Annotated in this window: 52 protein-coding genes (1 of these 52 running past the window's edge); 33 read left to right on the top strand and 19 right to left on the bottom strand. The window is 57.8% G+C overall.

Annotated elements, in window-relative coordinates; all coding sequences use genetic code 11:
* Positions 1-462, bottom strand: a 462-nt coding sequence (locus HKN37_10210) for a YceI family protein (GenBank protein ID NNE47019.1), incomplete at its 3' end; no start/stop codon positions are given.
* Positions 463-707: 245 nt separating this feature from the next.
* The gene (locus HKN37_10215) at positions 708-851 is read right to left on the bottom strand and encodes a hypothetical protein (GenBank protein NNE47020.1); all 144 of its coding nucleotides are present in this window, start codon (positions 849-851) and stop codon (positions 708-710) included.
* A 176-nt stretch (positions 852-1,027) separates the two neighbouring features.
* Here HKN37_10215 and HKN37_10220 point away from each other — a divergent pair, with 176 nt between their 5' ends.
* The 15 genes from HKN37_10220 to HKN37_10290 all read left to right on the top strand — a co-directional run bounded on the left by HKN37_10220 (position 1,028) and on the right by HKN37_10290 (position 16,505).
* Entirely contained in the window at positions 1,028-1,903 is an 876-nt protein-coding gene (locus tag HKN37_10220; protein NNE47021.1) for a DUF58 domain-containing protein, read from the top strand.
* On the top strand, positions 1,900-2,916 hold the full coding sequence (locus HKN37_10225) for a hypothetical protein (GenBank protein NNE47022.1): 1,017 nt from the start codon (positions 1,900-1,902) through the stop codon (positions 2,914-2,916). The genes HKN37_10220 and HKN37_10225 overlap by 4 nt, the downstream gene beginning before the upstream one ends.
* Positions 2,913-3,668 (top strand): NAD-dependent deacylase, encoded by a 756-nt coding sequence (locus HKN37_10230; GenBank protein NNE47023.1) that lies wholly within the window; start codon positions 2,913-2,915, stop codon positions 3,666-3,668. Before HKN37_10225 ends, HKN37_10230 begins: the two co-directional genes overlap by 4 nt.
* A 34-nt stretch (positions 3,669-3,702) precedes the next feature.
* Complete coding sequence (locus HKN37_10235) at positions 3,703-4,686, top strand: VWA domain-containing protein (protein NNE47024.1); 984 nt, start codon at positions 3,703-3,705, stop codon at positions 4,684-4,686.
* Between the two features lie 3 nt (positions 4,687-4,689).
* Positions 4,690-5,718 carry a VWA domain-containing protein gene (locus tag HKN37_10240; GenBank protein ID NNE47025.1) on the top strand — a complete coding sequence of 343 codons (1,029 nt, stop codon included), beginning with the start codon at positions 4,690-4,692 and terminating at the stop codon, positions 5,716-5,718.
* A complete protein-coding gene (locus HKN37_10245) occupies positions 5,715-6,368 on the top strand; it encodes a tetratricopeptide repeat protein (protein NNE47026.1) in 654 nt (217 codons plus the stop codon). The genes HKN37_10240 and HKN37_10245 overlap by 4 nt, the downstream gene beginning before the upstream one ends.
* Positions 6,365-6,946: a hypothetical protein gene (locus tag HKN37_10250; protein NNE47027.1), complete on the top strand. Its 582-nt coding sequence runs from the start codon at positions 6,365-6,367 to the stop codon at positions 6,944-6,946. The genes HKN37_10245 and HKN37_10250 overlap by 4 nt, the downstream gene beginning before the upstream one ends.
* 50 nt (positions 6,947-6,996) lie before the next feature.
* On the top strand, positions 6,997-8,850 hold the full coding sequence (locus tag HKN37_10255; GenBank protein ID NNE47028.1) for a protein BatD: 1,854 nt from the start codon (positions 6,997-6,999) through the stop codon (positions 8,848-8,850).
* Entirely contained in the window at positions 8,847-9,626 is a 780-nt protein-coding gene (locus HKN37_10260) for a tetratricopeptide repeat protein (GenBank protein ID NNE47029.1), read from the top strand. Before HKN37_10255 ends, HKN37_10260 begins: the two co-directional genes overlap by 4 nt.
* Positions 9,627-9,671: 45 nt before the next feature.
* On the top strand, positions 9,672-10,337 hold the full coding sequence (locus tag HKN37_10265; GenBank protein NNE47030.1) for a thymidine kinase: 666 nt from the start codon (positions 9,672-9,674) through the stop codon (positions 10,335-10,337).
* Between the two features lie 138 nt (positions 10,338-10,475).
* Complete coding sequence (gene dnaX, locus HKN37_10270; GenBank protein NNE47031.1) at positions 10,476-12,494, top strand: DNA polymerase III subunit gamma/tau; 2,019 nt, start codon at positions 10,476-10,478, stop codon at positions 12,492-12,494.
* Positions 12,495-12,538: 44 nt separating this feature from the next.
* On the top strand, positions 12,539-12,877 hold the full coding sequence (locus HKN37_10275) for a YbaB/EbfC family nucleoid-associated protein (protein NNE47032.1): 339 nt from the start codon (positions 12,539-12,541) through the stop codon (positions 12,875-12,877).
* Positions 12,878-12,892: 15 nt separating this feature from the next.
* On the top strand, positions 12,893-13,537 hold the full coding sequence (gene recR / locus HKN37_10280; protein ID NNE47033.1) for a recombination protein RecR: 645 nt from the start codon (positions 12,893-12,895) through the stop codon (positions 13,535-13,537).
* A gap of 23 nt (positions 13,538-13,560) precedes the next feature.
* Positions 13,561-15,237, top strand: a complete 1,677-nt coding sequence (locus tag HKN37_10285) for an iron ABC transporter permease (protein ID NNE47034.1) — start codon at positions 13,561-13,563, stop codon at positions 15,235-15,237.
* Between the two features lie 59 nt (positions 15,238-15,296).
* Positions 15,297-16,505: a saccharopine dehydrogenase gene (locus tag HKN37_10290; GenBank protein ID NNE47035.1), complete on the top strand. Its 1,209-nt coding sequence runs from the start codon at positions 15,297-15,299 to the stop codon at positions 16,503-16,505.
* Here the strand turns inward: HKN37_10290 and HKN37_10295 are convergent.
* Positions 16,493-17,170: an SDR family oxidoreductase gene (locus HKN37_10295; GenBank protein NNE47036.1), complete on the bottom strand. Its 678-nt coding sequence runs from the start codon at positions 17,168-17,170 to the stop codon at positions 16,493-16,495. The genes HKN37_10290 and HKN37_10295 overlap by 13 nt on opposite strands.
* A gap of 331 nt (positions 17,171-17,501) precedes the next feature.
* Between HKN37_10295 and sprA the strand changes: the two genes are divergently transcribed.
* The 3 genes from sprA (at position 17,502) to HKN37_10310 (ending at position 26,777) form a co-directional block, all read left to right on the top strand.
* Positions 17,502-25,505, top strand: a complete 8,004-nt coding sequence (gene sprA / locus HKN37_10300) for a cell surface protein SprA (GenBank protein ID NNE47037.1) — start codon at positions 17,502-17,504, stop codon at positions 25,503-25,505.
* A gap of 20 nt (positions 25,506-25,525) precedes the next feature.
* Positions 25,526-26,335: a lipoyl(octanoyl) transferase LipB gene (gene lipB / locus HKN37_10305; GenBank protein ID NNE47038.1), complete on the top strand. Its 810-nt coding sequence runs from the start codon at positions 25,526-25,528 to the stop codon at positions 26,333-26,335.
* 82 nt (positions 26,336-26,417) lie between these two features.
* Positions 26,418-26,777 carry a hypothetical protein gene (locus tag HKN37_10310; protein NNE47039.1) on the top strand — a complete coding sequence of 120 codons (360 nt, stop codon included), beginning with the start codon at positions 26,418-26,420 and terminating at the stop codon, positions 26,775-26,777.
* Positions 26,778-26,781: 4 nt separating this feature from the next.
* On the opposite strand, the gene HKN37_10315 is transcribed toward HKN37_10310, so the two are convergent.
* Positions 26,782-27,183: a DUF423 domain-containing protein gene (locus tag HKN37_10315; GenBank protein ID NNE47040.1), complete on the bottom strand. Its 402-nt coding sequence runs from the start codon at positions 27,181-27,183 to the stop codon at positions 26,782-26,784.
* A gap of 117 nt (positions 27,184-27,300) precedes the next feature.
* Between HKN37_10315 and HKN37_10320 the strand changes: the two genes are divergently transcribed.
* The 4 genes from HKN37_10320 (at position 27,301) to raiA (ending at position 29,031) form a co-directional block, all read left to right on the top strand.
* A complete protein-coding gene (locus HKN37_10320; GenBank protein ID NNE47041.1) occupies positions 27,301-27,585 on the top strand; it encodes a cold shock domain-containing protein in 285 nt (94 codons plus the stop codon).
* Positions 27,586-27,724: 139 nt separating this feature from the next.
* The gene (locus HKN37_10325; GenBank protein NNE47042.1) at positions 27,725-28,177 is read left to right on the top strand and encodes a hypothetical protein; all 453 of its coding nucleotides are present in this window, start codon (positions 27,725-27,727) and stop codon (positions 28,175-28,177) included.
* A gap of 14 nt (positions 28,178-28,191) precedes the next feature.
* Positions 28,192-28,632, top strand: coding sequence for an rRNA maturation RNase YbeY (ybeY, locus tag HKN37_10330; protein ID NNE47043.1), 441 nt, complete (start codon positions 28,192-28,194; stop codon positions 28,630-28,632).
* A gap of 84 nt (positions 28,633-28,716) precedes the next feature.
* On the top strand, positions 28,717-29,031 hold the full coding sequence (raiA, locus tag HKN37_10335) for a ribosome-associated translation inhibitor RaiA (protein ID NNE47044.1): 315 nt from the start codon (positions 28,717-28,719) through the stop codon (positions 29,029-29,031).
* A 10-nt stretch (positions 29,032-29,041) separates the two neighbouring features.
* Here the strand turns inward: raiA and metF are convergent, their stop codons facing one another.
* Positions 29,042-29,998 (bottom strand): methylenetetrahydrofolate reductase [NAD(P)H], encoded by a 957-nt coding sequence (metF, locus tag HKN37_10340; protein NNE47045.1) that lies wholly within the window; start codon positions 29,996-29,998, stop codon positions 29,042-29,044.
* 100 nt (positions 29,999-30,098) lie between these two features.
* Between metF and HKN37_10345 the strand changes: the two genes are divergently transcribed.
* Positions 30,099-30,722 carry a 5'-methylthioadenosine nucleosidase gene (locus HKN37_10345; GenBank protein ID NNE47046.1) on the top strand — a complete coding sequence of 208 codons (624 nt, stop codon included), beginning with the start codon at positions 30,099-30,101 and terminating at the stop codon, positions 30,720-30,722.
* A 2-nt stretch (positions 30,723-30,724) separates the two neighbouring features.
* On the opposite strand, the gene HKN37_10350 is transcribed toward HKN37_10345, so the two are convergent.
* The 14 genes from HKN37_10350 to HKN37_10415 all read right to left on the bottom strand — a co-directional run bounded on the left by HKN37_10350 (position 30,725) and on the right by HKN37_10415 (position 45,794).
* Complete coding sequence (locus HKN37_10350) at positions 30,725-31,045, bottom strand: hypothetical protein (GenBank protein ID NNE47047.1); 321 nt, start codon at positions 31,043-31,045, stop codon at positions 30,725-30,727.
* A 105-nt stretch (positions 31,046-31,150) separates the two neighbouring features.
* A complete protein-coding gene (locus HKN37_10355) occupies positions 31,151-31,558 on the bottom strand; it encodes an oxidase (protein NNE47048.1) in 408 nt (135 codons plus the stop codon).
* Positions 31,559-31,576: 18 nt separating this feature from the next.
* Complete coding sequence (locus tag HKN37_10360) at positions 31,577-32,239, bottom strand: cytochrome c oxidase subunit 3 family protein (protein ID NNE47049.1); 663 nt, start codon at positions 32,237-32,239, stop codon at positions 31,577-31,579.
* A 38-nt stretch (positions 32,240-32,277) separates the two neighbouring features.
* Positions 32,278-33,963, bottom strand: coding sequence for a cytochrome c oxidase subunit I (ctaD, locus tag HKN37_10365; protein ID NNE47050.1), 1,686 nt, complete (start codon positions 33,961-33,963; stop codon positions 32,278-32,280).
* A 30-nt stretch (positions 33,964-33,993) separates the two neighbouring features.
* A complete protein-coding gene (coxB, locus tag HKN37_10370; protein NNE47051.1) occupies positions 33,994-34,932 on the bottom strand; it encodes a cytochrome c oxidase subunit II in 939 nt (312 codons plus the stop codon).
* A gap of 41 nt (positions 34,933-34,973) precedes the next feature.
* Complete coding sequence (locus tag HKN37_10375) at positions 34,974-35,807, bottom strand: SCO family protein (GenBank protein ID NNE47052.1); 834 nt, start codon at positions 35,805-35,807, stop codon at positions 34,974-34,976.
* 23 nt (positions 35,808-35,830) lie between these two features.
* Entirely contained in the window at positions 35,831-36,244 is a 414-nt protein-coding gene (locus HKN37_10380) for a hypothetical protein (GenBank protein NNE47053.1), read from the bottom strand.
* 152 nt (positions 36,245-36,396) lie between these two features.
* A complete protein-coding gene (locus tag HKN37_10385) occupies positions 36,397-37,659 on the bottom strand; it encodes a hypothetical protein (protein ID NNE47054.1) in 1,263 nt (420 codons plus the stop codon).
* 29 nt (positions 37,660-37,688) lie between these two features.
* The gene (locus HKN37_10390) at positions 37,689-38,315 is read right to left on the bottom strand and encodes a cytochrome c (protein ID NNE47055.1); all 627 of its coding nucleotides are present in this window, start codon (positions 38,313-38,315) and stop codon (positions 37,689-37,691) included.
* Positions 38,312-38,971 (bottom strand): DUF3341 domain-containing protein, encoded by a 660-nt coding sequence (locus HKN37_10395; GenBank protein ID NNE47056.1) that lies wholly within the window; start codon positions 38,969-38,971, stop codon positions 38,312-38,314. Before HKN37_10395 ends, HKN37_10390 begins: the two co-directional genes overlap by 4 nt.
* A gap of 27 nt (positions 38,972-38,998) precedes the next feature.
* The gene (gene nrfD, locus HKN37_10400; protein NNE47057.1) at positions 38,999-40,417 is read right to left on the bottom strand and encodes a polysulfide reductase NrfD; all 1,419 of its coding nucleotides are present in this window, start codon (positions 40,415-40,417) and stop codon (positions 38,999-39,001) included.
* Between the two features lie 54 nt (positions 40,418-40,471).
* Positions 40,472-43,576, bottom strand: a complete 3,105-nt coding sequence (locus HKN37_10405; GenBank protein ID NNE47058.1) for a TAT-variant-translocated molybdopterin oxidoreductase — start codon at positions 43,574-43,576, stop codon at positions 40,472-40,474.
* Between the two features lie 41 nt (positions 43,577-43,617).
* On the bottom strand, positions 43,618-44,265 hold the full coding sequence (locus HKN37_10410; protein ID NNE47059.1) for a cytochrome c3 family protein: 648 nt from the start codon (positions 44,263-44,265) through the stop codon (positions 43,618-43,620).
* Between the two features lie 155 nt (positions 44,266-44,420).
* Positions 44,421-45,794, bottom strand: a complete 1,374-nt coding sequence (locus tag HKN37_10415) for an MATE family efflux transporter (GenBank protein NNE47060.1) — start codon at positions 45,792-45,794, stop codon at positions 44,421-44,423.
* 169 nt (positions 45,795-45,963) lie between these two features.
* Between HKN37_10415 and HKN37_10420 the strand changes: the two genes are divergently transcribed.
* The 10 genes from HKN37_10420 to HKN37_10465 all read left to right on the top strand — a co-directional run.
* The gene (locus tag HKN37_10420; protein NNE47061.1) at positions 45,964-48,021 is read left to right on the top strand and encodes a glycosyltransferase; all 2,058 of its coding nucleotides are present in this window, start codon (positions 45,964-45,966) and stop codon (positions 48,019-48,021) included.
* Positions 48,022-48,128: 107 nt separating this feature from the next.
* Complete coding sequence (locus tag HKN37_10425) at positions 48,129-49,190, top strand: acetyl-CoA carboxylase carboxyltransferase subunit alpha (GenBank protein ID NNE47062.1); 1,062 nt, start codon at positions 48,129-48,131, stop codon at positions 49,188-49,190.
* A 26-nt stretch (positions 49,191-49,216) separates the two neighbouring features.
* Positions 49,217-49,639 carry an acyl-CoA thioesterase gene (locus tag HKN37_10430; protein NNE47063.1) on the top strand — a complete coding sequence of 141 codons (423 nt, stop codon included), beginning with the start codon at positions 49,217-49,219 and terminating at the stop codon, positions 49,637-49,639.
* On the top strand, positions 49,640-50,545 hold the full coding sequence (nadC, locus tag HKN37_10435; GenBank protein ID NNE47064.1) for a carboxylating nicotinate-nucleotide diphosphorylase: 906 nt from the start codon (positions 49,640-49,642) through the stop codon (positions 50,543-50,545).
* Between the two features lie 126 nt (positions 50,546-50,671).
* Positions 50,672-52,060 carry an undecaprenyl-phosphate glucose phosphotransferase gene (locus tag HKN37_10440; GenBank protein ID NNE47065.1) on the top strand — a complete coding sequence of 463 codons (1,389 nt, stop codon included), beginning with the start codon at positions 50,672-50,674 and terminating at the stop codon, positions 52,058-52,060.
* A 91-nt stretch (positions 52,061-52,151) separates the two neighbouring features.
* Positions 52,152-53,318, top strand: a complete 1,167-nt coding sequence (locus HKN37_10445) for a hypothetical protein (GenBank protein ID NNE47066.1) — start codon at positions 52,152-52,154, stop codon at positions 53,316-53,318.
* A gap of 12 nt (positions 53,319-53,330) precedes the next feature.
* Positions 53,331-54,281: a glycerophosphodiester phosphodiesterase family protein gene (locus tag HKN37_10450; GenBank protein NNE47067.1), complete on the top strand. Its 951-nt coding sequence runs from the start codon at positions 53,331-53,333 to the stop codon at positions 54,279-54,281.
* A gap of 159 nt (positions 54,282-54,440) precedes the next feature.
* Positions 54,441-56,663, top strand: coding sequence for a Na-K-Cl cotransporter (locus tag HKN37_10455; protein NNE47068.1), 2,223 nt, complete (start codon positions 54,441-54,443; stop codon positions 56,661-56,663).
* A gap of 35 nt (positions 56,664-56,698) precedes the next feature.
* Positions 56,699-57,613: an ATP-binding cassette domain-containing protein gene (locus tag HKN37_10460; GenBank protein ID NNE47069.1), complete on the top strand. Its 915-nt coding sequence runs from the start codon at positions 56,699-56,701 to the stop codon at positions 57,611-57,613.
* 39 nt (positions 57,614-57,652) lie between these two features.
* A protein-coding gene (locus HKN37_10465) for an ABC transporter permease (protein NNE47070.1) crosses the window boundary here: on the top strand, positions 57,653-57,671 show its start. It continues 1,271 nt past the right edge of the window; 19 of the gene's 1,290 nt are visible here — the first part of the coding sequence; the start codon lies at positions 57,653-57,655; the stop codon falls past the right edge of the window.

The following is a 57,671-nucleotide window of genomic DNA, read 5'->3' on the forward strand; positions in this document are numbered from 1 at the left end:
CGAAAGAACAACCTCTTTCGTGACTCCACGAATCGTCAGGTCTCCGACCAGGTCGAACGCAGAGCCGTCCACGTTTCTTACCTCTTTCGAGACAAATTTCATTGTCGGAAATGCTTCTGCCGAGAAGAAGTCGGCCGACCGAAGATGATTGTCGCGCTTTTCAATTCCGGTGTCCACTGACGCGACATCAACCGAAACATCCGTTCGAAGCGTCGACAGGTCGTCCGGATTCATGGCCAGCTGCACATCATAGGACGAGAAGGCTCCGTTGACGTTGACGATCCCGAGATGACGGACCTTGAAAGAGATGGATGAATGAGCGGCGTCCACCTTGTACGTGTACACGACCGGATCATCGGACTGTTGTTTGCCCGCAACTCCGTCTGCGAGTGCGCTCGTTTGGGCTGAAGCGAGGAGGAACAGCGTTCCAAGAACAGCTACAAATGACCTTGCCTTGTTCATTTCAATTACCTGAAGTGAGTTTCTGAGTCTAAAATGGAGTATTCCGTGGTGCGGAACGCCTATTAGATGCACAATCGGATTATTTGTTACAACAAGTATTGTTAACATATTGAGAAATGCATCATTCTGGCAACATGTATGAGTGGGTCGCCGCCAGGACGATCCGGACACAATGAACGCGGGCGCGTGGATTTGAATAGTAGGCCCGCGTGGCATCTCAGGGCCGGCGCCGATACGTCGAGATACTAGCGGATCAGATCGCGTACACGGTCAGCTTGCTCTTGCTGAGCCGTGTCGACAGGAGGCTTATCTCTCCAGTCGGCTAACTCCGCGTACAGGTAGTAACCACCTGCAAGGAGTACTATGAGGATCAATATGCGGTACCGCATCCTCATTTCTCATCTTTTGAAAGCCACAGAATCTGCTATGGTTATCGGCCTACGGCGACACGATTTCAAACCGTGCCACGTCTTCGGCGCCAGATGTTGCAGGCAACTACGCCTCTAGCTAGCTTCAACCCGCAAAACCATCCCTTCTCGGCCGCCACGACCCCGAAATCCCGTCCATGATCCCCAAAGAACTCTTTCAGAAGATCCGGCAGATCGAAATCCGGACGAAAGGGCTGGTCAACAGCGTGTTCGGTGGAGAGTACCATTCGGCGTTCAAGGGCCAGGGAATGGAGTTTTCGGAGGTGCGACCATACCAGATCGGGGATGATATTCGTTCAATCGACTGGAACGTCTCGGCGCGAACCGGCGAGACGTACATCAAGATCTTCGAAGAAGAACGCGAGCAGACCGTCATGCTGGCTGTCGACATCTCCGGATCGAGCAATTTCGGTTCTCAGGGCAAGTTCAAGCGAGAGATCGCGGCCGAAATCTGTGCCATCGTGGCGTTCAGCGCTATTCAGAACAGCGACAAGGTGGGCCTGCTCCTGTTTTCTGATGAGATTGAGTTGTTCGTCCCTCCGAAAAAGGGAAAGCGTCACGTGCTCCGCCTGATCCGGGATCTGTTCGCCCACGAGCAGAAGTCGACCGGCACGTCCATTTCCACGGCCCTCGAACACCTGATACATGTACTCCGTCGTCACTCGGTCATTCTGCTGATGAGCGATTTCTTCGACACGGCCTTTGAGAAACCGTTGCGCGCCCTCGCTCAGCGACACGACCTCGTCGCCGTGCACCTGCAGGATGCCAGGGAACAGGAACTGCCGTCCGTAGGACTCATAGAGCTGACCGATGCGGAGTCCGGGAGAACGACTGTGCTGGACGCCGGTAGCAAGCGAGTCCGACGTGCGTTTGCCGCGAAAGCAGCGCAACGTCAGGACGACCTCGATGCGCTGTTCCGTCGACTGCAGCTTGACCGCGTACTCATTCGGACCGATGAAAGCTACGTGGACCCACTTATCGCGTTCTTCCGCCACCGAAACCGCGCCCGATGAAGCGTATCTGCTCCTTCTCTCTCTTCCTTTCTGCTGCTTTGCTAGGGACGGCGCTTCTTCACCCGCTGGTCGGTCCAGCCAGCGCACAGACAGCACGCGCCTACTCGAAAACCGATAGCACCTCGGTTGGCGAGCGGTTTGATCTGACGGTCGTCGTAGAACGTCCCGTCTGGGCCCGCACGGTCTTCACCCATCCGCCGCACGACAGCACCGGACAGGTGCTTCAGATTGCAGACATCCTGATTCTGAGGACACTACTCGATACGTCGCCGGCCGCATCGGAGTCCGGCATCGACAGCGTGGTCTACGAAGTAACGACCTTCGCTCTGGATACCGCCATCGTGGGACCCGTTCCGGTTGGAGTCGTGGCGACCGGCGATACGCTGGCGATCTCGACCGATCCGTTCTGGATTCCCGTTCGGTCCGTGGTTCCAGGTGACGCCGAGGACATTCTCGATTTGATGCCGATCGCCGAGTTCCCTCCGGCAGTCTGGCCGTGGCTGGTCTTTCTGGGTCTGTTGATCGTCGCGACCGGTGCCTTCCTCTGGTGGTACCGGCGCTCGCCGCAAATCGTCAGTCTTCTGCGAAGCGAACCTGAAATCATCATATCGCCACTTGAGGAAGCTACGGAAAGACTCGCCGCGCTTGAGGTCGCCGATCTTTCCACGGACGAGTCCGTGAAAGCGTTCTTCGTGGAATTATCCGAAACATTGCGGACGTATATATCCCGACGCCTGGAGGTGCCGGCGCTCGAAAGAACGTCGCGTGAAATGCTCGACGACATTCGTGATCGGGCGAACCAGGATCTGGCCCCACCGGAAATGATAGAAGTGGCATCCCTGGTTCTGCAAACCAGCGACCTTGCAAAGTTTGCAGAACTCTTTCCGGCTCAAGTGGTCTGCCGTCAGTCGATCGAGCGCGTGAGGAACGTCCTGGAGATGACAGAGAAATTCCTCACGCCGGAGGATGAAGTGATTATCGATGAATCCGCGCTGATACCGGAGAGCGAATGAGCCTATTCTCACCACAACTGGTTTTCCACCTGGCGAAGGCCAGAAGAGTGGCGGTCCTGACTGGCGCGGGTATAAGCGCCGAGAGCGGCGTTGCGACATTTCGCGATGCTGGCGGCCTGTGGGAAAAACTGAAGCCGGAAGAGCTCGCGAACTTCGAAGCGTTCATGTCGAATCCTGAAATGGTGCAGATGTGGTACGCCCATCGACGGGAAGTTCTGAATGACGTCGTTCCAAACCCGGCCCACATTGCCCTGGCCGGGTTCGAAGATCTGTTCGACGAGTTCACCGTGATTACGCAGAATGTGGACGACCTTCATCGCCGCGCGGGCAGCCGGAGCATCGTCGAACTGCACGGGAATATTCTGCGCAACTACTGTGTTGCCTGTCGGCAACCGGCCGGCGATCACGAACTGGACCGTCCGGCGCCGGACGGAGCTTACCGCTGTGCGAAGTGTTCCGGTTTGATACGTCCGGACGTCGTCTGGTTCGGGGAGATGCTTCCGGAGGGAGCAATCGAGCGTGCCGACTCCGCAGCAAGAACCGCCGAGGTGTTCCTGAGCGTCGGAACCAGCGCCGTTGTTTATCCGGCGGCGTCGATACCCATAACCGCCCGTATCACTGGTGCCTATGTGGCCGAAATAAACGTCGAGAAGAGTGCCATCGGCGACGACCTGGATGAGGTTATCCTCGGCCCCGCCGGTGTGGTGCTTCCGCAATTGCTGGAAGCGGTAGTAGCAAAACGAGCACAGTAGCGACCAGAACGAATCAGCGCGGATGGAACTCCCGATCACTTTTGCCAACCCTGCATTTTTGTGGGTGCTGCTGCTGCTACCGCTCTTGCCGGGCTGGGAGTGGTACCGGGCGCGCAATGAGCGAGGCTTTGCATTCAGCACGACAGAATCTGCGAAATCGGTACACCCTTCGTTCTGGACCCGCATCAGAGGTCTGCCGACACTCCTTCGAACGCTCGGAATTGCTCTTGCGATCGTGGCACTGGCTCGCCCGCAGGAGCGCAACGTAATCCGGGAGCAGTTTGCGGAAGGCGTCGATATCATGATGGTGCTCGACACGTCAACCTCCATGCGCGCTCAGGATTTTCAGCCCAACCGATTTCAAGCGGCAAGAGAGGTGGGGGCCGAGTTCATCCAGGGACGGCTTTCTGACAGGGTTGGCCTGATCGTCTTTGCGGCCAAGGCGTACACACAGGCACCCCTGACCCTCGACTACGACTTCCTTCTCCGGATGATGGAAGAAGTCGAGGTGGGTGTGATCGAGGACGGTACGGCCATCGGGACGGCACTGGCTATGGCTGTGAACAGGCTCAAGGAAACAGAAGCCGTCAGCAAGGTTGTGATCCTCCTTACAGACGGACAGAACAACCGCGGCGAAATAGATCCTGTCACGGCGTCCGAAGTGGCCGAAGCACTTGGAGTGCGCGTCTACGCGATCGGCGTCGGCGCGTATGGCGAGGCACCCTTTGTAATCGACCACCCGTTCGCGGGAAAGCAGCGCCGAATGATGCCCGTGGAGATCGACGAAGACATGTTGCGATCGGTAGCAGAAAAGACGGGGGGCGCGTATTTCCGCGCCACGGACAATGAAGCATTGCGACAGATCTACGAGCAGATCGGGGATCTGGAAAAAACGAAAATAGAAGAGCGCACCTACATGGATTACGAGGAGCGGTTTGCGCTCTTTCTTTGGCCGGCCTTCGGACTGATACTCCTCGAGATCCTCCTTTCAAACACGAGACTGAGGCGACTGCCCTGACCGATTTCCATGGACTGGCTTAACCCGACCTATCTCGCGGCCCTGTCGACAATTCCTGCCGTCATCCTTCTGATGGTTTGGGCGGCTATGTCTCGAAAGTCGGCATACAAGCGCCTCGGCGATCCTGTCCTGATTGAAAAATTGGCGTCTGCGATCAATCCACGCCGCCGACGCTGGAAAAGCGGACTCCTGATCTGTGCGGTCGCGCTGCTGGCGCTTGCGCTGGCGGGGCCCCGATTCGGTACCAAACTTCGAGAGGTGAAACGAGAGGGCGTCGATATCATTTTCGCTCTCGATGTATCGCTGTCCATGCAGGCACGCGACATCGCCCCCAACCGACTTGACCGTTCCAAGAACGAGCTTAAGAAGTTGCTGGACGAATTGAGAGGCGACCGCGTTGGGCTGGTACTGTTCGCCGGAGACGCCTTCATTCAGTGTCCGTTGACCACCGACTACGCTGCGGTGCGTCTGTTTCTGGACGTCGCAAACCCTCGGCTCATCCCGACGCCCGGCACCGATTTCGGAGGCGCTCTTCAAATGGCACTGCAGGCGTTTAAGAGTCAAGCGCGCGACGCCGACACGGACCGCACGAAGGTACTCCTTTATGTATCAGACGGAGAGAATCACGTTGGATCGATTGCCGAGATCAGATTGAAGGCACAGGAGGAGGGCGTGATCATTTTTTCTGCCGGGGCAGGAGAAACCGAGGGCGTCCCGATTCCATTGGCTCGGGACCGCGTAAATCCTGGTTACAAGAAGGACCGTGAAGGACGAGTCGTGATGACGGCGCTGGAGGAAGGCCCGCTGCGGGAACTCGCCGGCGATGGGGCCTACTTCCGTATCGCGAAAACATCGAGCTCACTGAACAAAATAATATCTTCGCTCGAACGTTTGGAACGAACGGAATTCGCTCGTGAGGAGTTTGAGGAATACGACGAAAAATTCCAGTGGCCTCTGGCGTTGGCATGCCTGTTCCTTATTGGCGAGGTCATATTGCGCGACAAGTCCGTTAACTCTCTCCCGCAGGTATGAAAGCGACCTGGCTACTACTGTTTGCACTGGCGACGTCGCCTCCGTCTGACGGGGACGGCCGTGAGGGGAACGACCTCTTCCGTGAAGGCAGATATCGGGAAGCCGCTGACGCCTACCTGGCAGCGCTGGATGCACTGGGTCCCGACGCACCGGTGGACGTGCAGGCATCGCTTCTGAACAATCTTGGCGCCTCTCTCTTCCGGATGGAGGATTACGAGACTGCCCTGCAGGCGTTCGTCCGATCGCTTTCGGTCGCCGACACCCCGGCCGATCGAAGTCGGGCTGCCTACAACGCCGGCAATGCAGCGTATCGTCAGGAAGACCTGAACGCGGCACTGTCGTTCTTCAAACAGGCCCTGCTGGAGGACGGACTCAACGACAGCGCCAGATACAACTTCGAGTTCGTTCGCCGACGAGTGAAGGACGACCAGCCGCAACAGCAGGAAGACAGTGGTGGAAAGATTGAACCGTCCGAGTATGCGAAAGCTCTCAAACGGCAAGCGGAAGAACTGGTAGCGAAAAAGCAGTACCGGCTAGCCCACAGTCTGATGCTCGACGGCCTGCGGGTCGACGACTCCGTGCGTGCGTTTCAGGACTTCATTGGTCGCACCGGCAACATTGCGGACATAGATCAACCCCAGGATTCATGATGCGTCTGCTCATCTCACTGGCGACAGTCACACTTGCCGTCGTGTCTGCAGTGTCGGGACAGTCCCCCGAGCGTGCGTTTCACGACGGGGCGCGCGTCTATGTTGATGGCAAACTGGCTGAGGCGGGCGAAATAGTGGCCGGCGGCCTGGCCGAGTTTCCGACCGATCCGAAGCTCCTCGCTCTGAACGCACTCATTGAGCAGGAGAAGGAGCGCCAGCAACAGTCTGGAGAGGGCAACTCCGAGCAACAGGAGCAGGAACAGAACCAGGACCAGGAGTCCCAGCAAAATCAATCCGGCGATGAAGAGGATCCTTCGCAGGAAGAGTCTGGCGAAGGCGAACAAGAGCAAGAGGAAGAGCAGCAGGGAGAGGGTGAGCCGGAACCTCAGGAGCCGTCCGAAGAGCAGCAGTCGGAGGACCGCGAACAGCAGAGTGTAGAGGCGGGAGAAAACCAGGATCAATTGAGCCGCGCCCAGGCCATCCGCATCTTGCAGGCACTTCAGAACGAGGAAGAGGAACTGCTGCGCGAAGTGCAGAAGATCAAGGGCCGGCCTCGTCGAGTAGAAAAGGACTGGTAGTGACGATATTTATGGTGGGGAGCGGTATTCAGAGAAACGCCAGGAGGATAGTGGCATCCTGCTGGCTGTCACTCGTCATCCAGGGCGCCTGTTTTCTAAACCTGGCGGCACAGGATCTGTCCGTCCGTGCATCTGTCAGTGAGACGACCATCGGCGTCGAAGAGACGCTGACCTACACGTTGGAGATTAGCGGCCAGTCGATTCCCGAGATACCCTCTCCCAGCGCACCCGAGACCGACGGACTGGTACTCACGAACCGATTTCCGTTCACATCTCAGAACATGTCCATCACCAACGGCCGCGTGCAGCAGAGCACTGGCTTCAGTTGGACGTACAAACCTGTTCGAGAAGGCACAGCCCGGTTTGAGGCGGTCGAAATCGAGATCGGCGGCAAGGCGTACCGGGCGGATGCAATTAATGTTACGGTTGTTGCGCAGGCGCAGCGCCCGCCGCGCGCGCAGAGAAGGAATCCGTTCCTCATCGATCCGTTCGGTCGCCAGCAGCCACCTCCGCAGGAGGATGCTCAGATCTCGGATCGTGATATGTTCATCCGGGCGTCACCGAGTAAACGCCAGGCCTATCAAAACGAGCAGCTCACAATTGAATACGCCCTCTTTTTTCGCTCCGGTATTCAGTTGAGACAAAGCCGGCTTGCCGATTCGTGGGATGCCGAAGGCTTCTGGCGTGAAGAACTGGAGATAGAGTCGCGACCAATCCCCAAGACCGTCGTCGTAGATGGTCTCCGATATAACACGATCATCTTGAAACGGGTCGCGGTCTTCCCGACCAGAACGGGTGAACTCCGGATCGACCCGCTCCGGATCGAGAGCGAGGCGTCACTGCCCTTCGGATCCGGTGATCCATTCTTCTCGTTGAGAAACCGATACCAGCCCGTGCGACTTGCCTCGCCTGCTATCACGATCGATGTGAAGCCATGGCCCGGCAATCCTCCCACCTCGTTTGCGGGAGCGGTCGGCAACTTCACGATCGATGCGAATGTAGACAGAACCCGGCTCGACGTTGGCGAATCCGTCCAGGTGACGGCGCGAATCCGAGGATCCGGAAACATCGCGACGCTTGAGGCTCCGGCATTCCGGCCACCGGGCGTGTTCGAGGCGTACGATCCGGAGATCGCTACAAGCGTGAACCGCTCGGGAAGCAGCGTGCGTGGAACGAAGACGTTCAGTTATGTGCTGGTACCCCGGGCCAATGGCAATTTCGAGATACCCGGGATCGACTTCAGCTTCCTTGAGCCATCGTCCGGCGAATACCGGACCATTCGCTCGAATCCGGCGCCGATTGTTGTGACGGGCACGGCCGGAGAGGCAGCGATCGTCGCGACGACCTCAACCGGACTGCCGATTGACGACATCGCTCCGCTGAAGCTCGACGACGTTGTCTGGACCGCCGCTGACCGGACGCCGATCCACCGGCAACCGTGGGCATACGTGTTCGGCGCTCTGCCCCTCCTCGGTTTGCTGGGCATCGCTCTGTGGCAACGGCATAGCACAAAGCTGGCGACCGACCTCAAGTTTGCCCGAAATCGACGGGCACATCCCCTGGCGCGCAAACACTTGAAACGAGCCGAGCAGCTTCTGGCAAGCGATGATCTTGCGGCATTCTATGAGGAGACCGAACGCGCCGTTCTGGGTTTCGTCGGAAACCGACTGAATATCGCGGAGATCGGTCTCACCCGAAATCAGCTGGTGATGCGACTCAGGGACGTCGGAATCCCGGACGACACGCTCTCGGCTCTAACCACCCTTCTCGAAGAATGTGACAGGGCGCGTTTTGCACCGTCGGCACCGACAGGAATGACGCCGGAGGATGCGCACACGACAGCCGCATCTCTCATCGTCTCGATTGATCAATCAGTGGCAAACCACCGGGCAGTTTCCACGTGAGAAATATCATCGCATCTGTTCTTGTGGCACTGGCCTTTTCAACGCCGCTTGCGGCTCAGACCGACGAGGCCGCACGTCTGCTCGATGAGGGTAATCGCCTCTTCCGCGAGGGCAACTTCGAGCAGGCCAGGATCGCCTACGAGGAGGTGACAGACCTCGGCGTCGAGAGTGGAAACGTCTACTACAACCTGGGAAACGCGTACTTCCGACTTGACCGCCTTGGGAAAGCGATGCTGAACTATCAGCGGGCATTTCGCTACTTCCCGAAGGATGCCGCATTGACTCACAATATGGACCTGGTTAGATCGCGTTCGCGAGATCAACTTTCGGTCCTGCCCAAACCGATCTGGGCCAAATGGTGGAACGGCTTCGTCGACACGGTCGGCCTGAGACGTCTCTTCTGGCTGGGTGTTGTCGGGTGGCTCGCAGGTCTGGCCCTGTTCGGGCGACGACTTCATCTTAGGGCGATCTCAACGGCAGCAAGAAGGCTGGCCATCGTTCTGGTCGTGGTTGGAGGGCTTGCCGGTGCCGGAGCCGTGGCCACTTCTGCGGCCCGAACGGATAACGTGTCGGCTGTCGTTACGGCCGATCGCGCTGACGTCCACGAGGAGCCGTCCAGCGACAGTCGGGTCGTAATTGTCGTTCACGAAGCGCTTGTGGTGGATGTTCTCAGGAACGACGGCGACCTGCTACAGGTACGTCTGCCGAACGGAATCACCGGATTCGTCGAGCCAGGGACGATCGAGACCATCCAGGCTGTCCGGCGTACCGAGTAACGGAATTTCTTAGATTCCAGCAAGCGGAAGCATCACGCATGGATCATGGAACCAGCATTTATCGGACATCATCGTCGGACGGGATGGATTGAGGTCGTGTGCGGATCCATGTTCAGCGGAAAGACGGAAGAGTTGATCCGTCGGCTCAAGCGAGCCCGTTTTGCCCGTCAGAACGTGGAAATCTACAAGCCGGCTGTTGATTCGAGGTATAGCGTCTCCGAAGTCATCTCACACGACGAGAATTCGATTCCGTCGGAGGTGGTCGACAGTGCGGGACAGATTCTGTTGATGGTGGGAAAGGCGGATGTCGTAGGTATCGACGAGGCGCAGTTCTTCGACGAGGATCTGGTGGATGTGTGCCAGACACTGGCTCAGGATGGGCGGCGCGTTATTGTGGCAGGACTTGACCAGGATTACCTGAGGCGCCCATTTGAACCCATGCCGCAGGTGATGGCGATTGCGGAGTATGTGACGAAGCTCCACGCCGTTTGCGTGATATGCGGCTCACCGGCAAACCATTCGCAGCGAATTGTCGCTGGACGGTCCCGTGTTCTCCTCGGCGCCACCGACGTGTACGAGCCGCGCTGTCGGGACTGCTACGACCCGGAGCTTTCGGGAAGAATGAGTGATTCCGCCCTCGCGCCCGAGGCGGCTGCAGGGGACTCAGAGGTGCCGACGCCTTCGACGACGCCGGAGCCCGTAGAACGTTAGTTGACCCGTTTCGGGCGTGGGATCCAACCCCAGGCCGACGGGTTCTGCTGGTTGCGTGAGACGAATTCTCCCGCTATGTTCAAAGAGCACATGGGCGACCGGATTCAATACTACAATACCTGCCATTCCCGGGGCTGAATGTCCGATACCAAGTACCTCGTTGCCGCTCGAAAGTACCGTCCACAGCGCTTCGATGAGGTCGTCGCTCAGGAGCATGTCTGCGACACCGTCAAGAACGCGATCGCACAGAACCGACTGGGACACGCATACCTGTTCAGTGGACCGCGCGGTGTAGGCAAGACCACCGTCGCGCGCATTCTGGCGAAATCGATCAATTGCACGGCACCGGCGGATGAGCGGGACGGCTCCGAGCCGTGTCTGAAGTGCGAATCCTGTCTGTCGTTCGCTGAGGGCCGCAACCTCAATGTGATCGAGATCGATGCGGCCTCGAATAACAAAGTGGACGACGTCCGTGAGCTGCGTGACACTGTCAGAATCCCGCCGCAGGGGGGTCTGAAAAAAGTGTACATCGTGGACGAGGTCCACATGCTCACATCTCAGGCCTTTAACGCACTGTTGAAGACGCTGGAGGAACCGCCGCCCTACGTCCTGTTTATTTTCGCGACGACCGAACCCAACAAAGTTCTTCCCACAATCCTCTCTCGATGCCAGCGATTTGATTTCCGTCGAATAGCAGTGCCCGAAATCGTCGAGCGCCTGGAGCAGATTTGCCAGGAGGAGTCGATCACCGCCGACGAGGCCTCACTGCTGCTCATTGCTCGTAAGGGAGACGGTGCCCTGCGCGACGCGCTTTCCGTATTCGATCAGGCGGTGGCACTGTGCGGCGAAAATGTCACATACGATGTGCTCGCCGAGGCGTTGGGCGTCGTGGACATTGAACTGTTCTTTGAACTGACAAACTATGTGCACGAAAAGAACCCGGCTGGAGTGCTGAACCTCGTGCAGGGAATCGTCGCTTCAGGATTCGACTTTCGAGAATTTCTGACCGGCCTTGCCGAGCACCTGCGCAACCTGTTCGTCGCTGTCACGATGTCCGACACGCGTCTCATCGAAACGGCTGCTGCGACACGGGAACGCTACGCGGTTGAGGCAGGCAACTTCAATCGTTCAATGCTGCTTCGACTTCTCACCATTGCGTCAGACACGGACGGGGCGATTCGTAACAGCACCCGACCGCGACTGCAGCTTGAACTGGGTCTGTTGAAAATGACGGCCATGGCGGACAGCATTGACCTGAGGCAGGTCATCCAGAAGATCGACCAGATTCAGGGGACACCGGCAGCTCCGGTCACCGGACAAGAGCCAGCGACGCCCACCGTCCACAAGTCGACGACACGACCGACGACGAAAGCTCCAGCGAGAAAGTCCGCCGCGAAGGCGGCTTCCGTATCCAGCCCACTGCCGGACACCGGTAAGGACGGTACCCCCGAGTCCCCGGCACCGGCTGAGCCCCCAGCGGAAAAGCCAGCGGCCAGGACCGCGAAGACACCAGCCCCCGAGCAAAACACGACTCCTCTAATTCAGCCGGCAGTGGCACCGGTAGAGGAACAGGAAACGGCACTGCCGGCCAGGCCGCTCAAGCCCGCGCCCGTGGAACCGACCGACGCGCCGCCCGCCGAATCGTCGAAGCCAAAGACATCCAGCGCGCCAGGATTCTTCGACCCGCCCGCTTTGTCGCGCCATACTTCGGCACCGAAGAAAAACGGCGGCACAATCGAAGGTTCGGCAGCTCGCTCGACAACGCCGCTCGCCCCAATTGCCATGGGCGATGCACAGAAAGTTTCTGAGTGGCTCCCCTTCGTGATGGCGGTGAAGTCAGACCGGATCCACGTGGGATCACTCCTGCAACACGCGGCACCCCGAGACATGTCGGACGGTCACATCGAAATTGACGTCCCGGACGACTTTCACAAAAGGCTCCTGGAGAACCAGCAAGACTTCCTTCTGAAGCATGCCAGAGGCATCATCGCTGACAGCGTTCAGTCGCTCCGCTTCAGCGTCCAGGCCAGCGTTAAGCCTCCATCGGGAGAAACCGCCAGTGATTTCGACCCGTACGAGTACATGCAGCAGAAGAGAAAAGACAACCCGGTAATACGAGCCATCTTCGATGAGTTCGGCGGCGAACTGGTCTGGTAGGAACGAAGGACCGGGGCGAACGCTACCGAATACCAACAACCGCGATGAATCAAGATTTCAACATGGCCGATATGTTCGGCAAGATGATGGAGATGCAACAGAAGATCTCCGAAGCACAGGAGGAGCTCGGCAAGAAGTCGGCGACAGTCGAGGCGGGCGGCGGAATGGTTCGCGTTACGGCCAACGGCCTGCAGCGGGTAGTCTCGATCAAGATCGAGCCGGATGCGGTAGACCCGAACGATCTTGAGCTATTGGAAGACCTGGTCGTTGCCGGCGTGAACAAGGCGCTCGAGGAAGCCGCCGCTCTGGCCAAGACCGAGATGGGGAAAGCTGCCGGCGGCATGTTACCCCCAGGCTTCGATCTGAGTCAGCTCGGTCTCTAGGCGATCGGCGAATCTATGGCCTTTACTTCTGAATCCGTCGAAGCACTTGTTGATCAACTCAGCAAGCTTCCAACGATCGGTCGCAAGACTGCGCAGCGCCTGGCCGCCTACATCCTCAAGATGTCGAGGGAGGACGTCGTCCAGATTGCGGAGGCCCTCGTCACCGTCAAGGATCGTGTCCGATTCTGCAGTATCTGTTTTAATGCGACTGACCACGAACCGTGCGCCATCTGCGAGTCCCCCAAGCGCGACCACTCGGTCATTTGCGTAGTCGAGGAAGCCAGCGACGTGAGCGCTCTGGAGCGCACCAATGAGTTTCGCGGCGTCTACCACGTGCTGGGCGGCGCCATCTCGCCGCTGGATGGAATCGGACCGGAGGATCTGCGCATTCGCGAACTGGTTGGCCGTGTTCAGGACTTCGCTACTTCAGCCCATTCGAGCGACTCGGCCACGTCGAGCCTTGAAGTCATCCTGGCGATGAATCCGAATGTCGAGGGTGACACTACCGCGTACTATCTATCTCAACTGGTCAAGCCTCTCGGAGCGAGAGTCACTCGCATTGCGCGCGGTCTACCGATCGGTGGTGACCTCGAGTATGCCGACGAAGCAACCCTGTCGCGCGCGATGGAAGACAGGCTGACCATGGACACCGACGCCTGAGTCGCGAAAGTACGATCCCCATCATGTTCTTAGTCGGGCGCAGAACATCGATCGTCCTGTTCGTGTTCGTTCTGGCGGTTCTCGCCGGGTATGTCTTCTGGCCTGCACTTGAGGTGTTTAGTCAGGGTCTCCGGCCTTCGCTGATCGGGAAAATCTTCTCGTCCTGGCGTTCGGCCAATGTCAGGGCTCTCGTAAACTCGGTCGCGATCTCGGTCTACTCGGTCGCGGGTGCAGGCGTAGTTGGCACTTTTCTGGCCTACCTGTTCTACCGATTCGACTTTCCGCTACGTCGCTTCATGATGGGCGTCGCCGTCCTTCCTCTTGCTCTCCCCCCTCTCGTTGGCGTCCTGGCGTTCCTCTTTCTCTATGGTGAAAGCGGGATTTTGCCACGTACCGTACAGCTGCTTCTGGGTCTCGACGCCGTCCCATTCTCATTCGACGGCCTCTGGGCCGTATGGCTTGTACATGTCTACACCATGTACGTCTACTTTTATCTGTTCGTGGCTTCCGCGTTGCGGAGCATCGATGGAGGATTACTTGAGGCGTCGGCCGATCTCGGCGCGCACGGATTCAGGACCTTTGTGCGCGTCATTCTTCCTCAGTTGCGGCCATCTCTGATCGGCGCCTCGCTGCTCGTATTCATGATCTCCATGGCCTCGTTTACGGCCCCCCTTCTCTTCGCAGGTAACGATCCGTTCCTGACGCTGCAGATCTTCAACTACAAGACGAACGGCAATCTCGACCTTTCCGCCGCAGTCTCCTGTGTCCTGACCATCATTTGTCTGATCTTCCTCCTGGCAATCGAGCTGGGCGGCCGAAAGAAACTCCACCGTACGGCGTCGAAGGGAGTGGCGTCGAAACCCACGCCTGTCGGAAAAGGCCTCACAAGGATATTTCTCATGTCAGGTGTGGCCCTGTTCCTGACCCTCATTCTGCTTCCGATCGCGACCATCGTACTGATCTCGCTCGCCGAAACGGGAAGCTGGACCCTTCAGGTCATACCCGAGCGCTACACGTTCGAGAATTATGCGAAGCTGTTCTCTGAACCGCAGATCTTGAAGCCGATTCTCAACAGCCTGAGGATGGCCGGTGTCGCGACCGCTGCCAACATCGTGTTCGGTGTGGCTGCCGGCCTGCTGATCTCCAAGGTCCGACTCAGGGGAACGACCCTGCTCCGAATTCTGACGGCCCTCCCGTTCGCCATCCCGGGAACAGTCATTGCCGTGAACCTGATACTTACGTTCAATACCCCCTCTCCTCTGTCTGCCGGTCAGGTGCTCGTGGGCACGTTCTGGATTCTACCGTTGGCCTATTTCATACGAAACATCCCGCTCATCGTACGCGCAACCACGGCCGCGCTGGATGGTATGGACGACTCGCTGGTTGAGGCATCGGCGGATCTGGGCGCCCGGCCGCGAATGACATTCCGGCGGGTTGTGCTTCCTCTGATCCTGCCGGGTGTTCTCGCAGGAACGCTACTCACGTTCGTTGCCGCCCTGGGCGAGTTCGTCTCGTCCATCATGCTCTATGTATACTCGAACAGGCCGATCAGTGTCGAAATTCTCGCTCAGCTTCGGCTGTTTGATTTCGGCTCCGCCGCTGCGTACAGCGTACTTCTGATGATCATGGTTGTGATCGCGTCGTTGTCGACCAGGTTGCTCAGCCGGGGAAGGAGTCAATTGGGCGAGGCATTCCTCTAGCCCATCGACAGGAAGGGGCAGTATATTTCCCAACAATTCAGGCAATTCGGACAAGATCTGTGAAGTTTACCATTATCGGAGCCGGTGCGATCGGGTCTCGAATCGCCGACGAGCTGGTGCGCCGCGAGGAGGTGGATGAGGTCCATGTATGTGATGCGGGCTCACGGGCGCTGAAACTCCTGCACGAAACGGTGGACAGTCCGAAGGTCCGATCGTATCAGGTTGACGGGCGCGACGAACGGATCCTTAGGCCGATCATCCGCGGCAGCAATTGCGTGATCGGATGCGCAGATCCCGAACTGAACCCGCTGATGGCGGCGCTGAGCATAGACGAGGGAAGCCATTTCTGCGATATGGGGGGAAGCGGTGGCATTCTGCATCAGGAGATGAGTCTCAACGACGAAGCACGAAACAGGGGCGTCTGGGTGCTGCCGAGCTGCGGCCTCGCGCCTGGACTCATCAATCTCCTATGCCTGCTCGGTGTCGAGCAGTTTGACGAGGTCGAAGCGGTTCACCTGAGGGTGGGAGACGTCCCGCTCCATCCCGAGCCGCCGTTCAATTTTCGGCTGAGCGTTTCGGCCAAGAAGTTGATCGATGATTACAGTATGCCGGCCCACCTGCTTCGCGATGGAAAGATTGTGGAGGTCGAGCCGCTATCGCACGTCGAGGACATCTACTTCCCTCCTCCTTTTGGACAGCTTGAAGCGTTTTGTACCGCCGGCACGCTCAACACGCTGGCGACCGAACTTCAGGGTCGTGTCAAAACGCTGGATCTAAAAACAGTGAGATGGCCCGGTCATGCGAGCCAGATGGAATTCCTGCTTGGCCTGGGCTTTGGTGAGAAGCGCATCATCGACGTGCGTACGCACCTGACATATAACGACGTCCTCGTTCGCCGACTGCAGCAGAAACTGGGTGGTGAACACGAAGACGCGGTCCTTCTGCGAACGTGTATCGCCGGAAAGAAGGACGGCCAGGATAAGACGCTCGTTTATGAGATGATCGAGCGATACGATCAGGCGAATCATGTGACTGCGATGCGCAAGTGTACGAGCATTCCGACTGCTACGATCGCCTATATGCTAGCGACAGGAACGCTTGAAGGCGGTGGCGTGGCGCCGCCGGAAACAGTTCTGCCGAAACGCGTCGTATTGGACGAACTCAATCGGATCGGGTTGACCATCGATGAAAGGTGGTACGATGGTTTTGCCGCTGCGACCGATCCGGACGGACTGAAGCACTCGATGGCTTCGGTTCAGACCCCGTAGGCCCGGAGAGTTGAGCCGGACAGCGCGGCACCGTGAACGATCAAATAGGCGACAAGGTCAACGATGTCACTGGCATGTACGCCTCCGCCCTCGCCGTCGAAACGGATGGTCGACGGGGCAATAGCATGAGCGAAGATATCGCTACTGCCAAACTCGGCTGCCACGGACTCGACGAGACGAGCAACCCCGGCTTTCGCTGCTGAGTACGCAGACTGCTCCGCGACGCCGCCGTCTACACCCTGTCGCGAACTGATGCCGACGAGCGTCCCGCGTCCTGACTTGATGAGGCGCACGGCCTCCCTGAAACAGAGGAATGTCGACGTCAGGTTGACCTGCAGCATGAGATCCCAGTCTTCCTGGGTGGTCTGCAGAAGTGGTGATGCTGACCACATCCCAACGGTATGGACAAGCGCATCAATCCGGCCAAATTCGTCCCCGATTTCCTCGAAGCACGCGACTACACTGGACTCGACGATAAGGTCGGCACGCTTTACGGTCACGGACCCGCCGGAGACTTGCGGTACGCGACGCGCCTCGGCGTCCGATACAACCAGCGCGACGACGTCGGCGCCGCGACCCGCAAACTCCTCGACCATACGCGCCCCGAGACGTCCGCCTCCTCCAGTAATCACGATACGCTTCGATGTAAGATCAATCCGGTCCATTCTCGATATCCTCGAATCAAACACAGTATTTAGAAATATACCGTCTCGTCGACACTTGAAGGTATGCAGGTCCTGTTTTCAGGAACACGACCGGAACGATCTACCCGCCTTCGTCGTCATCAAGGTCAGTTCTAATCGTATGGCTCCGACCTCCATTCTGGTGTACATTACAACCCGGTTTCAGGCGACGAACTGAGTCTATCAGATCCCACATTTCTCGATCAATCTGCAGCGCGTATAGGCATCTTCGGCTACGAATTCTGACAGGCGGCCCGAAATGACTTGGTAGCTCGAGTCGCCAAACCGTATCAAAAGCCAGATCGACCTGGACGTGCAATCCGATCCGTCGACAATTCCTCAGCGAGAGGGCTCCCACCGCGTGTTGTGGCGCCGTGCGGCAGCCTTGTGCTATGCGGGTCTCGTGTTGATCTCTGCGGCGTGGATCTACGCCGGATCATCTGCACAACCTGCCGACCTTGCTCGATCCAGCTGGTACTTCGCGGCAGCCGACACGGACTCTGTCGCGGTGAACGACGATGACCTACTTCGTCGGGCGCGCCGCTTTCGCGCGCCGGCCGACACGGACTCGGTTGCGATGGATGACGATGACGACCTTCTCCGCGCCCGCCGCTCACTCGCACGCGTTGACAGCCTGACGTCCGACACGACCTTTGCTGACTCCACTGCGGCAGACACAGTTGGTGTCGCCGCGGATACGCTGAAGTCGCTGCCCTTCATTCCCCTGTTCCGCAGGGACCGCCGATCGGCAAGTCTCTTCCCCCGAAGCCGACGGCCGCTGTCTTCCAAGCTGAGTCCGACGTGGAAGCACAGCATTCGACTGGACTCGACGACGGGTGGCTACATCGCTACCGAAACCGTTTCGAACCGAGATGTGCGAGACCCGGTGCTCCTGGATCGTGCCTCCTACCGAGTGTCGAGAGGTCGAAAGGGCATGAGGCAGAACTGGTCGGCCCTCGTCGAGCAGCGCGAGCGCCAGCGACGGCAGCGGCGCCGCGGCGGACTTGGTTTCAACATTGTGGTGCCCGGCGGTCGTCAAAGTGCCTTCACCACAATATTCGGAAAGCCGGAGGTCGACCTGCGCGTAAACGGGCAGGCAGATATCCGCGCCGGCTTCGACTATCGAAAGAGCGACCAGCAAGTCTCGGTAACAGGCAAAGCTGCACAGCTGGACCCGGACTTCAAGCAGGATCTTCGGCTCGGCATCACCGGCTCCATCGGAGACAAGATGCGTGTCGACGTCAACTACGACACGAACAATCAGTTTGACTTCCAGAACCAGCTCAAGCTGCAATACACCGGCTACGAAGACGAGATCATCCAGAGTATCGAAGCCGGAAACGTCTTCCTGCAGACACCTTCGACGCTTATCAGAGGCGGTCAGAGTCTATTCGGTATCAAGAGTCAGTTCCAGCTTGGCGGGCTGCACCTCACAACCGTGATGAGCCAGCAGGAGGGCCAGTCGAACTCCCTCAGTATCAACGGTGGTTCGGAAGCAAGCAAGTTCGATCTCAAGCCCACCGACTATGACGAAGGCAAGCACTTCTACCTTGCCTACTACTTTCGTAACCGGTGGCAGGACGCACTCGCGGATCCGCCCAACATTCGCGTCGCTCATGGCTTTACCAGGATCAATGAGGTGGAAGTCTGGAAGTTCGAGCTGACCTCACCCGAGGATGAGAATGTGCGCGACATCGTGGCGATGGTTGACCTCGGCGAATCGGATGAGGTGCTGACGCTGGCCAATCGTTTTACTCGCGCCTCTGCCAGTGACCTCCCGCGGAACCAGGGCGACCGGTACCTCGATACGGAAATCGAGACGCTGCGCGATACGGAAACTCTACCGAATTCCTTCCTGCGAGACGTGAAAGGGCTGTCCGACAACGACTTCCAGACCGGTCGGTTTCGCAAGTTGGAGTCCGGACGTGACTACGTGATTGATGAGGTGCTCGGATACATTTCGCTGAATCAGCGGCTTCAGGACAACGAAGCGCTCTCCATCGCCTACCGGTACATTGCTGGCGGCCAGGTATTCCAGGTCGGGGATTTCTCTTCGGACGGATTTGGCGGAGACCAGCGGCTGGTCCAGAAACTTCTGCGACCCAATCAGCCCCGGCAGCCGAATCTGACAGCCGACCCTCCCTTTAATCCAGCTGCGTGGTATCTCGAACTCCGCAATATCTATCCAATAGGCGGGCGGGGAGTAAATCCCAGCGATTTCCAACTGGACGTTGAGTTCCAACCTGCCGGCAAGACGGCCCAGACGAAACTGCCCGGAGTGGGAGAACCGCAGACCCTCATTCAGCTCCTCGGTCTTGACCGGCTGAACGAAGACGGCGCCCCCCGACCCGACAACCTCTTCGACTATCTGCCGGGATACACCATCGAGTCGAGCAAAGGCTTACTGATTTTCTCATACCTGGAGCCGTTTGGCGGACGCATTGATTCGCTGATCAGCGAGTCCAATGCGACGCCGGCAGAGAAGTCGGAGCTCCGCCGCGTTTACGTTTTTTCCCGCCTCTACACCGAAAAGAAACAGAACGCGCGTCTGGATACTCAGCTTGACGTCTATCGGATAAGAGGTTCGTTCAAGGGTGCCGCGCAGGACTTCTACGACCTTCGAGCATATGCGGGTCTGGTTCCCGGTTCCGTTCGCGTGAGTTCGGCCGGCAGTGAGCTGCGCGAGAACGTGGACTTCGTTGTTGATTATCAGAGTGGGACGGTGACCATAACGAATCCCACTTTCTTGACGAAGGATGTCGAGATCTCGTACGAACAGAACTCGTTCTTCAACCTTCAGAAAAAGACCCTCCTTGGTGCGCGTGCAGACTACGATCTCGACGAGCGTTTGTCGCTGGGTGCTACGGTCATGCGGTTGAGCCAGAAGTCCCCGATCGACAAGTTCCGGATCGGTGAGGAGCCGATCTCCAACACGATCTGGGGTGTTGATGGAGCGATCAACCTCGAACCGCGCTGGCTCACCCGTTTTGTTGACGCCATTCCATTCATCAACACGAAAGCCAAGAGCTCCATTTCTATCACGGGTGAATTTGCTCAGCTCCGGCCGGGCCACACGGAGACGGCCGCGTTCGACCGAACGCGGAAGGAGCTCGAGCGCGAGGGTCAGGACTTCAAGCCCGACGAACTCGCCGGAATATCCTACGTCGATGACTTTGAGGGTTTCGAAAACACGTACTCCCTGGCTCAACCGGGAACGTGGCAGATGGCCGCACCTCCGGATTCCATCGGCGCTATCGACCGCGTCGGCGTACAGACCGGACCTGTCGGCGACTCACTCCGAACGACATGGCGCGGTAACTTCGCCTGGTATCGTGTGAACCAGAACATCATCTCAGAACTCTCAGGAAGCACAACCGTCCGCCCGGATGCCGTGCGCGTCGTGCTGATAGAAGAAGTCTTCCCGAATCGTGACATCAGCGGCGAGATCGACCGGACACAGCCTACCCTTGATCTGTATTTCAACCCGGGAGAGCGAGGGCCCTATAACTACACGACGGAGCTGCGCAACTTCCTGAATAACCCGAAGGATGCCTGGGGCGGTATGATCCAGCGACTCCCGGACGGCTTCAATGACTTCAGCCTGAAGAACATCGAGTTCGTGGAGTTCATCATGCAGGCCTATCCTGAGAATCTATCTAACGATGCAGGGCCTGATGCGAAACTGTTTGTCGACCTGGGATTCATCTCCGAAGACCTCCTCCCAAATGAGCGTCTTAATGACGAAGACGGATTGTCGACGGCCACAATTGGAGAGACGTCAGTGTCGTCGTGGGGTCGTGTGCCCGTCGTTGCACCGGACCGCGTGCTGAAGGTCGACACGGACAGTCGCCGGACGGAAGATGTCGGCATCGATGGTCTTGCATCGTACGGCGGCGATTACCCGGCGTTCGCTACAGAGCAGGGACACTTCATTGACTTTCTGAATGCCCTTGATCGTACGGAGACCGACCCCCGCTATCTGGCCGAGATTGCACGAGCGGAAGTCGATCCGTCGGGAGACGATTATCACTTCTACGGAAACAATCGATATTTCGAAGACACTCGATTCTATCCGGGTGGCGCGACGTTCCAGCAGCGCATGACACGGTACTTCGCCGGTCATGAGCTCAACTCATTTGAAGGGCAGACCGAACTGGCGGAGAACACCTCCGTACGCAGGGGCAACTCCCGCTTCCCGGACAGTGAGGATATCAATCTCAACTCGACCGTCGACACGGAGAACAGCTACTTCCAGTACAGCCTTCCCTTGTCGAAAGCGGCCCTCGATTCGCTTGCCCGACCCGATCGTGTCGATGACTTCGTCGTCGGGCAGATCAAGGATGGAGATACCGGGCGCGAGACCGGCTGGTATCAGATTCGGATACCTATTCGGTCGTTTTCCCGTCGAGTCGGGTCGATCCAGGACTTCAGCAAGATAGAATCGATTCGCATCTGGACAACCGGACATGAAGTGCCGGCCACGCTGCGATTCGCCACGCTTGAACTCGTTGGAAGTCAGTGGCAAAAATCGGAGCAGATCAAGCTTGAGCGCGAACCGCCCGGCGAGGAAGACGCCCGTGACACAAGATTGAGCATCTCCAGCGTCAACAACGAAGAGAATGCAGATGTTTACCTGTCGCCACTCGGGACCGTAGTCAGTTTGACCAGACTCGCGAGTGGGGGAACACAGAACGCGCGGGAGCAGGCGATGGTGCTGCGCAGCGAGAATCTCTATCCGGGTAGACAGCGGGGCATATTCAAGACATACAGCCAGGGTCTCGATTTCCTCAAGTACTCCAATGTTCGAATGTTCGCCCACCTTCACGGGGACCTTGGTGATGGTCGAAAGCTGGCGGATCTCCCAATCGAAGAGGGGCGATCAAAGGCCTCCCTGTTTATCCGGCTTGGCGCCAACGAGACAAACGACTACTACGAGTACGAGCAGCCTCTGACGCCGAGCAGCGAGCTCTCACGAAACTCAGGTGTACTCTGGCAGACGGGACAAGATTTTAACGGTCAGACGGTCGACCTGAATTCCATCAACATAGAACTCGCGGCGCTGAACCAGCTCAAGGTGACACGTGACCAACGCGGAGTTCGAACCGACTCTGTGTTCTGGGCAAGCGCCGACGATTTCGCCCCGCCCGGAACGAGGATCGGTATCATTGGCACACCTTCGCTCAGTCGTATCAATACGATTGCAATCGGCATTCGCAATCCGGCGGATACATCGAGCGTCAGTACCAGCGACATACTTTCCGATGTCACGGTGTGGATCAACGAGCTGCGGGTAGCGGGATACGATGAGAAGGCCGGCTGGTCTGCACTCGCCAATGCATCGATCCAGCTGGCGGACCTGGGTCGAGTGCGAGCCAACATCCAGACCCAGACAGATGGATTCGGATCGTTGTCCAGCTCACTCGGCGAGCGAGATCAACAGGCGATAACCAACTGGAGCGTGACCACGGAATTGAATGCTGACAAACCGATCCCTGAGCGGTTTGGATGGAAGATTCCGCTCTCGTATCAGATTCAGTCAAACACGACCACTCCGCGCTTCGCACCGAGTCGCGGAGACGTGCGCCTCAAGGAAATCCTCGCTCAGATTGACGATCGAGAGCAGGACGGAGAGATCTCAGCCGAAGAGGCGCAGTTCGAGCGGGACGAGGCGAAGCTGGCGGCGGAGACCCACAGTGAATCGCAGTCCTTCACGGGCCGGATTGGCAAGAGCGGCTCGAAGTCGAAGGTCCTGAAGTACACGCTTGATGGCATTTCGGCGTCGTATTCGTTTACGGATTCGAAGGCGCGCAATCCGTCGCTCGAACTGAATGACTCCTGGCGATGGTCGAACACGCTTGGTTACCGACTCAATATTCGAAAACCCCGAACCGTCCGGCCGTTCTGGTTTCTGGATGATATTCCGGTGCTCGCAGCGCTCGGAAGCATTCGATTTAACTATCTGCCTCAGTCTCTCAGTGCATCGGCCACTACGTCCCGCAGTCTCACTGAAACGAGGGAGCGCCCGCGGTTGCTGGGCACCGACACGCGCAACGCGACGGAGGTGCTGGTCGACAATCCACTCCGCGGCAAGCACTCTTTCAGCCACTCGCGCAATTTCAGTCTTCAGTACAATCCCTTCCAGTTCCTCAACCTGAGTTTTGACACAAACACCGGTCTAAGCCTCAATGCCGCCGGCGTCGACACGCTGTCGGTGGTCGCGGACACCCAGCTCGACACCGTCTATACCAACGCTGATGGCAAGTTCACTCTGGAGGACTATTTGCAGCTCCCGGGCGCCGATCCGGATGCGATCGGATCTACGGTTTTCGAACTTAACGAGTTGGATGTGCGCGGAACACGAAGTGTACTGGGCAAGCTGGTCACCAAAGGCGAGGGGGTCCGTGCAGAGCGGCACGGCCAGCGATTCACTGCCACGTTGCGGCCCCGGTTGACGAGTAGCAAGGCGCTCGACTGGTTGAACATCCAGGACATTGTTTACAGCGTTCAGTACTCTTGGCAGAACGGATCACTGGGTCGAAATACTGGCGCGTCTGTCAGCAACCGCGTAGACATTCGAACCGGCGTGAGCCTCAGGATACAGGACCTCTGGCGCAAGTTCGGATTCTACCGCAAACTCGAGGAGGCACAGCGCAAAGCCGACAGCGAGAAGACGGCACAGCGTCGCCAACGCGAACAGGAACGTGCGCGACAGAAGAAGGAGGCGGAACGTCGCAGAGAAGAGGCCGAGACCCTGGCGCTCAAACTTGCAGAGCAGAACGACGAGGCCGATGAGACCGATCAGCCTGACGCCGAGCAAGTGGAAGAACCGGAAGCCCCGAAAATGGAGGCCCAGGAAGAGGCCGTTGAGAGCGAAGACGAAGGCAACCGTCGGCGCTTCCCGATTCCTCTGCCCAACCCCGTCTCGATCCTGCGCAAGACGGCTCTTGCCTTGACCGGAATTCGAGATCTCTCTCTCACATATACGGGCACTCGCGGCTCGCGATCAGGAAATGTCGGCGACCCGCTCACCGGTGAGTCCGCATACGGACTCATCGATGCATTCAAGGGCAAGGGTCCATCGCTAGGATATCGATTCGGCTTCGCGCGCACTGTGCCCAGCGAGGAACGCATTAATGATCCCACCCTTCAGGTGACAGACGTCATCGAGAACTCCGATCAGTTCCAGGGCCGAACGTCCCTCAATCCTAGCAAGGCTCTTTCAATCAACCTGACATGGTCCCTCAATCAGGCCGAGAACACAACAAGGACGTACAGTCAGCAAGATCTGATCGGCATTCCCCCGTCACTCAACCGGACGGGCACGAGTCGAGCCTCGATATGGACGTTCGGTGCATCTTATCTGAGTCTGCTCGAATCGCAGTTGGAGATCTTTGCAGCGGACGTTGCCGCGGCACAGGCCAATGGTACCGGCACCGCGCTGCTGGGTGACGAATCGGGCGATGGGCAGGTTATTCTCACCAACAAGAGCGTGGTCGCGGGCTTCAAGGAGGCGTTCACTACGAGTTTTGGGAGCATCGGCAGCCAGAAGATTCCGTTTCCACTGCCGGGATGGAATGTGAACTACACGGGATTCGGCAACTGGCCGATCATCCGAAAGCTCGTACAGTCGGCTACAATCCGCCATGGATACACGGCCGACTACAGTTCGGACTTCCGAACAAATTCCCTTGCCGCTGCCGTCGCGCCGAGCGACACCAGTCTTGTCTTTGCATTCGTTCCAGGAACGAACATCTCTTACGTCGTGCCGCGCACCGAAGCGGGTGCGGTACGCATTAACCAGAGATACCAGCCGTTTATTGGTCTCGATTTGAATTGGAAGGGACGCGTTCAGACAAACATCGCGTGGAACAAGAGCACGTCCTATTCACTGAGCACAAGCAACTATGAGATCAGCGAGAGTTCGACGAACGAGCTGACCGTCAGTGCGAACTTCCAGAAGGTCGGTCTTCGCATTCCGCTTCTGGGCAAGAAGCTCAACAATCGAGTGAGTATCGGTCTGTCCGTCTCACGTTCTGTAACACTTGATCAACGATTCCTGATGCAGAAGGCCCTCGCGACGGCGGCGGCTGCCGGGCCGTCGTTCGATCTGGCGGAGGCGCTCAGCGGCGATCTTGTGAGTGTCATCACGGCGCACACACGGCTCTCCATGTCACCCCAGGTTTCCTATCAGTTTAGCAATCGCGTCACCGCAAACTTCACCTTGCGGTATGAGAAACTGGACTCCGAAATTAGCCGGCAGCCGTCCTCAACGAACATGACCGGTACATTCAACGTTCGAGTCAACATCACGAACTGATTGTTTGACGTCGCGGGCGGATGGAACCGGAAGAAAACAAGCCGAACGAAGTCGTAGTCTGCCATCTCGGTCGCGCCGAGTATGAGCCCACCTGGGATCTCCAGCGACGGCTTCAATCCTCGCTTGCCGCGGCAAAACGGATCGACCCGAACCACCGGGAGCCACACGTCATACTCACGGTAGAGCATCCGCCGGTCTATACGCTCGGCAAGAGCGGAGATGTCAGTAATCTCCTGATCGGCTCAGAGGAGTTATCCGCGGAAGGTGCGACGTTCATTCAGATCGATCGCGGCGGTGACATCACGTTTCATGGGCCCGGGCAACTGGTGGTCTATCCGATACTTGATCTGGGACACTTCTTCCTGGACATTCATCGATATCTCCGGACGCTTGAGGATGTCGTGATCGCGACGTGCCGGGATTTCGGCATCGGCGCAGGCCGGAGCACCGGCCGAACGGGCGTGTGGGTCGGACCGGACGCTCGAGGTGCCGAACGAAAGATCTGTGCCATGGGTATCAAGTGTTCGCGATGGGTGACCAGTCATGGACTGGCACTGAACGTGAGAACAGATTTGAAGTACTTCCAGAACATCGTGCCGTGTGGAATCGCGGACCGCGGCGTTACGTCCCTGTCTGCCGAGATGGGCAGGAAGGTGGAAATCTCCGACGTGGCTCCAGTTCTCATCGGCCACATGGCACGGCTTTTTGAGATGTCCGTTCAGCAGTTCTCCGGTGAACCCGCGCATGAATACCTTCGCGAGCGTCTGGGCGAGCAGGAAGAACTGGCAGGTCCGATCAGTGAAGAGCGCCCGAAAACATCTGCGGTGTAGCCGATTGTTTTTGACGACACTCGGCGATAGACTAAACTACAGTGGATAGGTCGTACTCACTCCAACCGAAGCACGGACTCACATGGGTTCTTACAATCTAGGCTCGTTCTCTGTCCGCCTTGTGGCCGAGACGCTTTTCTACGACGAAGAGTACGGGGCCCTCGGTAACCTCAGCCTGATCGATGAAATCGGGTCAAAGGAGCGTTACATCGCTGCCTATTCGCCCGAGGATCAGCATTTTGTAATCGACGAGGCGACGGAGTGGGAGCAATTCGAGCCCGAAGAAAACGACGATATCGGCTACGCGCTGGCGAATCACACGTCAGAACACGGAACCTATCTGACGGCTGAAGAGGCCGCCGCCGAAATTCTGAAACTGGCTGAGAGCCATGATCTCACGCCCAGTATCACACTCCTCTTTGAGCAGGACGACGTCGTTTAGTCTCCTACCGCGAGTAGTATGACGGTGTGGATGTGGGCGGAGCTTTCCACACGCCGACTCCCATCATCAGCCACGCCGCCACGAAGAGAACTCCTCCTACCGGCGTAACGGCGCCCCAGAGGCCATCATTCGTTATGGCCAGAGTGTAGAGACTCCCGCTGAAGACGATGATACCCGCCAGAAACAGCCATCCGGCGTTTCTGATCATCTTGCTTTCGTAACGACGAACCAGCAACCCCACCAGAACCAGCGCAAGGGCGTGGTACATGTGATAACGCGCCGCTGTCTCGTACACATCCGCCCGCTCTCCAAGCACGTCTGAGAGTGCATGAGCGCCGAATGCGCCGGCCAGAACACTAATACTTGCGGCAATACTGCCGATAAGAATAAAAACCCGTCCAGACATGGGTCACCGCTTGTTGTGAACGACTTTTACCGGCGTGGGGGCGCGGAGTTCACCGCGCAGTTCGTCGAAATGCCGGTCAGTCGTTGCACGAATGGCAGGAACATCAGGAGGCATTCGATGGCAACCAGAAGAAGTGTTGTCAAATGGTTCGACGCCAAGAAGGGCTACGGCTTCGTCGTAGATCCTGCCGGAGGGCCTGACATCTTCGTTCACTACTCTCAGATTGAATCAGACGAACGATTCAAATCCCTGAAGACGGGCCAGGAGGTCGAGTTCGAGATCTCCGAAGGACCGAAGGGAAATCACGCGTTACACGTCGTCGGACTCGAAGACCCCCCGGATTCTTCCGAAGGAACGGAGTCGGAACTCCAGACGCATAACGGACAAGAGCAGGCCCATTGACCCTTAGCGAAGCGTTGGTATTTTCGCAGTAGCGAGACTATCTTTCCCGCCGCCTGTGTCGCGTCCAGAATCCGAACGGATGGTCTGAATTGGAGTGGCCGGGTGTTCGTCCATCGCTGTTTTTGAACGTCGTCGTGAGATGTCTTTTAGCTTCTCGCAGAAAGATCTGGATCGGATCGCTGAAGTCCTGAACGCAGAGCCAAAGCACGATGGCTCGGCATTGCGGTTTGACCTCAGAGATCATTCGTCCGGGCGCAGCATTGCGCTGGAAATCCGAACAGCCATCCAGGCGCCGGGCGTAGCGGACGGAGATCCCTACACGCTTGTCTCAGTGTACGCCGCGAGTTCGTTTCTGCAGCTTCAGAATTGCACCGGCTACATTGCCAGCGCCGAGCTCGGAGAAGTCATCTTCTTCGGGAAGCATGGCGGGGTTACGAATGGACTTGTGGTCGAGCGCGAAGCGGGCTGTTCGCTGTACGCGAACGTCGACGATCGCCTTCTGTCGGCCGACTTCACGCTTCTGCCGCCCGAGCTGATCATGTGCAGCGTTGCACTTTCGATGTCCGATACCCTCTTCGACGACCTTGGTTAGCCATCACGGCATCGTTGGTCACAGTCTACAATAGCCATCCGGTCGAAACGGTCGCCGGAGACGAGCTCACTGTCCTCGTTGAGCAGGTTCTTCATGGCGAGAGCGCAGGCGACGCCATCGTGACCGTAATCCTGTGTGACCACGACGAACACCAGGAATTACACCTCAAGTACCTCGGCCACGACTATCCAACCGACGTCCTGGCGTTCTCGCTTGGCGAAGGCGATCAGCTTGAAGGTGAGGTCTACGTGGATCTCGACACGGCCCGCGAGCGCCACAGCGAATTTGAGTCGTCCTTTGAAATGGAGGTTGCCAGGTATGCGATCCACGGCACGCTTCATCTCCTCGGGTTCGACGACCACGATTCTGACAGCCGATCAAGGATGAAAACCAGGGAGGACCATTATGTCAATGCACTCGCTAAGCGGCGATCTCACGGGGGCACGGAACCTTGACTTCCCAGAAGTGTGAAGACTAGTGACCCCAACTGAATTGCATCGTGTCAGACCAGCAATCGATCATAGTCACATCAAGCCTATATGAAGCCGAGAATCACTGCGCGTCACTTCTCGCTTACGGACAAACTGCGAGATGTCGTGCACGAGAAATACGCCAAGATTGAAAAATATTACGACGGAATAACGGACGCTCGCGTCATACTCACTGTGGAGCGAGGTCGACCAAAAGAGAAGACGGCGGAGATCATTATTACGGTGTTTCGGCAGACACTTTCCTCACGCGACGTTGGCCCCAGTCACGAAAAAGCACTGGACAACTGCGTTGAGGGCCTTCGACGGCAGCTACTCAAATACAAGGGCAAGTTGAAGGACACGACGAAAGACGTTCATCGCTAGTCCGTCAAACTCACGCAAGTTTTCGAAGGCGGGAGACGACCTCTTTGACGTGCCGGGCCGTTTTCATGATGTAGAAGTGCAGGCACGGCACACCGGCCTCGATCAGCTCGCGGCTCTGCTCGACAGCCCAGGCGACGCCGATCTCCGCCACGTGCTCGTCGGCAGCAGCCTCGATTTCGGCGGCCAGCGCCTCCGGAATCTCCAGAGCAAACCTCGATGGAAGCGATTTCAGTTGCTTCCGGGATGTGATGATCTTCAACCCCGGCAATATCGGGACATCGACACCCGCTTCCCTGCACCGATCTACGAAGCTGAAATAGTGCCGGTTGTCGAAAAACATCTGCGTGGTTACGTAGTGTGCACCCGCGTCGACTTTCTGCCTGAGATGCAGAACGTCCCAGGCCATATTGGGCGCTTCGAAGTGCTTTTCGGGGTAGCCGGCAATACCGATGCAGAAGTCGGTCGGATCAGCGTCTATCAACTCTTCCAGAAAGCGGCCGTGGTTCATCGAGCTAATCTGCGCGACGAGATCGACGGCCTGCTTATTGACTGACTTGTCCGGCGGGAAGGTCTTTTCGTAGCCGTGGTTGTCTCCACGCAAAGCCATCACGTTCTGAATACCGAGGTAGTTCAGCTCGATCAGCGCATCCTCGGTCTCCTGCCGGGTGAATCCGTGACACAACAGGTGAGGGACCGCCTCGACGCCGAAACGTCCCTTAATCGCCGCACACAGGCCCAGCGTCCCAGGCCGCTTTCGCTTGATTCGACGCATCCATGACCCATCCGGCATCTCCTCGTAGTATACTTGAGCGGCATGACTGGTCACATCGATGAAGGGCGGCTCAAATTCCATCAGAGACGAAATAATCTCGAAAATCTCCCCTGCAGACCCACCCCGCTCGGGCGGAATAATCTCATAGGAGATTAAAGTCTCTTTCCTTCGGTCTATAAGTTCCGTTATTTTCATCGGCACCTAAACAAGCGGTCAATATCGCCGAACCTACTACGGTATCCTCCCCCGTCCGAGCAGCAGGGGGTCGTCTTACTTCTAGATCGTACCGGAGTTCATGATAGGAATAGTCTTTTCGACGGAAGAGGAAGCCAAGCCGTTCCTGACCAAATACGAGCGGGGACGGTTTGACGGCCTTGTTGAGGGCGAGGCCTACCATGACGATCACGTCCTGGTGACCCTCCTGGGAACGGGCAAGATCAAGGCTACGCTGCGGACAGAGCGATTGCTCAATTCGTACGACCTCGACCGGCTCCTCCACGTTGGGACATGCACGGCCCTGAGCAGTGATCTCAAGATCGGAACGCTGGTTGCCGCATCGCAGGTATTCGAGGGTGATCGAATCGAGATGTCTTCACCCAGCTATCCCCGGATGCCTCTCGAGCAACCCCTCGTCGCCACGAAGAAGGCTACGCTGGTCACGCAGGATCATACGATATCCGACGAGTCAGAGATGAACTACTGGCAGCGCATCGCCGACGTCGTCGACATGACCGGATATGCCGTGGCGTATGTCGCTGCGACTCACGGCCTGCAGTGCCATATCGTGAAGGCCGTTTCGGCGCGTGTCCTGGAAGAAGATGCGACGCTACAGAAGACGCTCAACAAGTCGTACAAGACGATCGCGGATTTCCTTGTCCGCGAACTCGCGGCGCAGCAGCAGTTGCCCGGAAAGAACTAGTACTAGTTCCGACGAATCCACAGGTCATCGACCCAGGCACTCGGGACTCCTGATGACCTTGATGATCCTGATGATCCGGAAGTCCCGAAGTCATAGGTTAGCAGCAGCCGGGTTTCCTCCCCATACTGCTGATCCTCATGGATCTCCCGTGCGCCGACCGGCATCGTGAGGCCGGCCCGTGCAGCCTGGCGACGCACATGGACGGACTCCCGCTCCAGCGCACCGGGGTCGTCAGTCTCCCAGATCTTGAGACTGATAATAATGGTCCATATCAGCAGGCAGGCCAGCAGGGCCACACCAACTGCAGCAAATACAGCCGCCATGGTAGTCACGGTGGAATTGACTACTGTAAAGTAGTAAGACCAAACGACTTTTCGTACAACCGTCCTGCCGGCACTTCAGCCAAAAGCGGGTGCATGGCCAGAATTCTACTCATCCGGGGTCGCGGTCGGGGCTGGAACGGCCTCCGGTTCCTGCGCCCTGAGCACCTCTTCCTGCAGGTTTCGCTCCTCGATCGTCTGCGAGTCCACGTTGCCGAGGTCACCCCTGAAAGCAGTATCAAGAAGCGTGAAGATGATAAATACCATCACCATCATGATGCCCACCAGAAGGACGAGCAGGTTCACCTTGTTGTCGTACTTGAGTCCCATGAAGAAGGCGACAACAAGTGATGCTTTGCCGACCGCAATGGACAGAGCCAGCGGGACATTGAAGGCGCCAAGATCAATCTGCGACGTTACAACCGTTACAACGGTGAGTATGACCAGCGCGATAAACGTGGCCAGCAGCGTCCGATACGCGGTTATATGATGATCGTGGCTTCCAGCGTGTGCCATGAAAAGTCCGAGATTCGATTAGATCAGATAAAGGAGCGGAAACAGGAAGATCCAGATGATGTCGACGATGTGCCAGTAGAGCCCCACCAGTTCTACCGGAGTGTACCAGGCCGACGAAAAATGTCCCTTCGTAGCGCGGACGGTCAGCCAGATGAAAAGCCCGATTCCGATAATAACGTGCAGCCCGTGGATGCCCGTCATGATGTAATAGATGCTGAAGAACTGGGCGACGTAGGGGCCGGCCACCTCTGAATAGGAGTAATGCTCTCCCGGGAATACACCCAGGTGGAATTTGTGCGTGTACTCAAAGTACTTGACGACAAGGAATGCAATTGCGGCAGCCATCGTCAGCGCAAGGTTGATGATTAACCCTTTGCGGTTGTCATTCTGGATGAAGTGAATAGACAGCGCCACCGTAAAGGAAGAGCCAAGAAGGACAAGTGTGTTGAGGCCGCCGAGCCACGGATTGAGGAGCGTGGAACTCTGTACAAAGACCTCCGGATACCATACCCGGTACACGGTATAGGCCACGAACATGCCCGCGAATAGCAGGATCTCCGTCACGAGGAAGAGCCACATTCCCATCTTCGCTGCGTCGAACTGCTGCTCGGACGAAACGAAGTGATGCTGGAGATGCGCCGGGTGCGAATCAGCGTGTGCAGGCGAAGAGGATGACGCCATCTATGATCGTTGTGTTTGGGTTTACGGGCGGCGACGGATCAGCCGGGCTGAGTCTCTCGAGTGTCTGCGATTTCCTGCGTCGCATGTCCGTCTCCGAACTCCTCGGAAAGCAGGTGGAAATCATACGGACCCCGGGAGACGATCGGAGTTTGATGAAAGTTGTGAGGATCGGGCGGTGAAGTCGCGTGTGTCCACTCCAGCGTTGCCGCGCCCCACGGATTTGACGACGCGGTGCGGCCCCTGAAGAGCGATGCAAGGAGATAGAACAACACGATGAATAAACCGGCCCCGAGGATCCACGACCCGTACGTCGAGACCTCGTGCATGGTCTCGAACCGCGGCAGGTAATCGTAATAGCGGCGGGGCATCCCTTGCGTCCCCAGCACCAGTTGGGTGAAGAACGTAATATTGAAGCCGACGAATATGAGGGCAGCCGCAATTTTCCCAAGCATCTCGTTGTACATCTTGCCCGTGATCTTCGGCCACCAGTAGTGTAGGCCTCCAAGGGCAGCGATCACCGTTCCACCCATCATCACATAGTGAAAGTGTCCGACGACGAAGTACGTATCGTGCAAGTGCACATCGAGGGCGAGCACTCCGAGGGCAATTCCAGTGAAGCCGCCGATAGCGAAGAGAAACAGGAACGAAAGCGCATACAGCATCGGGGTCTGAAGCCAGATCGAGCCGCGATACATCGTCGCTACCCAGTTGAACATCTTCACGCCAGTCGGAATACCGATGAGGTATGTAATAAGCGAAAAAATGACGGCAGAAATCGCGGACTGGCCTGACACGAACATGTGGTGACCCCAGACCAGAAAGCCCAGGAATGCAATCGCGACGGATGAAAGGGCGACAAACCGGTAGCCGTGTATCGGGTGACGCGAGAAAACGGCGATGAGCTCGGAGATAATCCCGAAGGCCGGCAGAATCATGATGTAGACGGCCGGGTGGGAATAGAACCAGAAGAAGTGCTGGAACAGCACCGGATCGCCACCAAGTGCCGGGTCGAATATCCCGATTCCAAGAAGCCGCTCAAAGAAGAGCAGTACCATCGTGATTCCGATAACCGGGGTCGCAAGAACCTGGACGATACTCGTCGCATAGATACCCCAGACGAACAGGGGAAGACGATTCCAGGTCAGCCCGGGTGCACGCATCTTGTGCACGGTCACGATGAAGTTGAGCCCCGTAAGAATTGACGAGAAGCCCGCGACGAAAACGGCCATCGTCATGAACAGTACGGAGTCGCTCGATCTCGACGAGTAAGGCGTATAGAACGTCCAGCCGGCATCCACATTCCCGACGATGAGGGCGCCGACAACAAGCAATCCTCCCGCCACGAATATGTAGTAGCTGGCAAGGTTGAGTCGCGGGAAGGCCACGTCCTTCGCTCCCAGATGCATCGGGAGGACGAAGTTGCCCATGACGGCAGGTATCGATGGAATGATGAACAGGAAGACCATCATGATGCCGTGCATCGAGAAGACCTTGTTGTAGGTCTCCGCGGTCATGATGTCCATTCCGGGATTGATGAGCTCGTACCGGACCAGCATCGCAAGGACGCCGGCGACCATGAAGGCCGTTGCGACCGTGACGAGGTACATCAGCCCGATTCGCTTGTGATCAAGCGTCAGCAGCCACGACTTGAGGCTCTTGTCGTGGTTCAGGTAATGAACCGGAGGTGGGGTCGCGTCCCGGGTAGTTAACGTCGTTGCGCTCATATCAGGTAACGATAATACTGTGACCGGTAGCTACTCGAGCGACTTGATGTAAGCCACGAGAGCATCGAGTTGCTGCGGTTGAAGCGTCGAATAGGTTGCGGGCATCGCAGGCGGATACGTATCGACGATCTTCGCTGCCGGGTTGATGATAGACTCGAGGATGTAGTTGTCGTCAGCGATCAGGCTCGTACCATCTGTAAACTGCTCCGGGCGCCCGAGGAGCCCTTTGAGCGTTGGCCCTACTCCGCGGGTTCCGTCAACGGAGTGACACACGGCACAGTTCTGTTGACTGAACAATACTGACCCGTACTCGACAGGAGTCATGTCGCCCATCCCGCTGGTCGCTACCCAGGCCTTGAAGTCTTCTTCGCTCTGCACGATAACTTTCGCGAGCATCGCCGAGTGCCCCGTACCGCAATACTCGGTACAGAATATGTCGAACTCCCCCACCTCGGTTGCCTCGAACCATACAGACGTATAGCGATTGGGCAATACATCAAACTTGACCCGGAAAGACGGCACGAAGAAGCTATGCAGGACGTCGTCGCTGCTCATGGTCAGTTTGACCGGACGATCAACGGGGACTCGCAGCTCCGATCCGACCGACGTCCCGTTTGGATACGTGAAGTTCCAGGCCCAGCTCGATGCACGAACCTGTATCTGGTATGCATCTGCGGGTGCGATGCTTTGCTTCAGAAACGCCTTGAATCCCCAGGTGAATACCAGGAGGCACAGGATCAGGGGGCCGGCAATCCAGGCGATCTCGACGACCTTCCGCTCGGCCAACGGCGCCGGGATGTGCTCCCCGTCACCGCGCCGGCGATATCGAAATACGAAGTACACCATCGCGCCAATCACAGCCACGAACAGAATCAGGCTGATCCAGAACACGAAGTAGAACAGGCCGTCGATCTCCGACGCGAGTGTCGAAGCCTGTTCCGGCATCCAGAAAGTACCCTTGTCACCCATTTCTTACGGCGCGTTTCCGTGAATCTAGTGGAGTCAAACTGTTACGCCGCCACGGCATGATGGCGGGGGCGTACTTCCCGACGCCACAGCGAATATAGGACGACTACCAGAAGCCCGAGCGTCAAAAGGCCGCCTAGCTTCATGACGTTTGTCGCATGAATCACATACGAGTTCGATCCCGGGTCGAACTGATAGCAGTACAGGACGATTCGATCAACTACCGATGCGACTGAACCCTGTGACGCCTCGATCAACGCCTTTTCCAGATTGCCGGCCTTGTAGTCCATGCCGTGCAAATACCGCGTGATCTTACCGTCAGAACTCAGAAAGATGAGTGCCGCGGGGTGAGCGAATTCTTCGGTCTCCTCCACCCACTGAAACTCGAATCCCACAGCGTCCGCAAGAGCGCGTATTGACGGTTCGTCACCGGTCAGGAAATGCCATCCGCTTCCGGCTCCCGATCGGTCCAGTATGGCCAGATATCGTTCCTTCTGCTTACGAGCCAGGTCAGTCGTCTCGTATGCCGCCATGCTGACGGTGATAATCTGAAAGTCGTCTCCGGGCGTGCGATCCAGATCCTTGAGTCCGTCCACCAGCTGATCGAGCAGAATGCTACAGAGCATGGGGCAGGTGTGGTAAACAAAATTCAGGACGACGGGCTGTCCGTCTGGAACAAGAGACGAAAACGACACCTGTTCTCCGTCCTCGTTCAGAAAGACAATATCTGTCGGAATGTGGTCGCCGAGGTGCTCGGTTATCCCCACACCTTCGAACACTGCCGGCAGATCGTCAGCGACCTGTGCCTCACTCTGCGCCGGCGCTACGAGCCGCAGCGCAAGCACAACGAGAACTAGAAATCGGCCGCTACTGTTCATACAACTGACCCTGCACACAGTCCCTACTTATTCGGGAGAAGCGTAACCTCGTTCGTGTAGTCGTCTTTCGGCTGTTGATACGTCTCGTCCGTGATCAGTTCGATCGCGCGGTCGATAGGAATCTGGTACGTTCCGGACGCGGCGTCGATCACGGCATATTGCGTCAATTTCTCAGCCGCAGCCAGCTCCACTTCCATGAGGGCCGTTCGGCCGACATCCTGCGCCATCTCGGACCGCACGGACTGAACCTCCAGATTCATAAGCTGAAAGAGCCCGATTACAAGGACCACGACGACGATGGTGACACCCAGAACGACCTGGATAAGCATACCCGGGTTCATTTCCTCTGGTTCTACGCCGGCAGCGATAGATGCCGGGGTCGGCGATATCGCCTGCACGTTCGATGTCGAATCCAGATGTCCGTGCTTCTTCGCCATATGGGAGGTTCGAATCTGAGTGAATACAACGATTACGTTCGACCGGCTACCTGAACGCTGTCGCACCAGTCGGGATCAAGAAAGGCCATGAAACTCAAATGAAATAGGCCGTGCCATCGCATTGCCAAAATACCACAAACCGGACCACACGCCTACATGTTCGCGAATTTCAGCGACTTCGCGAGGTTCGGATCGTTTTGCGGCACAAGGCTATGCCGCGAAAGGCGAAACAGCACGAGGCCGAGAAACACTCCGAACAGGCCAAGCCAGGCCGAGAAATCCATCCAGTGGAAGCCTGCCTGATCTGGATGCAGAACGGGCATCGCAATCCAGTGGAAGTCAAACCAGTTCATGACCAGGAACCAGACAGCCATGATGCTCATCACGGGCACGGAGCGTTTGGCACGGCGGGGAAGAAGTACCCAGAACGGGATTACAAAGTGTGCGATCAGGAGGGCTGCCGAATGAGCTTCCCAGCCATGCTGAAGCCTGTGGCGGTACCAGATCGTCTCCTCCGGCAGATTCCCGTACCAGATCAACATGTACTGGCTGAACGCGATATACGCCCAGAACACCGTGAAGCCGAACATCATTTTGCCCAGATCATGGTAATGCTCCGGACTGATGATCCCGCGCAAACCCCGCCGTCGTTGAAGCAGAATAGCAATGAGCGCGATCATCGCATGTGCTACCCAGAACGAGGCCGCAAAGAAGTACACACCAAAGATTGTTGAAAACCAGTGTGGATCCAGCGACATCAGAATGTCGAAGCTGGCGAACGACGTGGTTACGGCCGTGATCGCAAGACCCACTGCGCTCACCTTGCGCATTTTGAAGCCCGTATTGACATCTCCGTCGACATCTTGCCGGACTGATAGCGCATAAAGGCGATACGAGATTGCGGTCCATGCCACGAAATAGACGGCCAGCCGAACAAGAAAGAACGGCGTATTCAAGTAATCGCGCTTGCCGGCCAGTATCGGGTCGTAGTGACTGTCCGCCGGATCATAAACCTCAACATGGGTCCAGTGGTACAGATCGTGCATGCCGATCAGAATCGGGACCGACAGAACGGCGAGCACAGGGAAAGACCACGTAAGCGCCTCAGGAATTCTGCGAAGCACTATGCTCCATCTGGCACGCGTAAGGTGATTGATGAGCAGGAAGAATAGCGCACCGAGGGCAATGGACAGACAGAACGTCCAGCCAACCAGATACGAGAAGTAGAACTGCCTGGGGTTGGTCGCCCAACCGACGGCAGTCAGCACGAGCAAGCCGATGCCAATGGCTGCCGGGATGAACCACGGCAACACCTTCCCCGTCGGCTTGAATACTTCCCGAGTTGAGTCAACTGTAGACCTGAACGGGTCCGCGAGCCACGTCGAAATCGAGTTGGATCTGACTGAATTCGTCATCTTGTCTCTTCAGCTACGATTCGTGGCTTCTACTCCATTTGAGCGATTACGTCCGCCGGCACATCGGCGCGGTCGGCATTCTGACTCCGCTGCAGGGCGCGAACATAACTGACGATCGCCCATCGATCGGCGACCGGTATCTGAGTTCCGTAGCCGGGCATGGTTCGTACGCCGTTGACGACGACGTTGTACAGGTAGCCATCGGGCTGGGCACGGAGCTCGTCCGAGTGGTACGTAGGCGCCGGCACGTAGCCGTACTCCCCCGTCATGATGATTCCCAATCCATCACCAACGGGTCCATGGCAGACGCTGCAAAAAATCTTGTACCGTTCTTGCCCCCTGACGAGGAGCTCGCGGGTCATCGGCAGCGGAATGTCGCGCACGAAGGCGCCCGTCTCGTCACGCCCGAAATAGAACCTGACGTCTTCGCGCAGGAAGCCTCTCGCCACGGTACCGGCCACAAGTGGGCGCATGGCACGACCGTCAGCGAAAAACGGGTTGGCCGACTGGGGATCGAACCGTTGCTGCCAGTCCATGTTGGGGCTCACGTGTACGGGCGGCTCAGGCGTCGTCGTGCCGCGGCACCCCGCGAGCACGAGCACCGCCAGGATCGCAGCACCAAATGGCAGGCGTATGATGTATCTGGTTCGGGTCATACGGATTGTTCGGTCTCGGCCACATCCGACGCGGTTTCGTCAACATCTTCGGGGTCGACCTCCGCTTCCCCGGTATCTTCGATCCATTCCACCATCAGGGCGCCGGCATCTTCCAGGAACTGGCTCGTGCCCGCCCGATCGAACAACCGGTCGCTCGCTGCTATGTGCAGAAAGAAGGCATCGTCCGTCGCGGCCGCGAATCGCTTGCTGTAGAAGAGTGGGTTGTACGGTCTCGGCAGGCCGTTGAGTAAAAACATTCCCGCAGCAGCACCCAGCGCTGCAAAAAGAATAGTGAGTTCAAAGATGACCGGGATCGAAGGCTCATATGCGAAGAACGGCTTACCCGAGATGTTGAGCGGGTAGTCGACAGCGCCGGTCCACCACTGCAGCAGAATGCCTGCTGCCAGACCCGTCAATCCGCCGCCAAGAGTCAGCAGACCGACCTTCGAATTGCCGAGCCCCATGGCCCCGTCCATGCCATGGATCGGGAACGGAGTGTGCGTGTCAAAATGCTTGTACCCGGCATCCCTCACAGCCCTGGCTGCGCGGACCAGCGTTGCCGGATTTGAAAACTCCGCAAGCAGGCCGTAGCCCCCGTCATGCGCGGGCTCGTAGATCCCCATCGTCGCCTTGATAGCACGTATGATCGCTTTCATCAGTGTTGATCTCGTTGCATACTCAGCCTAATGCGGATGCTCGGAGTGGCCGTGTTCATAGTAGTGCGGATCCGCCTGAGGCATGACGACCTTGATTTCTGCCATCGCCACCATGGGCAGGAACCGCAGGAACAGGAGGAAGAGGGTGAAGAACAATCCGAACGAACCGACAAGTGTCAGCACGTCAACCCAGGTCGGGGAATAGTAATCCCACGAACTCGGCAGGTAGTCACGATGCAGCGACGTGACGGTGATGACGAATCGCTCGAACCACATCCCGATGTTCACGATGATCGATAGCACGAACATGAATGGAATGCTGCGCCGCAACTTCTTGAACCAGAAGAACTGGGGAAAGAAGAGGTTGCACAACATCATGGTCCAGTAGGCCCAGGCATACGGGCCGGTCGCTCTGTTGAGAAACGCATACTGTTCGTACTCGACGCCCGAATACCATGCGATGAAGAACTCCGTGATGTACGCGAAGCCGACCATGGACCCCGTAAGCAGGATGATCATGTTCATCCTCTCCAGGTGGTTCACCGTGATGATATTCTCCAGGTTGTACGCTTTGCGAGCGATGACGAGAAGAGTCACCACCATGGCGAAGCCGGAGAAGATGGCACCGGCGACGAAGTACGGGGGGAAGATGGTAGTGTGCCACCCCGGGACAACCGATACCGCGAAGTCAAACGACACGACGGAGTGAACCGAAAGGACCAGCGGCGTCGCCAGCGCAGCCAGTAGCAAGTACGCCTTCTCGTAGTTCCGCCAGTGGCGATTCGATCCCGACCAGCCAAGAGCCAGGAACGCAAATACGCGACGGCGCAGCAGCGACTTCGCTCGGTCTCGCAGCGTGGCCACATCCGGAACCAGACCGATGTACCAGAACATCAACGACACCGTGAAATACACGGAGACCGCGAACACGTCCCACAACAGCGGGCTCTTGAACTGGGGCCACATCTCCATCTGATTCGGGATGGGCAACATCCAGTAGGCGACCCACACACGACCCACGTGGATACCCGGAAAGAGCAGCGCGCAAATGACCGCGAAGATGGTCATGGCCTCTGCCGACCGGTTGATGGCCGTCCTCCACTGCTGCCGGAAGAGGTATAGAATTGCCGAGATCAGTGTCCCGGCGTGTCCGATACCGACCCAGAAAACGAAGTTGACAATCGCGTAGCCCCAGCCAACCGGATTGTTCAGGCCCCAGACACCCGTGCCATTCCAGAACAGGTAGGCCACCATGACGCCCAGCAGCAACAGCCCCACGTTTGCAAGGGCGAACGCTGCCAGCCAGGTCGTCGGTGTCTTCTTCTCGGTGTGATACGACACCAACTCCGTGACATCGTGAAAACCAAGATTGCCGGCCACCAGAGGCGGATCTTCGACGTGTCCGTCGCCGCTATGTCCGGGCAGCACGTCTGATGACAAAGCCATGTTCTTCTTGTCCTTCACGTTGCCAGAATTCGGTTGTTGTCCGCCTCAGGCTTGCTAAACATCTTGTCCTGCAAGAGCAGGATTCGGATTCGTGATTCTTCCGAGATAGGAGGTCCTCGGCTTAACACTGAGTTCGGCGAGTAATTCGTATCGTCGGTCGCTCTGCCGCATTCGCGTAATCTCGCTCTCGGGATCCCGCATATTCCCAAAAGCAATTGCGCGGGTCGGGCAGGACTGCTGGCAGGCCGTTCGCACTTCCCCGTCGCGAATCGCACGATCCTCCAGATTGGCCTGCTGGTTGACGGCGCGAACGCGCTGTATGCAGTACGAACACTTCTCCATCACTCCGCGAGACCGGACCGTAACATCCGGGTTCTGCGTCATGTGAAGACTGGCCGGAAGTGTCTTGACCCAGTTATAAAAATTGAACCGACGAACCTTGTAGGGACAGTTGTTGGCGCAGTAGCGCGTCCCTATGCATCGGTTGTATATCATCTGATTCGTGCCATCCGGCGAGTGCACCGTCGCTGCCACCGGGCAAACGGACTCGCATGGCGCATTTTCGCAGTGCTGGCACGGAAGCGGCTGAAAGACCATCGAAGGACTTGCATCACCTTCAGGTCCGCTGACGAAATAGCGATCGGTGCGGATCCAGTGCATCTCACGCCCGAGACTCACTTCTTCCTTTCCGACAACCTGGATGTTGTTCTCCGATTGACACGCAACAACGCAGGCCCCGCATCCGGTACATGCGTTGAGATCGATGGTCATCGCCCACTGCTGTTCGTAGTACGGGTTGTCCTTCGACGGCGCCTGGTCTGCCGGGTGCTGGGATTGCCACAGGGCCGGATAATCTTCCCAGTCCTCCCCTCCCGGAATGGGTGGCTTCGCGTCGCGCGCGAAAGTAGGATTCGCACGATACTCCTCGATCGTGGCTCGCTGAACCGGCGCTCGTTTCTCGACCTGCTCAAGATCTGTTTCCAGGGCGCCATGATCCTGCGTAGTCGCGATCATATAGCCGCCGCTTGCACGAGATACGCGCGTCGCTACACCGATGCCCGGAGCGGCGATTGACCGAAGCGGACCGACGTTCATTCCAACGCCGTTTGACAGCGGGCCCTGACCATAGATGTCGGTGTAATGGTCGAGGTCAAAGAAGATCCTCCCCCGCTGCTTCCGCGTCGAAGCAATTTCGCGACCGTAACCGAGGTTCAAGGAAATCGAATTGTCGGCGTGTCCCGGGAGCACCCAGATCGGAAGCTGCACGGATTGCCCGTCGATCTCGATCTCAGCAACATCGACAAAGTAGCGACCCTTGGACAGCTCCCATTCGAGGCCGAGCCGATCCGCTGTGGCGGGACTCATCAGCGCGACATTATCCCAGACCACCTTCGTCGTCGGGTCAGGGAGCTCCTGCAGCCACGAGTTGTTGGCAAAGGAGCCATCGAAAACGGTAGGATCGAGCCGGAACACGACTTCGACGTCGTTTACGTCCGAGGCGTTGCGGCCAGGCACGGGTGGAATCTGCTGAAGCCGGGGCGTGACGGGCTCATACGTGGTGCCGGGCAGGAATCCATCATGGAGAACCTTGCGCCAGCCTTTCTCAAAGTCGCCGGATATCATTCGTCGCCACTCCTGTCGGACGAGATCATAGCCACTACGATCGACTCCCGTGGCCAGAAGATTCAGCAACTCGATATCAGATCTTGAGTCGTAAAGTGGCGCAATGAGCGGCTGGATGACCGAATGAGTGCCGTCGAGGGCGCGACCGTCCCCCCAGGCCTCGAGATAGTGCGACGCCGGGATATGCCACATCGCCGCCTGCGCGGTCTCGTCGACGTGCGTGCCAAGATGGATGGTTTCGCTAACCCGCTTCAGCGCCTCTGAAAATCCCAGCGAGGCCGGCGCATTGTAGACCGGATTTACACCGATCATTACCAGGACGTCAACGCGACCTGCGTTCAGGTTCTGTACGAGGGCGGGCAGATTTGTCGTGTCCCGAGGCGCATCGATCGCCAGAAGTTCGACCGTATTACCGGGCGCACCCAGATGCGAGTTGATCGCTGCGCACAGTGCGTGCACTTCGGGAGGTTGCGTCTCTCCGGCGAGCACGACACCGGAACTCCCCGCCTTTCGTAAATCGGCCGCTATCGCGACAGCATGCGCATCATCCTGAAAGGCGGTCGCGGCCGCGCCAGGAACGCCGAGCAGGGATGCCACGGCTTGCGCGAACGCTCCGATCTCCGATGATCGGAGAGGCAGCCGGTGGTCAGCCATCGCGCCGGTAAGCGAGTAGGCGCTCTCGATCGAATACAAGCGGCTCATCGAGTCGTCCGGGCTCTCGAGCCGTCGGCTATCCGCGAATTCTCGGCTATTGGCCAAAAAATGGCGACTTGTTGGCGCCAGAAAATCGGCGTCAAGACTGACGATCACATTCGCCTGAGAGAATCGGTAGCGCGGCCGCACATCGCGACCATAGGCCATCTGCATCCCCGCCGCTTCAGCATCAATCCCTGTCGGACTGTGCGTGACCCACTCCAGATCCGTAAATCGCGATTCCAGCGCCGATCGTACTGCCCGTCGCGTCGGTGAGGAACTCTCGTCTGCGATAACCGCGACCCGTCGTCCTTCGAGCGTCCTGCTAAATGCAACAAAGTCAGCCCAGGTCGACGGATTACCGTCACGAAGTACGTTGGTCGAACGGTCCGGATCATAGAGATTCAGCACCGATGCCTGTTCGAACACGCCGGCCGCACCGAGGCTTACAGGATGCTCCGGATTCCCCTCTACTTTCGTCGGACGGCCCTCATGACTTTCGACAAGCAGTCCGTGGACTGCGCCCCGGAATGGCATCGCCGTCGCAAAGAAGAGCGGGATCCCCGGAGTAATCTCCTCCGGCTTTCGAGCATACGGGAGAATCATCTCGACCGGCTTGCGACAGGCCGTCAGACCCGCCAGAGCCATCGAGGCACCCATCAGCTGAAGGAACTGCCGGCGCGAACTCGCGCCCGGCGTCCCACTGGCACCCGGGAGGAACTCCTCCTTCAGAAAGTCCCGATAGGCAGGATCCTTCGTCAGCTGGCTGATACTTCTCCAGAACCGGTCGCGGGGAGTACGGTCGCTGGATTCGACAGCATCTATGATCGGAAGCTCAATCATCACTGAGTGCTCAGCGCAAGGCGAAGGATTTTGAAAAACTCTTAATAGTGACAGGCCGAACAGTTGGTAGGCGGCCGAATGCCCTCCTCCACAATTCGGTCCAGATTTCTGTCGACAAAGTCGACAGGGTGTACGTAACCCATCGTCGTGATCTCATCGGACGGCCGAAGATAGAGCTCGGGCTGGCGATGACACTCCAGGCACCATCCCATCGACAGCGGCTCTTTTAACAGGACGACCTCCATCTGGTCAACGCGGCCGTGGCATGTCTCGCAGCCCACTCCATTCTTGACGTGAACCGCGTGACTGAACCGGGCATAATCGGGCAGTTGGTGAACGTTCACCCAGTTTACCGGATCTCCGGTGGCCCAACTCGCCCTGACAGGGAGAAGCTTGAGGCTCTCCGTCTTGATCTGGTTGTGACAGTTCATGCACGTCTGCGTGGCCGGCACGTTCGCGTGCGACGAGTACTCTACGGCGCTGTGGCAATAGCGACAGTCCATGCCCAGCTGACCAACGTGTGTCAGATGGCTGTACTGGGTCGGCTGCTCTGGTTCATATCCGACGTCCGTGAATTCGGGCGAGAAATAGTACCAGACGAGGAAGATGGTCAGGATACCGCCCCCTGTCGCGCCGAGAAGTGATAATAGCGGCAGGGCGTTCGCCCTCTTCGGAAATACCTGAGGCATACAGAAACGTCAGATCAACCAGAACCAACAAGCGCGGAATTCCATGAGAGCGTGCTAAGGTACACCAACAGCAGGACAGATATTATGGGATCGCGCTTGAATTATCTACAAAACCGCACGGATTCGACCCGCATAAATCACACTGCCAGCCGGTGTCATTCAACGTCAAGAGCCACAGGAACGAAATCGTCGATCCGTGCTCGGACGCGAATCCCAAAGCGGATTGACAGAAGGATCGCCGCCGCGACAAGCCCTAACACGAGACCCCACCACAACCCGATCGGTCCGTAGTCGAAGCCGAATCCGAGTACGTATCCGGTGGACAGACCGACGACCCAGTACGACACGAACCCGATTAGCATGGGCACCCGGGTGTCCTTAAGTCCACGGAGTGCGCCGGCCGCCGAAACTTGAATGCCGTCGAAGATCTGGAACACGGCGGCGACGACAAGTAGCGCTGCCGCCAGCCGGATTACATCCGCATTCGCCGGATCTGCAAGGTCGAGATACAGACCGACAATAGCCCGCGGCATTATCCAGAAGAGGGTAGCTGCAAAGAGCATGAAGACGGCAGCGAGTCCAATTCCGACAAAGCCGGCGATCGTCGCACCATCCGAGTCCTGGCGACCCACTGCCTGACCTACTCGAACTGATGTCGCAATACCGATCCCGAGAGGTACCATGAATGTGAACGCCGCGCACTGTATCGCAACCTGGTGCGCGGCCAGTGCCACCGTGCCCAGAAGACCCATCATGAGGGCCGTAATAAGAAAAAGCCCCGACTCAACCCCGTAACCGATACCGATAGGCCAGCCGATCCGGAAGATCTCTGCCAGATAGCGTGGGTCCGGGCGTCGAATGTGCTTGAATACGCCGTATTCGGCGAACGTCGGGCTCAGCTGCGTCACGAACACTAGCGTGATCAACATAAACCAGAACACAATCGAACTTGCCCAGCCAGTACCGACCAGTCCCAGTGCGGGAAACCCCAGCTTCCCGTACATCAGAACATAGTTCGCGAGTATGTTCAGGCCGACGGCCGCAACGCTGATCACCGTCGCCGGTCGCGGTCTTGAAACACCCTCAATGAAACTCCGCAGCGCGACGAAGCCCAGAAACGGGAAGGCTCCCCACGAGATCGCTCGCAGATACGCTTGCGACAGACTCACTGTCTCGGCATCCTGTCCCATCCACATGAGCAGCACTCCGGCATTGCGGACGATCAACATCGATGGAACGGTAAGAATGGCCGCCAACCAGAGTCCCTGCCTCACAGATCGAGCGAGTCCGGAGTCGTCTCCTGCGCCGAACGCCTGGGAGACCATGGGGCCGACGGCCATGACGACGCCCATGGCGATAACGATGGTCGTGAAGAAGATGGAATTGCCGAGGGCAATTCCTGCCAGAGCCGTGCTGCTCAGATGCCCGACCATCACGGTGTCGACAAACCCCATGGAGATCTGCGCCACCTGCGTAGCCACTACAGGTGTAGCGAGCACAATCGTAGCCTTGATTTCGCGCGTCAGCATAGCAATGCGGAATAGACCGACTTTCTGGCTTTGCCGATAATACGCTCGCTCTTTCCCGATCCGAAGCCATGCGGATCGAAGTCCCGACCAATTTGTACTAGCCGTCCTCCATTTTCACAACGCGCCAGCACCTCACGCGAATCGACTCGTGTCTACACGGAACCCTGCACTGACACCCGAGACATCGCCCCCGCCCTCGTCCTTGACGCACAAGGTCGATGTCTCCGTGATCATTGTTAACTACAACGTGCGCGAGTTTCTCGAGCAGGCTCTGGCTTCGGTCCTCAGTGCAGCCGACGGACTGCGAGTAGAAGTCATCGTCGTCGACAACGACTCTGTCGATGGATCCGCGGAGTCTGTTCGAAACAACTTTCCGCAGGTCCGCTTGATTGCAAACACGTCCAACGTCGGATTCGGCGCCGCGAATAATCAGGCGATCGAAGTATCGTCCGGCAGGTTTCTGCTGATCCTCAATCCTGATACGATTATTCAGGAGGACACGCTTGAGACGCTCGTCGACTTCATGCAACGTCATCCCGACGCGGGCGCGGTCGGTTGCAAGATTCTGAATCCGGACGGCACGTTCGCTCGCGAAAGCCGCCGGGCCTTTCCTACCCCGCGAGTGGCCTCGTATCGCATCACCGGGCTGAGCCGGCTGTTCCCCCGTAGTCCCCGGTTCGGTCGATACAATATGACGTACCTGCCCATCGACGAGGTGGCAGAGGTGGACGCTCTCAGCGGCTCGTGTATGATGATTCGACGCACAGCCCTCTGCTCAGCCTACGGGGCCGAGTCATCCGGCCCGACTGATCAACGACTCGTCCGCCTGTTCGACGAGGATTTTTTCATGTATGGCGAAGATCTTGACCTGTGCTATCGAATACAGGCCGCCGGCTGGAAGATCTACTATACCCCCGAGACTCAGATCATTCACTACAAGGGAGAAAGCACGAGAAAGGGTGATCTTAGATACGTTCGGCTTTTTTATGGTGCGATGTTGCACTTCGCTGACAAGCATTTTACAAAGCGCTCCCGCATGCTGCGATTCGGATTGCGGATGGCGATCGTCGTTCGGGCCACGATCTCCGTTGTCCGTCGAACAGTCCGGCGACTTGCCTTTCCGGCGTTGGATCTTGTTTTTGTTTACGCTTCGGTTGTGGGCATAGCCGCCGTCTGGCCCGCGACGGCGAATACGGCGTCGACCTCTCGATTCCTTCTGACAATCCCGCTCATTTACGCCGCTGCTGCGGTCGCAAGCATCCGCCTGGCCGGTGGCTACGAGCGTACGAGACAACGCCTCCGACCGGTTGCGATCGGCCTCACAGGTGCTTTCGCGTTTACCGCGTCTCTGTCGTTCTTTATCAAAGCGATTGCGTTCTCGCGGCTCGTCATTGCCGTGAGTCTGGTCCCGGCCGCAATTCTATTGTTGGGATGGAGGATCGCGGTGAACAAACGGAACAGCGGCGTGAGGCGCGCGATCGTCGTCGGTGACAGCGCTGAAGCCGTTCAACTGGAACAGACGATTTCATCCCAGTATCGACCCCCGTTCGTCGTCGCAGGGTACGTCGAGAACGAGGCGGCCACGGATCCCGACGCAAGCATGTCCGTCCGCCGCCTGGGATCAATCGCGCAGCTGCGCGACGTCGTTCGCATTCATCGGATCGACGACGTCATCTTCGCCACCAGTGGACTTTCAAACAGAACAGTGTTGTCGCTGATGCAATCGCTGAGGGACCTGCCGGTCGAATTCAAGACGCTGGTGCCAGGCGGGAGCCACGTGATCGGAAAGGCTCGTGTAGAGGACCTCTCTGTACCACTTGTCCCCTCCGAGATCACCCACGGCAGAGCAGCCGGTTTCGCAGGGCAAAAGCTTGCGCATCGACTCATCGCACTCATTGGCATTCTCCTGTGGCCAATTGCAGAGGTGTTGTCGGCCGTAATCTCAAGCCCGAGGTTGGCTCGCCTCACAAACAAACTGCGAATGACGCCTCGAGTCCTTTGGGGCAAGGACGCGCTGGTGGGATTTCTGCCGCATGACGAGTTCGTTCCACCCGATGAGTGGCGAATCGAGCGAGGGCTGTTTTCGGTGTCAGAAACCCTCCCGATCATCCACCCCGGTGCGGCAGACCTTGAGCGCGCCTGGCTATTCTACATGCATAATCGGTCGATATCTCTCGACATCGACATCATTGCAAGAAGTCTGAGACGCGATCAGGCAACTGACTGAAATAGGATCATTTAGTATTATTCCGTACGATTCGCCGGTTGTCGACAGTCATCCGGGGCCGAACTCCGGAATCGGCGCGAATCAAGCAAATCACTCGACGCTGATTGATGTCTAAGCTCCAGGAACAGCATTTGTTGGATTTCGAGAGGCCGTTGCACGACCTCGAGCAGAAGCTCATCGAAATGCGATCGGTCGACGACGCCGACGTCGAGGTGGACCTCAGTCCGCAGATCGAGGCCCTCGAGAGACGCGTAGACGAGCTCCGGACATCGATCTACCGAAATTTGACGCGGTGGCAGCGGGTCCAGATTGCCCGACATCCGCTTCGGCCGTACACGCTCGACTATATCGAGGCGCTGACCGACGGCTTCGTAGAACTTCACGGAGACCGTCTATTCATGGATGACCCGGCCATAGTCGGCGGGTTGACGAAGTTCAAGGGTTCGCGGTTCGGATATCGCGATCGGACTGTCGTGATAATCGGTCACCAGAAGGGTCGGGACACGAAGAGCCGGAAGTACCGTCGATTTGGCATGCCGAATCCGGAGGGCTACCGCAAAGCACTGCGGCTAATGAAGATGGCCGCGAAATATGGCAAGCCTGTCGTCACACTCCTCGACACACCGGGCGCATTCCCCGGCCTGGAAGCGGAAGAGCGAGGACAGGCGGAAGCCATCGCACGCAATCTGTTCGAAATGGCGAGATTGCCGGTACCCGTCGTGGTTATCGTAATCGGCGAAGGAGCGTCGGGTGGTGCACTGGGGATCGGTGTCGGCAACCGCGTTCTTATGCTCGAGAACTCGTGGTACTCGGTCATCTCCCCTGAGAGTTGTTCGTCCATCTTGTGGCGATCGTGGGATCACAAGGAAGATGCAGCCCGGGCACTCAAGCTCACGGCACCCGATCTCGCCGAGGTGGGTATCATCGATGAGATCATCCCGGAACCCAAAGGTGGTGCGCATCGCAACGTCAATGCCACCTTCGATGCAGTGGGGCATGCACTTGCGAGCGCTCTCAAGAAACTGGAAAAAATGTCTCCTGCAAAACTCGTCTCCTCTCGAATCGAGAAGTTCGATGCCATCGGTGCATATGAAACGAGTCAGATCGGAGAGACTCCGGCTACTGCTCCGCTGGCGGACAATCTGAAGGTTGATCGGCCCACGGACTAGCCGCGCGGATACGGCGGGAACGGACCATGCTCTCTTTCGACTACCGGCACCGGGTACGCTATCGTGAATGCGATCCCATGGGTGTCGTTTACCACACGCACTACCTCGACTACTTCGAGATCGCTCGAACAGAGGCCCTCCGGGACCTTGGTTTACCGTACGCCGAGCTGGAGGAAGCGGGAATCAGCATGCCGGTCACGGACGTTTCGGTGCAGTATCGCAGATCTGCAACCTATGACGATGTCCTTATTATCCGATCGATCTTTCCGGAAACTGTACCGGTGGCAAGGGTAAAGATCGAATACGTCGTCTTCCGGGAAGACGTGCCAGACGACGTTATCGCGACGGGACATGTAACGCTGTGCTTCATGGACACGGCCCGCGGGCGCCCCACCAGGGCTCCTCGACGCCTGGTCGAAATTATTGAGCGGGAACTCGCAAGAACCTGAATGCCGCAGATCGATCGACCCGAGTATATCTCCGATGAATATCTAACCGACGTTATCCGCACCGGCCTGGCGGAGGACGTCGGAGACGGCGACGTGACTTCGTTGGCCACCGTATCACCGGACACACGCGCCGAAGGAGATTTCGTTTGCAAGCAGGACGGAGTATTGGCCGGCCTGTCGGTGGCCTCACAGGTCTTTCGGATGGTAGATGACAGCATTGGCGTTTCGTGGAAGATCTCGGATGGCGCGAACGTGAGGGCGGGCGATGTGGCGGGAACGGTCCGTGGACCCGCGATCAGCATTCTTACAGCCGAACGGCTCGCCTTGAACATCCTCCAGCGCATGGGCGGAATTGCGACGATGACACGAGAGATGGTGGATGCCGTCGCGTCGTATCGCACGAAGATTCTTGACACGCGAAAAACGGCCCCGGGACTTCGACTCCTTGACAAGTGGGCGGTCCTCCTCGGTGGCGGGACAAATCACAGAATCGGCCTCTACGACATGATTCTCATCAAGGAGAATCATATCTCGTCGGCCGGTGGAATTGAGAACGCCATCTCCGCTGCACGGAAGTACGCCAACAACAGCGCTACTCCGCTGAAGATCGAAGTTGAAGTCACGACGCTCGATGAAGTGAGACGGGCGCTTCGGATGGGAGGGATTGACTATCTCTTGCTGGATAATATGACTTCGGTCGATCCTGACGGCCATCTTGATACGTCCCTGCTCACCGCCGCGGTCGAACTGGTGGACGGCGCAGTCGAGACGGAGGCATCCGGCAACGTGACTCTTGAGACCGTCACCCGCATCGCCCGGACCGGCGTGAACAACATCTCCTGCGGCGCATTGACCCATTCGGTACAGGCTCTCGACATCTCGCTACTGCTAAACCTCCACGATTAGCCGCCAATTCGTAGAAGTGAGCTGCACGGGCTGTTATCTTGGCCGTGCAATTCATGGTCCTTTCGGGATCCTCTTCGGCGGAATCCGGACAGGTCATCAAACAGCCTCATCAACCAGAACGATTTCATGCTACAGGAGCATAGCCGACTGTTCCAGCGCATGATGTTCGCCGGCGATTTCGTGCTGACGATTGTCGCATGGATCCTGGCCTATCTCATCCGGTTCGAGCTGCTCGTTCCCCCTGAGTGGGTGCCCTTCGAGCGGTATCTGTATTTGTTGCCGTGGGTTCTGATCGTCGCGTCGCTGGTTTTCTGGTCCACGGGCCTGTATGCGGCTGACCGGGCTCAACGTATATCCAGCCTCGTCTTTGCGGTGGCGAAGGCGGTGGCCGTTGAATTGCTGGTTGTCGCCGCGTCCCTCTCTTTCTATCGAGCACTCTCCTTTTCCCGGCTGATGCTCATCCTGTTCGGGGTGCTGACCCCAACACTGATGATCCTCTACCGGCTCGCCATCTACTCCTACGTACGTCGGGCACGACGCCAGGGGAAGTTCGTGCGGCGCGTGCTGATTGTGGGAGCGGGAACAGTGGGTCGCAGACTCCAGCAAGCCCTGGAGCAATTCCCCTGGATGGGCCTGGTCGTCGTCGGATTTGCGGACGACGAAAAGCAGGGCCCGGATATCCTGTCGGGGGTCGCGGATGTGGCACGGATCGTCGACGAATCACACGACACGGACGAGCCCGTCGACTACGTCTTCATCGCGTTGTCTCTGTCGGCGGCGGACCATATTGCCAATCTCATCGAAGACCTCTCAAGCCGCCTCGTGCACGTTTGCATGGTTCCGGACCTGTTTCAGTTTGATGTCCTGAATAGTCGGGTCACTCATCTTGCCGGGCTTCCCGTCATTCATGTGATTGACGAGGCTCCGATTCAGATGGGTCGTTTCTGGAAACGGGCTGTCGATATCGTGTTTTCGGCCGTTGTTCTGACCCTCACATCGCCGCTTCTGCTTGTTCTGGCGATCGCGGTCAAGCTGTCATCCTCCGGTCCTGTTTTTTACCGGCAGGAACGGATGGGACTGAACGGGCGAAAGTTCCAGATGCTGAAGTTTCGCTCGATGCCCGTGAATGCGGAGCGCGACACGGGTCCGGTGTGGGCCAAGGCTGGCGAGGCGCGCGCAACTCGGGTGGGCGCATTTCTGAGACGGTCGTCGCTGGATGAGCTTCCGCAATTTATCAATGTGATCAGGGGCGATATGTCTGTCGTGGGTCCTCGACCTGAACGGCCGGTATTCATCGATGAGTTCAAGGAGCGAATTCCCGGATACATGTTGCGACACATGACCAAGGCAGGTATCACCGGCTGGGCTCAGGTTCACGGATGGCGTGGCAATACGTCACTCGAGAAGCGTATCGAATACGACCTGTACTACATACAGAATTGGTCCCTCGTCCTTGATCTGAAGATTATGTGGATGACGGTATGGGGCGGACTCGCGAGCGAGAATGCGTACTAGCGGCATGATCAAGAGCCACGGACGGTGTTCCGTAAGGTCCGGGCGACCGACGAGAACTGCGTTCGCGCCGCGAACGCTCGGGATGATCGTGATGGCGTGCCTTCTCTGCACGGACGTCGCGCTGAGCCAGATCTATCGCCTTCCGAATCCAGCCGAGCGGGCCGGCGACTTTTTCGGGGTGTCGGTCGATATCGAGGGTCATCGTGCCGCAGTGGGAGCAAGTGGTGCTGACGGCTGCGGTGCGGATTCCGGAGCGACATACGTCTATGAATCAGACAGCACAACCGGCCACTGGAATCATGTGGCCACGCTAGTACCAGACGACTGCACGCCGGGAGATTTCTTCGGTAGATCGCTGGACATGAGCGGAGACCGCATCGTCGTCGCAGCGTTCAGGCCGGCGCATCTGGCGAATCGCCCGAATGCCGCCTACCTGTTCGAGCGCGACTCGCTGACGGGCGCGTGGATCCAGCGAGCACGGTTCACGGAGGTACCTGAACGCGAAGAGGGAGCGTACGCGGCAGCCGTTGCGATTGACGGGGACAACGTTCTGGTTACGTCGTCGGGAGACGCCATCAACGAACAGTACCACGGAACGGGATACCTGTACCGGCCTTCGCCGAACGCGCCTGACACGTGGCGATTGACGCAACGGATTGTCCCGGCGACGAGTCCCTCGCTCGGGGTTTTCGGGTCCTCAGCCGTGATCCGGAATGATGTGATGGTCGTAGGTGCCTCTACCTACCTTGCAGCCCGCCCCGGCTCCGTCTATTTCCTCGGACTCGATGAGTCGACCGGTCGATGGAAATTCCAGCAGCGATTTGGGGGCCTCGACGATTTCTTCCTTCCACTTGACGTCAACGGACGTCGAGCGATCGTCGGCGAGCGACGGGCTGGAAGTGACGAATCCGGACGGGCGACGCTATTTGAACGTGACGCCGAAGGTGCGTGGATTCGATCGGGAGTTCTATACCCGGCGCGGGATTTCGAGTACGGAGCGTTCGGATCAAACGTCGCGCTGGGCGACGACCGAGCGCTTGTGGTCGGCTTCGACGAACAGCTTCGGTTCGAGTTCAACATCGACCGGGTCGTGTACGTGTTCGAGAAGACCGGACCCTCAGCATGGCGACAACGACACATCGTGGACGTGGGTGATGTTGCGTTCGGGTCTGATCTGGCCGTGGACGGGTCGCTGGCGCTGATCGGCCAGGCCGCCGATTCAAAACCAGGCGCTGCGTACATCGTCCAGTTGCACTAGAGGAATGACACTATGAGACTTCGCGACTGCGCCGCTATTGCCAGACTGTCGTGTCTTGCACTCGCATTCGTTCTCTTCTCCGGCTGCAAAACGATCGGAGTTGAGCAGAGCTCAGCCCCGTCATACGTTCGGGCGGCCGAGAACTATCGCCACTTCAAGGATGCCGGTGCACTCTCCGCGTACCTGCGGTACTCATCCGATGCGGGTCCCCTTCTCAGCGCGCACCGCGGGGGTCCAACCCCGGGTTACCCGGAGAACTGCCTCGCAACCATGGATAGAGTCTTGCAGACGGCTCCGGCGCTGCTTGAAGTAGATGTACGCATGACAGCCGACAGCACTCTAATCCTGATTCACGACGACGAACTTGCACGGACGACGACCGGAAGCGGGTTGGTCGAGAAGCATTCGCTGGCGGAAATTCGTGCGCTTCTTCTGCGAGACGAGCGCGGGATCATTACCCCCTTTCGGGTTCCGACGCTTGCCGAGGCCCTGGACTGGGCTGAAGCACGTGCTGTTCTGACGCTGGACGTCAAGCCGGGCCTCGCTCCAGAGTTGCTCATCAACGCAATACGCAAGCACGAGGCGGGGGGACGTGTCGTCATCATCGTTTACAGTATCCCGGATCTGATGGCGTTCACAGGGACAGCTCCTGATCTGATGTACTCTGTGCCGGCAGAATCCGAGCGGGACCTTCTCGCGGCTCTAGACTCCGGTGTGGATGCCGAAAGAATCGTTGTGTGGACGGGAGTCGGCGAAATTCGACCTGAAGTGATTCGTCTGGCACACGCTCGCGGCATTCGCACCATGATGGGCACGTTCGGGGAAATCGACGAGCGGGCAGCCGCTGCGGGCGCGACGATCTACGAGGCCCTGCTGCAATCCGGAGTCGATGTCATTGCGACAGATCGCGTCGCGGATGTAGCCGGGGCGATCAACACATTCACCGGATTCGAAACTCCGTGACGATCCTGTCAGACGGGTTTTGCCTGTACTCGTTGCGACATGGCGACATGCAGGCCTGTCATTGCGGAATCATTAATTGTGTAGTTTGCACGACGTTCCTGGCGACATTGTCGCTGCACTGTGCCTCTCCCACGCAATCCACCACCCGGGCGCCAGCAGATGAGTGATCGACCCAACCAGGGAACCGGGTTGACCACGTTTCAGGGTGTATTCACACCTTCGATTCTGACGATCCTCGGCGTAATCATGTACCTGAGATTCGGGTGGGTGGTTGGTAGCGTCGGGCTGACAGGGACCCTTGCCATCGTCACCCTTTCCACAGGGATAACGTTTCTGACGGCGCTATCGATATCATCGATAGCAACAGCGCAGCAAGTCAAGGTCGGCGGCGCGTACTACATGATCAGCCGCACACTCGGCATCGAGAGTGGTGGCGCCGTCGGCATTCCCCTTTACATCGCCCAGGCGCTGTCGGTGGCACTTTACACCATCGGTTTTGCCGAGAGTGTCGTTCGCGTGTTCCCTACGCTCGACGAGAAACTGGTCGGAATGGTAACGACGGTCGGCGTGGCGCTTCTGGCGATGAAGTCGGCCCGAGCGGCCATCCGGGCCCAGTACGTCATCATGGGCGCGATCGGTCTGTCGCTTGTGTCCCTCTTGCTTGGTGGACCGATAGACGGCGGCGAGTTCGTGAGTTCGACTACTCCGGTAACCGACGGGCCCGGATTCTGGGTAGTCTTTGCAGTGTTCTTCCCGGCCGTAACCGGAATCATGGCCGGCGTGAACATGTCCGGTGATCTCCGTGATCCGGGTCGATCGATTCCCCGCGGCACCCTCGCCGCCGTAGGTGCGGGCTACGCGATATACATGATCGTTCCGCTGTTTCTCGTTCGGTGGGCGCCGGCAAGCGAACTCGTTTCCGACCCGCTTATCATGAAGAGGATGGCGTTCTGGGGCGACGCCATCCTTCTCGGTGTTTGGGGCGCAACACTCTCCAGCGCCGTCGGCAGCATCCTGGGCGCCCCGCGGGTTCTACAGGCTCTGGCCCGCGATGGGGTCCTGCCAGATTCGTTTCGCTGGTTGGGACGCGGGACCGGGCCGGAAGATGAACCGCGCATCGGAACAGCCGTGACCTTCGCCATCGCGCTCATCACTGTGATGCTCGGCAACCTCAACGCGATCGCGCCCGTGCTGACCATGTTTTTCCTGACGACCTACGGCGTTCTGAACGTCGCAGCAGGGCTGGAGCGCTTCCTTCGAAACCCCTCGTTTCGCCCCAAATTCCAGGTGCACTGGACGGTCTCATTTCTGGGCGCCATCGGATGCGGGGCAGTGATGTTTCTCATCAATCCGCTGGCGACGACCATCGCAGTTATCACCGTGGCGGGGATCTATTTCTGGCTGGAGAGAAAGGAACTCCGAAGCGAGTGGGGTGACGTTCGCAGGGGAATCTGGATGACCCTTACGCGAACCGGACTGTTTCACCTTCGAGACACCCCCGACCCAAAAAACTGGCGTCCCCATATCCTTGTGCTCTCCGGTGCACCGACGCGGCGATGGCACTTGATCGATCTTGCCTCGGCGATTTCCCACAACAAGGCCCTGATGACAGTATCTACCGTCGTCACAAGCCCTACGGTGGATCAGGCACGGATTGCCGCCCTCGAGAATACGATTCACGAGTTCATGGATCGAAAAGGCGTTCGATGCCTGGTACGAGCCGTTTCGGCCGCCACGCCGTTTGATGGTGCGACTGCTCTGGTCGACCTGTATGGATTGGGTGCTCTCGTGCCGAACACGATCCTCATGGGCGACAGCGAATCCAAAGAGCGCAGAGCCGAGTACTGCCGCATGATCGAACATTTCTTCCGGTCTAAACGGAACACGGCGATCGTGCGCCACAACAGCGACCGGGGATTCGGAAGACGCCGACACATCGACGTCTGGTGGGGCGGCCTCAAGGGCAACGGGGCGCTGATGATGATCCTTGCCTACTTGCTCAAAACCAGCCTGTCGTGGCGTGGCGCACAGGTAACGGTCAAGATGGTCGTTCCTTCGGCCGATGCTGCTCCGACTGTGAGTCAGAATTTGCATCAGCTTGTCGATAGCGCACGAACCGGAGCGGTGAGCGACGTGATTGTCGCGGACGGCCGATCTTTTGATGAGATTCTTCGCGACTCCTCAAGCGAGGCAGACCTGATATTCATGGGTATGGCGGAACCTCATCTTGGCTTCGTGGAATACTACGAACGCCTGCAGGTGCGCCTCGAAGGCCTTGCGTCGACCGTCCTCGTACTTAGCGCGGAGGACATCTCGTTTGGAGATGTCCTGATCGAGAAGGACCAGGGTGCGCAAGAGGACCCTCGAGCCACTCGAAACTGAACGAAACAAAAAGGAGACTACTTCTCCCTTCTGGCATGCTAACGGTCTCCGCTGTTACAAAGAAATATGCGACAAAGCTGGCCGTTGACCGGGTCAGCTTTAGCGTTGATAAGGGTCGGATTTTCGGACTCCTTGGCCCCAACGGCGCCGGGAAGACGTCAACGATTCGGATGATCGCCTTCATCACGATGCCCGACGAGGGTGAGATCCGGTTTCAGGATCGCACGGTCGGCGCCTGGAGCCAACGCGTCATGGGCTATCTCCCTGAGGAGCGCGGCCTGTACAAGAAGATGCGCGTGCGAGACCAACTAGAGTATCTCGCGGCTCTGAAAGGCATGTCCAGTTCAGATGCAAGCGACGCCATTACATACTGGCTGGATCGGTTCGAAGCCTCCTCATGGGGGAGCAAGAAGATCGAGGAGCTGTCCAAGGGGATGCAGCAAAAAGTTCAGTTCATCGCAACAGTCGCCCACAAACCACAGTTGCTGATTTTCGATGAACCGTTCAGTGGACTCGATCCGCTAAACGCCGAGCTGCTGCAGGAAGTCATTTTCGAACTGAAGGAGGACGGCCGCACCATTCTCTTCGCGTCGCACCGCATGGAGCAGGTCGAGCAACTTTGCGACGATATCTGCCTCGTCTCCGATGGCCGCGTTGTCCTCGACGGAGCACTGCGTGACGTCAAGAACTCCTTCGGGAGAGATGTTATCAATCTTGAGTTCAGCGGTAGCACAGACTTTCTAACGCAGCTTGAAACCGTTGGAAATATCCGCGTGATCAACAAGACCCAGAATCGAGCCGAGGTGCGGCTGCTGGATGGAACCGAACCGCGAGTAGTCCTCGAGGCATCGATAGCCAACCTCGACGAGATTCATAAATTCGAACTTGTTGAGCCTAGCCTCAATGAGATCTTTATCGCTGTGGTTTCGGGGGCAGATGTCCATGCGTAGCCAGCATATACCTTTCGTGCGTTACAGCGTGCCAGTCTTATGAAAAGTGCCCTGTGGG

This window comes from Rhodothermales bacterium (assembly GCA_013002345.1).
Lineage (GTDB): Bacteria > Bacteroidota > Rhodothermia > Rhodothermales > JABDKH01 > JABDKH01.

Coding starts and splice junctions, on each gene's coding strand:
- metF (NNE47045.1), bottom strand. CDS start 29,998: ATGAAAATAACGGAACTTATAGACCGAAGGAAAGAGACTTTAATCTCC.
- HKN37_10320 (NNE47041.1), top strand. CDS start 27,301: ATGGCAACCAGAAGAAGTGTTGTCAAATGGTTCGACGCCAAGAAGGGC.
- HKN37_10460 (NNE47069.1), top strand. CDS start 56,699: ATGCTAACGGTCTCCGCTGTTACAAAGAAATATGCGACAAAGCTGGCC.
- HKN37_10315 (NNE47040.1), bottom strand. CDS start 27,183: ATGTCTGGACGGGTTTTTATTCTTATCGGCAGTATTGCCGCAAGTATT.
- HKN37_10310 (NNE47039.1), top strand. CDS start 26,418: ATGGGTTCTTACAATCTAGGCTCGTTCTCTGTCCGCCTTGTGGCCGAG.
- HKN37_10230 (NNE47023.1), top strand. CDS start 2,913: ATGAGCCTATTCTCACCACAACTGGTTTTCCACCTGGCGAAGGCCAGA.
- HKN37_10355 (NNE47048.1), bottom strand. CDS start 31,558: ATGGCACACGCTGGAAGCCACGATCATCATATAACCGCGTATCGGACG.
- HKN37_10395 (NNE47056.1), bottom strand. CDS start 38,971: ATGAAAGCGATCATACGTGCTATCAAGGCGACGATGGGGATCTACGAG.
- HKN37_10375 (NNE47052.1), bottom strand. CDS start 35,807: ATGAACAGTAGCGGCCGATTTCTAGTTCTCGTTGTGCTTGCGCTGCGG.
- HKN37_10425 (NNE47062.1), top strand. CDS start 48,129: ATGTCTAAGCTCCAGGAACAGCATTTGTTGGATTTCGAGAGGCCGTTG.
- HKN37_10295 (NNE47036.1), bottom strand. CDS start 17,170: ATGGACCGGATTGATCTTACATCGAAGCGTATCGTGATTACTGGAGGA.
- HKN37_10225 (NNE47022.1), top strand. CDS start 1,900: ATGAAGCGTATCTGCTCCTTCTCTCTCTTCCTTTCTGCTGCTTTGCTA.
- HKN37_10405 (NNE47058.1), bottom strand. CDS start 43,576: ATGATTGAGCTTCCGATCATAGATGCTGTCGAATCCAGCGACCGTACT.
- nrfD (NNE47057.1), bottom strand. CDS start 40,417: ATGGCTTTGTCATCAGACGTGCTGCCCGGACATAGCGGCGACGGACAC.
- HKN37_10410 (NNE47059.1), bottom strand. CDS start 44,265: ATGCCTCAGGTATTTCCGAAGAGGGCGAACGCCCTGCCGCTATTATCA.
- HKN37_10275 (NNE47032.1), top strand. CDS start 12,539: ATGAATCAAGATTTCAACATGGCCGATATGTTCGGCAAGATGATGGAG.
- dnaX (NNE47031.1), top strand. CDS start 10,476: ATGTCCGATACCAAGTACCTCGTTGCCGCTCGAAAGTACCGTCCACAG.
- coxB (NNE47051.1), bottom strand. CDS start 34,932: ATGGGTGACAAGGGTACTTTCTGGATGCCGGAACAGGCTTCGACACTC.
- HKN37_10445 (NNE47066.1), top strand. CDS start 52,152: ATGGCGTGCCTTCTCTGCACGGACGTCGCGCTGAGCCAGATCTATCGC.
- HKN37_10380 (NNE47053.1), bottom strand. CDS start 36,244: ATGGCGAAGAAGCACGGACATCTGGATTCGACATCGAACGTGCAGGCG.
- HKN37_10430 (NNE47063.1), top strand. CDS start 49,217: ATGCTCTCTTTCGACTACCGGCACCGGGTACGCTATCGTGAATGCGAT.
- HKN37_10285 (NNE47034.1), top strand. CDS start 13,561: ATGTTCTTAGTCGGGCGCAGAACATCGATCGTCCTGTTCGTGTTCGTT.
- HKN37_10265 (NNE47030.1), top strand. CDS start 9,672: ATGGAACCAGCATTTATCGGACATCATCGTCGGACGGGATGGATTGAG.
- recR (NNE47033.1), top strand. CDS start 12,893: ATGGCCTTTACTTCTGAATCCGTCGAAGCACTTGTTGATCAACTCAGC.
- raiA (NNE47044.1), top strand. CDS start 28,717: ATGAAGCCGAGAATCACTGCGCGTCACTTCTCGCTTACGGACAAACTG.
- HKN37_10345 (NNE47046.1), top strand. CDS start 30,099: ATGATAGGAATAGTCTTTTCGACGGAAGAGGAAGCCAAGCCGTTCCTG.
- HKN37_10360 (NNE47049.1), bottom strand. CDS start 32,239: ATGGCGTCATCCTCTTCGCCTGCACACGCTGATTCGCACCCGGCGCAT.
- HKN37_10215 (NNE47020.1), bottom strand. CDS start 851: ATGCGGTACCGCATATTGATCCTCATAGTACTCCTTGCAGGTGGTTAC.
- HKN37_10325 (NNE47042.1), top strand. CDS start 27,725: ATGTCTTTTAGCTTCTCGCAGAAAGATCTGGATCGGATCGCTGAAGTC.
- HKN37_10350 (NNE47047.1), bottom strand. CDS start 31,045: ATGGCGGCTGTATTTGCTGCAGTTGGTGTGGCCCTGCTGGCCTGCCTG.
- HKN37_10440 (NNE47065.1), top strand. CDS start 50,672: ATGCTACAGGAGCATAGCCGACTGTTCCAGCGCATGATGTTCGCCGGC.
- HKN37_10390 (NNE47055.1), bottom strand. CDS start 38,315: ATGACCCGAACCAGATACATCATACGCCTGCCATTTGGTGCTGCGATC.
- HKN37_10450 (NNE47067.1), top strand. CDS start 53,331: ATGAGACTTCGCGACTGCGCCGCTATTGCCAGACTGTCGTGTCTTGCA.
- HKN37_10415 (NNE47060.1), bottom strand. CDS start 45,794: ATGCTGACGCGCGAAATCAAGGCTACGATTGTGCTCGCTACACCTGTA.
- HKN37_10220 (NNE47021.1), top strand. CDS start 1,028: ATGATCCCCAAAGAACTCTTTCAGAAGATCCGGCAGATCGAAATCCGG.
- HKN37_10385 (NNE47054.1), bottom strand. CDS start 37,659: ATGACGAATTCAGTCAGATCCAACTCGATTTCGACGTGGCTCGCGGAC.
- nadC (NNE47064.1), top strand. CDS start 49,640: ATGCCGCAGATCGATCGACCCGAGTATATCTCCGATGAATATCTAACC.
- HKN37_10250 (NNE47027.1), top strand. CDS start 6,365: ATGATGCGTCTGCTCATCTCACTGGCGACAGTCACACTTGCCGTCGTG.
- lipB (NNE47038.1), top strand. CDS start 25,526: ATGGAACCGGAAGAAAACAAGCCGAACGAAGTCGTAGTCTGCCATCTC.
- HKN37_10245 (NNE47026.1), top strand. CDS start 5,715: ATGAAAGCGACCTGGCTACTACTGTTTGCACTGGCGACGTCGCCTCCG.
- ctaD (NNE47050.1), bottom strand. CDS start 33,963: ATGAGCGCAACGACGTTAACTACCCGGGACGCGACCCCACCTCCGGTT.
- HKN37_10455 (NNE47068.1), top strand. CDS start 54,441: ATGAGTGATCGACCCAACCAGGGAACCGGGTTGACCACGTTTCAGGGT.